Source organism: Hymenobacter glaciei (genome assembly GCF_039539585.1).
GTDB classification, from domain to species: Bacteria; Bacteroidota; Bacteroidia; order Cytophagales; family Hymenobacteraceae; genus Hymenobacter; species Hymenobacter glaciei.
In genome coordinates this window covers 285175-342845 of record NZ_BAABDK010000017.1, presented here as the reverse complement: position 1 = coordinate 342845, position 57671 = coordinate 285175, and the positions used below count along the sequence as shown (strand labels likewise).

The following is a 57671-nucleotide window of genomic DNA, read 5'->3' as shown; positions in this document are numbered from 1 at the left end:
CACAACTTCACCCTGCTCCACGATGACCTGATGGACCAGGCCCCCCTACGCCGCGGCCAGGCCACCGTGCACGAAAAGTGGAACCCTAACGTGGCCATTCTCTCCGGCGATGTGATGCTGGTGCGGGCCTACGAGCTGTTCCTGGACGTCAACCCCACGCTGCTACCCACCGTCCTCCGGCGCTTCAGCCAGACGGCCGCCGAAGTCTGCGAAGGCCAGCAGTGGGACATGAATTTTGAGACCGAACCTCAGGTCAGCATCGCCCAATACCTCGATATGATTCGCCTGAAGACGGCTGTCCTGCTCGGCTTCTGTCTGGAGCTGGGTGCCCGCCTGGCTGGTGCTTCCGAGGAAGATGCTGAGCACCTCCGCCAGTTTGGTACCGACATCGGTATCGCCTTCCAACTCCGCGACGACCTGCTCGACGTGTACGGCGACGCGGCCACCTTCGGCAAGCGTGTAGGCGGCGACATCATTTCCGACAAAAAGACGTTCCTGCTACTCTCCGCCCAGGCCCAGGCCAATGCCAATCAGCAGTTCATCCTGAGCCAGCTCATCGCCCAGCCCGTGGTCGATGCCGAGGCCAAGGTCGTAGCTGTCCGCGGCATTTACGATGAGCTCGAAATTCGTCCTCAGACAGAGGCGCTCATCAACTCTTACTTCCAGGATGCTCTTCAGCATTTGGAGCGCGTAGCGGCCTCATCTGAGCGCAAAGCGCCCCTGCATCATCTTGCGCTCCAACTCATGGACCGCGAGAGCTAGGCTATTCTCTTACTGGCAATGCACGCTTTCGTTTGTGCTTCCCTCCCAGCACCAGCGAAGGCTGTGCTACATACCCCTCTCCCGTGTTCAACCCTATTTTGATACTTGTCGGCCTCACGGTCCTCATTTCTGCTTACGCCTGGTCCAACCACGCCCTCATGGAGTCGTGGATATTACGGCCCTACCAGATGGCCCGCGATAATAGCCAGTGGTATCGCTTCCTCACCTCCGGCTTCCTGCACGCCGACTGGGGCCACCTGCTTTTCAACATGATTGCCTTTTACTCTTTTGGCCAACTTGTGCTCAACGTGCTGGTCATTGGCACCGGCGCGCCCGATATAGACGGCTTCGGCGCGGTGGGCGGTATCTGGCGCTTTTTGTTGCTCTATCTGGGTGGCATCATTGTTTCCGATATCCCTACCTATTTCCGCCACCGCGACGACCGCAACTACGGGAGCCTAGGTGCCTCGGGCGGTGTGGCCTCGGTGCTCTTTGCCGGCGTCATCTATTCGCCCCTAAATAAAATCTACATGATGTTCATCCCGGTTGGCATCCCCGGCTTCATCTTCGGTTTCCTCTATCTGGCCTATTCCTACTATCAGGGCCGCCGCCGAGGCGACAATATCAACCACGATGCGCACTTCTATGGGGCCATCTATGGCGTCGTACTCACCTTGCTCTTCATGCCAGCCGCAGGCAGTGCGTTTGTGAAGCAAATCAGTCAGTTTATCGGGTTAAACACTTGATTTACAATTATTTGATATTGTGTAATCGTCATTTTTATATCTTATTTTAAAATCTTTGCGTAAGGAAGCCAAAGTCACTCTTTCACCTTGCTTCCCCTGTCATGCAAACCCTTCGCCATTACGCTTCCCGCTTGCCGCTCACAGCGCTTCTGCTGCCCCTGATGTTGCTTGCTACTTCCTGCAGCCGCTACAACGATAATGGCAGCCTCTCCATCGCAGGAATTATCTATCTTATCCTGGCAATTGCGGCTGTTATCAGTCTGCTTAAGCAGGATTGGAGCTTGACCAAAAAACTGGTTTGGGGAGTCATCATCTGGATTTTCCCCATTGGTGGTTCCATCATCTATTTCCTGTTTTCAGGTCGCAAATAGAACGTAGCATTAAACGCAAAGAGCCCCGGCCAGCAATGGTCGGGGCTCTTTGCGTTTAATGCCATTTGAAACCGTGGCTAGTTCAGCAGGCGTTTCTTTTCCAGTCGCGCCACCCCTTGCAACAACTCGGCGCTGTTCGTGATTTGGGTTAGCTGCCAGTGGTCGCCTTGGCGACGCATTTTCACCTCCACCACCATGGTTGTGTCATAGCGAGGCTGGGTTACCTCCAGGCCCAGGAAAGCATTGTCCCCTTCCTCCCGGCTGTACTTTACTCCTTTGAATTCGCTGTCCGGGCTCACCACTTTGCTGGCCAGGCTGGTCAGCGAAATGTTCACAAGCCGCTTCGGTGCGGCGGCGGCCGCTGCTTCCAGCGAGCCGGTCTCTACGTAGCGCTGCACCTCGTTGTGGGCTGCCTTCGCCAGGGTTGGTTTAAGTAGGCGCATGGCCCCACCCATTACCAAACCACCGCCGGGCATCAACGAAGTCAGGGCCGAGCTCTGCTGCGTCACGTCATCTACTAGGTGGCTCGTCACACTACTCACGTCCACATATTTCTCGAATGTGGCCATGTCGTGGGTTTGTACCGCGGCAGCGGCGGCTACGAGCGAACCACTCGGTCCGCCCTTCAGGGTGCGGTAGTAGTAATAGCCCCCGCCCGCAAGGGCCAGCAGCAACACAAAAAGCAGCAGTTTTTTCATAAGGGTCGTTGATGAATGTAAAAGCAAAAATACCCCAAATCATATGCTTCTCAGCAGCACGAGCTAAGCTTGGATGTATCACGCTGCCTCAATGGAAAAAGGGCCCATAATGCGTGCCTTTTCGTGGCTTTGTGCACGCCGTGAGAGTTTTCAGGCCCACATCATTCGCCAATCCTGTTCGCGCCGTACACCGCCAATTCTACGGCGTTTACTGACTTTCTCCTTCTATGTCTAATACTCCCTTATTGCGCCCTGTGCTTCCTGAAGTTCACGGCCACCGCGGCTGTCGGGGCCTTCGTCCCGAAAACACGTTGCCGGCTTTCCTCCATGCCATTAGCCTGGGTGTTGATGTGCTGGAACTAGACGTCGTTATTTCTGCCGACCGCCAGGTGGTGATATCGCACGAGCCCTGGCTCAACCCAATTATCTGCCGTGGTCCCGCCAACGAATCCATTCAGCACGGTTCGGCTTCTTCCTACAACCTCTACCAGATGCCGTACCATCTAATTGAGCAATGCGACTGTGGCCACCCGCACCCCAACTTCCCACAGCAGGTAGCGCTACCTGCGGTAAAACCCTTGTTACGCGACGTACTGGCTGCTACTGAAGCCTTGGTTGCGCAGCTGCCTAGCCGCCGGCCCCTGGGCTATTCAATAGAGATAAAATGTCTGCCTGAAGGAGACAACATCTTTCATCCCGCCCCGCCTGCATTTCTCGATTTGGTGCTCGCCCAACTCAACCAAGCTGGGGTAACAGCCCGATGCACGGTCCTCTGTTTCGATGCACGGATTCTGCGCCTGGCGCGTGCAGTCAATCCCGAGTTGCGAACCTGCTTATTGGTCGAGGCAGAACAGGATTGGTTCAGCTCTCTCAAAGACCTTGGCTTCGTGCCACACGCTTTCGGCCCCAATCAAATTACCGTAACACCCGCTGCAGTTTCTCAAATCCGAACGCAGTACCCTAGTCTGCGCATCGTGCCTTGGACTGTAAACGAGCCAGCCGACTTTGCTCGTCTTATTGAGTTGGGCGTTGATGGCATTACAACTGACTACCCCGACCGATTGGTAGCGCTGCTGGATAAGAAGGTGTAGTATAAAAGGCCTTCCTCATTGCCCGTAAGCTGGTATAATGTGTTTTTGTAATAGTGTAAATTAATATGTTTGTAACGTTACAAAGTGTATCGCGTATTAGTTTACAGTTACACTATTACGCTTAGAAATTGACACTTTTTACATTGTTACAGATACTTTATTTGTACATATTATAAGTACAAATTTGTTTTGTTGATACATATTGTACATATTTGCATCAGCGTTACGCCAAGCCTACCTCTATGCCACACCAAGGCGAAATCCTTCAGGAAGCTATCAAAAACAGCGGTATTTCGATTACGCGCATCGTCGATGAGCTGGGTATTACGCGTCCGACTATCTACCGTAAATTCAAGGAGGATACACTTGATTACAGCTTTGTAAAGAAGGTTGGGGAAATAATCAACCATGATTTTTCGAACGATTTTACTTCGTTACAACAATCGTCGCTTTTATTTGTAACACAACCTGTCCGTAATGTTGCGTCCCATGTTGTTACACCACGTGTAACACAACCTCAACCTGCTGATAGTGACCCTTCGCGACAGCTTTTATTGCTACAGGCAAAGTATATATCCCTGCTGGAAGCCTACAATGAGCTTCTGTTGAAAGTGTACGGCCCCAAGTAACAAAAATGTTCCACGTGAAACATTTTTGTTCGCGCTCTAAGCAAACGTCTTGATTGTGCTGCTAGGCAAGTAAACGTTACAACGCTTTTTAGACTGATTGCAGTGGTAGCCTAGGGCCAGAGGGGCGGCCTATGAAATTACTCTTCGCGCGCCGGTTCATTCCAAAAAAAAGACACTGCACATGGATGTGACAGCACCGGAATCGGCAATGTGATTTTGCCAGGTGAGAAGTACGACTTGCTGTGGAAATGGAGAATTGCACCTCGCATCAAAGCCGAGAATGTTCCAAGCTCAAAGGGGTAGCGCAGAGCTTATCGAGAGGCACAGGACTCCGGGTGTGGTAGAGCTATCGAGTCGGCAGCTGGCAACAAACAAAAGGGTCGGTGTGGACTTATAAAGTGTTAAACGCACTCAACTAAAAGCGGGCATAAGCTTTCCTTTCACAAACCGGAGTTCGTTTGGAAAATGATGTAACTCCAGAAAAAGAAGGGGGATTCTACAGGAAGATGACTTCCTTCACGACTACTTCTCCAACTTCGGCATTGATGAGTTCAGCCACGCGGGTCTTGGCCATTAATAGCTCGTGTTTGAGCGGGGCAGAAGAGAGGCGTACAAAAAGACGGCCCTTGTTGACATAGACCTCCTGAGTTTTTAGCGCGACGGCTTTACCCATGACGCGCTCCCAGCTTGATACCACCGTTACCTCGTTCAATTTTCCCTGTAGCCGATAGGCACGAACCAGTGCTTCGAGCCCTTCTTTTAGCGGAATGATGTCGCCGGAGCGGGTAGGGGTGGATGGCTTTTTCACAGGTGAGGAGAGGCAGCAACGGCTTGATAGATGCCCTCCGTTGCGTCCACAAAGGTACGCCTCCAATACCCCAAAAAGGCTTTGCCAAATAGCTAAACCGGAGCTACCGAACCGCTCTGAACCCGAAAACGGCGAATGGGAATGGTGACCCGGGAAAGCGCCTGGTCAGTGCGTTCAAGGTTAGTGTCGGTGAGGAAAACCTGGCCAAAGGTTTCGTTGGCGACCAACTCAAGCAAACGGGCAATCCGCTTGTCGTCGAGCCGGTCGAATATGTCATCGAGCAAGAGCAACGGTTTGTGTTGCTGCTTGGCGGCCAGCAATTCGAACTGGGCCAGTTTGAGGGCAATGGCAAATGACTTCTGCTGGCCCTGGGAGGCATGCGATTTAACGGGCATTTCCTCCATCAGAAAAACGAAGTCGTCGCGGTGCGAGCCAGTAGTGCTACGCTGCAGCACGAAGTCGCGGCGTTCGTTGCTGCGCAGTAATTGAGCGAAGTCAGCATCTAGCAACTGGCTCTTATACGTAAGCGTGACCTGCTCGCGCCCGTCGGCCAGCTGCTGATAATGCCGCTGGAAGACGGGCAAGTACTCAGCTAAAAAGGCGGCGCGAAGCGTGGTGATTTGCTGCCCCAGCGGAGCAAGTTGCTCATCAAGGGCCAAGAGGTATTCTCGGTCGAACCCATGAGTACCCACGCCCTGCTTCAGTACCGCGTTGCGCTGGCGGAGCAGCGCATTATAAGTAATGAGCAGCTCCAGGAACTCGTGGTCGAGCTGCGCCATCAGGCTATCAAAATACTTGCGCCGCTCCTCGCTGCCCTGGCGGATGAGGTCGGTATCGTAGGGCGAGATGAGTACGGCAGGGTAGCGGCCGATGTGGTCGGCCATGCGCTCGTAGGCCTGCTTGTCGTGCGTAATGGTCTTTTTTTGACCTTGGCGAAGGCTCACCTGAATAACTTCCTGAATGTCAGGCAAGTCATTGGTGAACGTGCCTTTAACCACAAAGAAATCAGCTCCTTGCTTGATGCAAAGGGCATCGGTGGCAGAAATGGCGCTTTTCGTAAGCGATAAGTAGTGAATAGCATCTAGCAGATTGGTTTTGCCGCTGCCGTTGTCGCCGATGAAGCAGTTGAGGCCAGGGGAAAGATGGAGGGCTGCGTCGTCATAATTTTTAAAAAAAAGCAGCTGGAGGGAGTCAAGAGTCATAAGGTGCGGATTTGCCAGCAGTTTTACGTAATTTCGCCCTCCCAACGCGAATTATTTCTTTCCTTGAACGTGCTATGGCGGATACGAAAGTAAAAGCTGCTTCTAAAAAACCAGCCGCCTCGAAGGCTGCCACCGGTGCTGCCCCCAAGGCGGCTGTCACAGGAAAGACCAACGGTGTTGCCACCGTGGCTCAGCCCGACCCCGTGATGCCCGGCACCGACCGTGCTACCGCCAAGGCTTCAGGCAAGCCCGCTCCGGCTCAGCCGGCCGCCTCTTTCCCGAAGGAAACCTACCTCACCTGGTATGAGCAAATGCAGCTCATGCGCAAATTCGAGGACAAGGCCGGACAGCTGTATGGTCAGCAAAAAATCAAAGGCTTCTGCCACCTCTACATCGGCCAAGAGGCTTGCGTCGCTGGTGCCGTATCGGCACTGGAGAAAGGCGACAAGTACATCACCGCCTACCGCGACCACGCTCACCCCTTAGCCCTAGGCACTTCGCCCAATGCCGTCATGGCCGAGCTGTTTGCCAAAGCCACCGGCTGCTCCAAAGGCAAGGGGGGCTCGATGCACATGTTCGACAAGGAGGTTGGCTTCATGGGCGGCCACGGTATTGTGGGCGGCCAGGTGCCAATGGGTGCAGGCATAGCCTTCGCCGAGAAGTATAACAAAACGGGCAAGCTCTGCATCTGCTACATGGGCGACGGCGCGGTACGCCAGGGCGCCCTGCACGAGGCGTTCAACATGGCGATGCTGTGGAAGCTGCCCGTCATCTTCGTGATTGAGAACAATGGATATGCCATGGGTACGTCGGTGCAGCGCACTTCGAACGTGACGGACCTCTACAAGCTCGGCCTGAGCTACGACATGCCTTCGGAGCCGGTGAACGGCATGCGCGTGGAAGACGTGCACCAGGCCGTGGCCCGCGCCGCTGAGCGCGCCCGCGCTGGCGAAGGCCCCACGCTGCTCGAGTTCAAGACGTACCGCTACAAGGGCCACTCGATGAGCGACCCGGCCAAGTACCGCACCAAGGAGGAGTTGGAAGACTACCGCCTGCGCGATGCCATTGAAGGCGTGCGGCACACCATCCTGACCAATAACTTCGCTTCCGAAGCCGACCTCGAGGCTATTGATGAGCGCATCAAGGCCAAGGTGCAGGAGTCGGTTGATTTCGCCGAGAGCTCGCCATATCCCACTCCCGACGAATTGTTCAAGGACGTGTACGTGCAGGCTGACTACCCATACATTCACGACTAATTTAACCGGGCCCCGGCCCACCACCAGCTTGCCTGCGGGCAGCTGTTGCCATACCCATCGCAATGTCGAAGATTCCTTACACTGGCAAAAGCCAGCAGGCCCGCCAGGGGCAGCAAGTAAACCAGAACGTGCCGGCCGACCCGCTGGCTCCGGCCGAGAACCTCGAGGCCGAGAACCCGTTGCTGGAAGACCCGGATGCCCTGGCTGCCCGCCTGGTCGAAACCGAGGATTTCGTGCGCAGCAACCGCAACCTGTTGCTGGGCATTCTGGCCGCAGTGGTGTTGGCCGTGGTAGGTGCTTTTGGCTTCTACACCTGGCGTACCCAGCAGGACGCCAAGGCCCAGTCCAGCATGTTCCGGGCCGTGAATAACTGGGAAGCTGATTCGTTAACCAAAGCCATTAAGGGCGACGGCAAAGCTCCCGGCTTGGTGACGGTAGCCAACGAGTACGGCAACACCAAAGCTGGTAACCTGGCGAACTTCTACGCTGGTGTGGCCTCGCTGAAAAAGGGTGACTACAAAGCGGCCCTCGATTACCTCGAAGACTTCAGCTCGGATGACTACCTGGTGCAGAGCCGGGCCTACGCGCTGATGGGCGACGCTCAGCTGGAACTCAACAAGCCCAAAGAAGCCGCCGACCTCTATGCGAAAGCCGCCGACCATAACGCAAACGAATACTTCTCGCCCAGCTACCTGCTCAAAGAGGCTACTGCCCGTGAAGTAGCCAAAGACGAGGAAGGTGCGCTTAAGGCTTATAACCGCATCATCACCGAGTACCCGACTTCGCAGGAAGTAGCCGAAGCCCGCCAGTACAAGGCCAAGCTGGAGAAATAACATCGCAACTCATTTGGTCATCCTGAGCGTAGCGAAGGACCTTATTGCAGCCGAACGACACCCGTTCAAGCGTGATAAGGTCCTTCGCTACGCTCAGGATGACTGCTTTTTACCGACCCATCGATTATGGCAACTTCCCTACAAAACCTGAGCGACTACGACGCGTCTACTTTCATTGATATCAGCGCAAAGAAATTTGGTTTGGTGGTAGCCGACTGGAACCGCGACATCACCGATATCCTCAGTGCTGGGGCCTACGATACCTTGGTGAAGCATGGGGCCATTGCCGATAACATCTTCCGCAACACCGTGCCCGGCAGCTTTGAGTTGACGCTGGGGGCGCAGTTCCTGGCGCAGCACGACGAGATTGATGCCGTTATCTGCCTGGGTGTCGTTATTCAGGGCGAAACCAAGCACGACGACTACATCTGCCACGCCGTGGCGCAGGGCATTACTCAGGTGGGGCTGAAGTTCAACAAGCCCGTTATTTTCGGGCTGGTGACGACCAACACCTTGGAGCAGGCCTGGGACCGGGCCGGCGGGAAGCACGGCAACAAGGGCGTAGAAGCAGCAGTGGCTGCTATCCAAATGTTAGGCTTTTAGCAGCAGCCCGGCAAAGCGGGTATTAAGCCGTAGATTTGCACCCGCAAAACCAACGTGTACCAGCTAGCTAAAAGCCGGTTGGTGCACTTCAACCGCTACTAAACCATTTGGTAGCTGCTGGGGTTGGAGCCGCATCATTGTCTGCCATTCCTTACCACTCCCTTTTTTCTTTTTCAATGAACGAAGACAACATTCGCTATTCGCGGGAAGACCTCAACGAGTTCGACCAGATTATTCAGGACAAGCTGACGGCGGCCCGTAAGGAGTTGTCGTTCATCAAAGAAACCCTGAACCGTAGCAACGACTCGGGCACCGACACTACCGCTTCGTCGGCCAAGGTGCTGGAAGATGGTGCCGACACGGCTGAGAAGGAGAGCATGAACCAGTTGGCCTCGCGCCAGATGAAGTTTATCCAGCAGCTCGAAAACGCCCAAATTCGCATCAAGAACGGCACCTACGGCGTGTGCATCGGTACGGGTAAGCTCATCCCTAAAGAGCGCCTGCGGGCCGTGCCCCACACCCAGCACTCCATCGAAGCTAAAATGGCTCGCCGCGACTAAGCAGCTGCCAAAAGAATACCTCGGTACCGGGAAGCCGGTGGTCAGAATGATTTTGACAGCAACGCTGTTGTCGCCCTCTGACCACCGTCTTTTCGGTACCGATTCGTTTTAACTAAACCAGTACCGTAGCGATACGGCACGCAACTTTTCTCCCCATGGGCAAGAAACATTTTTCAGAAGATAAGGCGGACCGTCGCGGCGGCCGCAATACGGGTGGACCCGGCGGTTTCGGCAACAGCGCCGGTCGCAGCAGCAACGAGCGCGGCGGTAATGAGCGTGGTGGTAGCGACCGTGGTGGCAATGACCGCGGCGGCTACGGCAGCGACCGCGGCCCCCGCAACGGCGACCGCCCAGCCTACGGCAATGGCCGCCCGGCCAGCAATGGTGCTTTCGGGCGCCCTTCAAATGGCGCATTTGGCCGTCCGGCTTCGGGCGGCAGCTTTGGCGCCAAGAAGTTTGAGGGTGGCGAGAAGCGCCCCTATGGCAGCAGCTACGGCGGTGGCCAGCGCGACGGCGGCAGCAGCTTCGGCAACTCGCGCCCGAGCGGTGGTGGTTTCCGCCCCGGCGGCGACCGGCCCTTCGAGCGCCGCGACGATAACAAGCCGCGCTTTGAGGGCAAAGAGCAGCGCACCGGCACCAGCTACGGCCGCACGGCCGAGCCCCGCAACTACGGGGTGGACCGCGGCGAGCAGCGCAGCCAGTCGGCCGATGCCCGCCCCATCCGCGAGTATCAGCCCAAGGAGAACTGGAGTGGCCAGCCTTACCGTCGCGAGGGCGAGAAGGCGGTGCCCCGCGGCCAGGCCGGCGAGCGCAACCGCAAATTCCAGAAAGCAAACCCTAACGAATCGGCTGAAGACCGGGCCCCGCGCACCGGCGGCAGCTTCGGCCGCAGCACGCCCCGCGAAACCGAGAGCTTCGAGCGCGGTGCGGACCGCAGCGAAGAGCGCGGCCCAAACCGCCCCATCCGGTCGGCCCGTCCTTTTGAGGCCAACCCGCCGCAGCCCCGAGAGGAGCGCAGCGAGCGGCCCGAGCGCGACGAGCGCCGGACCTTTAATACCGAGCGCGCCGAAGCCGGCAATGCCGATTACCGCGCCGACCAGGCCGCGTTTGGCCGCAAGTTCACGCCCGGCGCGTTTGGCCGCCGCGATGGCGCGCCCGCTAGCCGCAGTACCGGCGAGCGCCCGGGTGGTCATGAGAAGCGTAGCTCGACTGAGCGCTGGGCTCCTGCGCCCGGCAGCTTTGCCGAGCGCCGCGAGGCTCTGAAAGCCCAGGAGCGCAGCGTGCGCCGTTCGGGTACCGGCTACGGGGCTACGCCCGACAAGCCACGCCCGGCCCGCCCGGTGGGCCTCGACAACCGCGCCGACAAGCCCAAGTATGGCGAAAAGCCCGGCGAAGCACCCGACTACAAGAACCTGAAGCACTACGAAGCCGACAAAACCCGCGGCAACAAGCGCCGTCGCGACGAACTCGAAGAGTTCGGTGCGGACGAAACGCGCCTGAACCGCTACATCGCCAACGCTGGCATTTGCTCGCGCCGGGAGGCCGATGCGCTGATTGCGGCCGGCGAAATCAAAGTAAATGGCGAAGTGGTAACGGAGATGGGCTACAAAGTGCAGCCCGAAGACACGGTGCAGTACGGCAAAACCAACCTCAACCGCGAGAAGTCGGTGTACGTGCTGCTGAACAAGCCCAAGGACTTCATCACGACTACGGAAGACCCGGAGGGCCGCCGCACGGTGATGGATTTGGTGGCGGGTGCCTCGAAGGAGCGCATCTTCCCGGTGGGCCGCCTCGACCGCAACACCACGGGCCTACTGCTCTTCACCAACGACGGTGAAGTGGCCCAGAAGCTGTCGCACCCTTCGCACAAGAACAAAAAAATCTACCAGGTTGAACTGAGCCAGCCGCTGTCCGAAGAAGACCTGCGCAAGATTGCCGAAGGCCTGGAGCTGGAAGATGGCAAGGCCGTAGTTGATGACGTGGCCGTGGTGGCGGGCAACGCGCACTTTGTGGGCATTGAAATTCACATTGGTCGTAACCGCATTGTGCGGCGCATTTTCGAGCACCTCGGCTACGAAGTAGTGGCCCTGGACCGCGTGCAGTACGCTGGCCTCACCAAAAAAGACCTGCCGCGTGGCAAGTGGCGCTTTCTGAGCGAGCAGGAAGTCATTCGCATGAAGTACTTCTTGTAAGGCCTGATTGGCGAGAATAAACCTTGGAACGTCATGCTGAGCGCAGTCGAAGCATCTCTACCGCAAAGAGTAATTATTTACTCCCCAGTAGAGATGCTTCGGCTGCGCTCAGCATGACGTTCTTGCTTTAAACAACCAGACACAAACATGCACACCCTTGCCCTCGACATCGGCAACACGGCCGTGAAGGCCGGCGCGTTCGATGGCCCGCTGCTGCGCGAGATGGCCGCTGGCCTGACGGCGGCGCAGGTGCGGGGACTGGTGCAGCGCTGGCAGCCCCAGCACGTAGTAGTAGCCTCAGTAGCCGAGGCGGCCGTGCTGGTAGCGGAAGACCTGCGCGGCTTGGTGCCGGGCGAAATCCTGGCCTTTAGCCCGGCTACTACGCCGGTGCCGTTGCGCAATGCCTATGCCACGCCCCATAGCCTGGGGGCCGACCGGCTGGCGGCGGCCGTGGGCGCAGCTACCCTGCGCCCGGGTCGCGACACGCTCATCATCGATGCCGGCACAGCGCTCAAGTTTGACCTTGTGACGGCCGACGAAACCTACCACGGCGGCAGCATCGGGCCGGGGCTAGGTATGCGGCTGCGGGCCCTGCACGCCTTCACGGGGCGGCTGCCGCTGCTGGAGCTGCCGGCCGCCGATGCAACGATTTCGCTGGTCGGCGACTCCACTAGCGGGAGCATGCTGAGTGGCGTGGTGAACGGAGTGGTGGCCGAAATCGAAGGCTTACTAACTCAGTATCAGCAGCGGCACCCCGGGCTGGGAGTACTGCTGACTGGGGGCGACGCCGCCTTTCTGGCAGCCCGGCTCCCGAAGTGTATCTTTGTCGTCCCTGAGCTGGTACTGCTCGGGCTAAATCGGATTTTAGCGTATCATGTTGACAAGTAAAGTGATGGACGGCCGGGTGCTGGGGATGGTATTGGCAGGCCTGGCGGCGATGGCAGCCAATGGTGCGCAGGCTCAGGGCCTGGGCAATTCGCCTTACTCACGTATCGGGCTTGGCGAGTTCAATGCCAACACGGGCGGTGTGCGCCAGATGGGCATGGGCGGCGTGGGGGTGGCGGCTCCCAACTCTGTCAACGTAAACGAGTTGAACCCCGCGCTGCTTTACTATACCGGCCGTACCACGTTCGAAGCTGGTTATACCGGGCAGTATAAGACCATAAAAAACGCTAAGGCTTCGAGCCGCAGTGGCAATGGCACGTTGGGGTACTTCGCGCTGTCGGTGCCACTGGCTTCGCGTTGGGGCGCCGCTGTGGGCCTGAAGCCCCTGAGTGCTGTTGACTACGAGTCGAACATTTTGCAGGACGTAACCGGCGAGCCCGGGTCGCAGTCGCTGAAGCAGTACAAGGGCACCGGCGGGGTATCCGAAGCGTACCTGGGCCAGGGCGTGCGCATCGCGAAAGGCCTGACGGTGGGCTTCACGGCATCCTATCTGTTTGGAACGGTAGACGAAACCACCGGAACCACTGTGCAAATTGTGAACAACAATGACCCGCTGATAAAATCGGTGGACCGCCAGCACACGCGCTATTCCGACTTTTCGTTCCGGGCTGGAGCGCACTACCGCCAGAAGGTGGGCAAATCGCTGAGCATGAACCTGGGCGGAGTGTACAGCTTCGGCCACAGCTTGCGGGGCCAGCAAACCAACACCCAGGAGCGGGAGGATATGTCGGGCAGCCTCATTAGCGCGCCTACCTTGGTGGGCGACGGGCGGGGAAGCACCTACGTGCCCGGCCTGGCTCAACTGGGCCTGAGCCTCGACAACGACAAGAACTGGAACATCAACCTGGATGTGGCCCAGCAGCAGTGGTCGAAGTTTACGAGCTTCAACAACAACGGCCCGGCCCTGAGCAATACGATGCGCGTGGGCTTGGGCGGCGAGATTTCGCCCGACCCGGGCTCGGTAGAGCATTACTTCCAGCGCGTGACGTACCGCGCCGGCATCAGCATGGCCCAACTGCCTTACCAGCCCGGTGGCAAAACGCTCTACGACCGGTCGGTGAGTTGGGGCTTCGCGTTTCCGATGCCCACGGCCTCGGCCCTGGAGTCGACTACACTCAGCCTGGCCTTTACCTACGGCCAGCGGGGCAACACCGACGTGCTAAGCAGCGGGGCCAGCAACGTGCAGGAAAGCTACCTTCGCGGGCAGCTGGGTGTCACGCTCAACAACCGTTGGTTTATCAAGCGCCGCCTGCAGTAACCACGTTTTAACAGAATTATTAACTTGTTCGGATTCACGCAGCGCGGCTTCAGTAGTGGCGCGGCTCTGCTGGCAGGGCTGGGCCTGATGGCTTGCGAAAAAAAAGCCGCCGTTGGTCTGCCTCAGGTATACACCGGCCCGCTGATGGAGACCACCAACGTGGTGGAACTGGTAAGTGACTCGGCCAAGTTGAAGTTTCAACTGACAGCCCCCCTGCAGCAGCAGTTTGATAACGGCGATTTTGTCTGGCCCACAGGGGTGAAAGTCACCTTTTATTCGGCCGATGGTAAGAAGACGGTCGTCAACACGCTCACGGCCAAGTACGGCAAGCTGGACAAAGCGAAAAACCTCTACACCATGCGGGGCGACGTGCGCGTGGCCAACGTGCCCAACCAACAGAAGATGAGCACCGAAGAGATGTTTTTCGATAAGAACAAGCAGGTGATTTATACCGATACCGCCATGTTTGTGAAGGTGGAAACGCCCACCGAATACATCGACGGGTATGGCCTGACGGCGAACCAGAATTTTTCGCGTTACAGCATTAAGCGGCCCACCGGCATTCTGGCCAAAACGGGTGCGGGGCTGTAGCCCGCCCGCTTTTCCTTCTTACTACTCATGAAATTCGACAAAGACCTGCTGCGCACCGTACTGTTTGCGGTGGGCGTGGTGGCCATGGTCATCGGCATCTATCAGACGTTGCTGTTCAACGACCTGATGCGTAACTACTGGATTTTCATGGTGGCGATGGCCTGCTGGATGCCGCTGTTGTACTGGCGACAGCAGGAGCGCGTGGCCGCTAAAATTGCCGAGCAGGAAGCCAAGCTGGCCCGGGAAAAACAGGCCCGCACCCCGGCCAAATCGACTAAAAAGCGCCGCTAGGCAGCCCGGTGCAAAAAAGCCCCGGAGCCCCGGAATGTTGCCTGACGGCTGCTCGACGGGCCATTATTGCCGGGCGGGCCGCCCTAAAAACCGGTAATACTTTGATTGCCGGCCAAATTCTGGTTATTTTGCGCCTCTTTTGACCAACTACCCTAGTTGTCAGTTGCTCGTTGTTCGTTGTCAGTTTGTGCTGAACGACTGCTTCGGGGCTGACAACGGACCACTAAAAACGGACAATTAGCACCTAAATGGCTTTAATTAACACGATTCGGGAAAAATCTGGCTGGGCGGTAGGTACCGTGGCCGTCGGGATGCTGCTCTTCATTGTGGGCGGCGACCTGGTGGGCGGCAAAAACCGCCTCTTTGGCCGCAACGACAACGTGGTGGGCGAAGTGGCCGGCCAGAAAGTGGAGCTCAATGACTACAACGCCGCTCTGGAGCAGGCCAAGCAGGCTTTTGTGACCCAGCAGCAGCGCCAGCCCGACGACCAGGCCATGGGGTACCTGCGCGACCAGGCCTGGAACCAGACCCTCTACAAGCTGGCTTTCCAGCCGGAGTGGGAGAAGCTGGGCCTGACCGTGAGCGACGACGAGCTCGTGGACATGGTGCAGGGCGACAACGTGGCTCCCGGCATTCGCCAGGCGTTTACCGACAAAGCCACCGGCCAGTTCGACAAAGCCCGCCTGATTGACTACCTGAAAAACCTCGACAAGCTGCCCCCCGAAAACCAGGCCGCCTGGCGCAATTTCGAAGCCAACCTGCCGGCCGAGCGCCTCGCCAACAAGTACAACGCCCTGCTGAAAAACTCGGTGTACGTGACCACGGCCGAAGCCAAGCGCTTCAACGATAACCAGAACACCAAGGCCACGGTGAAGTACCTGTTCGTGCCCTACGGCAGCATCTCCGACTCGGCGGTGAAGGTGACCGATGCGCAGCTGCAGGCTTACCTCGACAAAAATGCCAGCAAGTACAAGGTAGAAGCCGGCCGCTCGATTGAGTACGTGACCGTACCGGTGGTGGCTTCGAAAGAGGACAGCACCAACGTAAACGCCTCGATGGCCGAGCTGGCTACGCAGTTCGCCTCGGCACCGGTTGATTCGCTGTTTGTGGCGGCCAACTCGGAGCAGCCCTACAACAAAAACTTCCGCTCGCCAGCCGACCTGCCCGAGCAGCTCCGCAAGCAGCTGCCGTTGGCACAGGGCAAAATTTACGGCCCGTATGCCGAAGCCGGTACGTCGACTCTGTTCAAAGTAACCGGCGTTGGCACTGGCAAAGAGCCCGCCGCCCGCGCCAGCCACATTCTCATCAAAGCCGAAGGTACCACGCCCGAAGCCAAGGCCACCGCGAAAGCCAAGGCCCAGGACATTCTCAACAAAATCAAGGGCGGGGCGGACTTTGCCGCGCTGGCCCGGCAGTTTGGCACCGACGGCACCAAAGACCAGGGCGGCGACCTCGGCTGGTTTGGCAAGGGCCGCATGGTCCCCGAGTTCGAGAAAGCCATTTTTGGCGCTTCGGGCCCCGGCCTGTTGCCCAATCTGGTGGAGACTTCGTTCGGCTACCACGTAATTAAGGTAACGGCCGCACCCACCAAGCAGACCTACCAGGTAGCCGAGGTGAAGAAGACCATCACCCCAAGCGAGGCTACCTACGACGCGGCCAACACCCGCGCCAATGAGCTCCGTGCCAAAATCACGGACCTGGCCAGCTTCCGCGCTGAGCTGGCGAAAGACAAGACCCTGCAAAAGCAGGAAGCCAAGAACCTCGATGCCAACGCCAGTGCCGTGAACGGCCTGCAGAATGCCCGCGAAGTTGTGCGTTGGGCGTTTGGCCATGGCCCGAACGGCACCACCGCCAAAGTAGGCGACGTGTCGGACGTGTTCACCGTAGGCGACCAGTTTGTGATTGCTGCTCTTGCCGACGAGCGCGCCAAAGGCACCGCTACCGTGGCCAACATGCGCCCCGAGTTGTCGGCGCTGGTGCGCAACGAGGAGAAGGCCAAGACGATTATGGGCAAGCTGCCTAAGACCGGTTCGCTGGAAGAAATGGCTTCGAAATACGGCCCCACTGCCCAAGTAGGCACCGCCCCCGACGTTATTCTGGGCCAGGGCAGCCTCGCCAACGTGGGTTTTGAGCCCTTGGCTGTTGGCAAAGCTTTCGCACTGAAGCCCGGCCAGCACTCGGCCGCCATTCAGGGCGAGCAAGGCGTGATTGTGGTGGAGCCCGTTAGCCTGACTCCTCCTGCGGCTACTGCTGACCTAAAAGCCGTACGCACGCAGCTGGTGCAGCAGCGCGTCCAGCAGCAGGATGGCAAAATTTACGAGGCCATCAAGTCGCACGCCAACGTGCAGGACAACCGCGCTAAGTTCTTCTAAGCCGCGCAAAGCCAGTGTCTCAAAAGGGCCGTACCTTCGGGGGCGGCCCTTTTTTGTTGCCCTCAGGATGCACTATCCAAGGCTGGGCACCAAGCGCATGGCAGCGGAACCTGGCTCTGCAAAGCCCGTTGAACGAAGCGGGATAATCCGTACGTTTACCCACTGCCGCGTGCCCGTGGTTTGTATTGGGTACCCAGCTTATTGAAACTTATGCGTCCTTCTTCCTTTTTACTTGCTGCAGCTCTAACGCTTTCGGTGCCTGCCTGGGCGCAGCCCGGCCGAAGCGGCGCCTGGGTGCCCGCCAGCAGCACCAGCTTGGCTCAGGACTATGCCCGCCGGGGCGAGAACGAAAAGGTCGTTTTTCTGTTCGAGAAGTTGTCTGTTGAAGAGCAGGTGAGCCTGGCGGTATTTCCGGTGTACCTGGAGTCGCTGCAGGCCCTGAAGCGCTACAAGGAAGCTGAAAAACTGGCAAAGAAGGCCGTGAAGCTGCGCCCCGATGATGCCACACTCGGCGTGACGTTGGGTGCGGTATATCAAGCGGCCGGCGATGCCTCGGCTGCCGACAAGCAGTGGCAAAAGGTGGTGGCCCAGCTCACGCCCGCCCAGGTGCTGCCGGTAGCTGCCGAGTTCAGCCGCCGCGAGTTGCCTGCCTGGACGGAAAAGGCTTACCTGCGCGGCCGGGCGCTGGCTAAGAACGATACCGAGTACGCCCCGCAGCTTATTCGGCTCTATACCCAGACGCAGAACCAGGCCCAAGTGCTAGCCGAAACGCTGCGCCTTGTAGCCCGTGACGACCGGCAGCTGCCCTTCGTGCGCAACATGCTCCAGAACGCCCTGCATGAGGAAAAGGACTTCGACGCGCTGGAAAAGCAGCTGCTGAGCGCCGTGCAGGACCACCCGGACCAGGCCGCCTACAGCGAGCTACTCCTCTGGCTGCAGATGCAGCGACACGACTTCACCGGGGCGCTGGTGCAGGCCCGCGCCCTCGACCGCCGCGCCCAGAGCGGTGGCGTGCGCGTGCTGGAGCTGGCCGCCATTGCCCAGCAGAACAAAGACTACGAAACGGCTATTGAGGGCTTCGAATACGTGGCCAAAGAGTACCGCAGCGGCCCGTACTACGCGGCGGCCCGCCAGCGCCTGCTGCAGGCCCGCGAGGCTCAGGTGCGCGAGACTTATCCTGTAGACCCTGCCAAAGTGCGCGCCCTGGTAGCCGAATACGACCAGCTGCTAACTGAACTGGGCCGTAACGCCAACAGTGCCTCTGTCATCCGCAACCTGGCCAACCTCTACGCCTTCCAGCTGAATGAGCGCGCTAAGGCCATGACGCTGCTGCAGGAAGTCATCGACATGCCCCGCGCCAGCGATGAAGTGGTGGACGAAGCCAAGGTGACCCAGGGCGACCTGTACATTCTGAAAGGGGAGCCCTGGGAGGCGACCTTGCTGTACTCACAAGTGGAAAAGTCGCACAAGGACTCGCCGCTGGGCTACGAGGCCAAGCTGCGCAACGCCCGCCTGAGTTACTACGCCGGCGATTTCAAGCTGTCCCAAAGTCACCTCGACATTCTGAAAGAAGCCACCACCCGCGAAATTGCCAACGACGCCATGCAGCTTTCGCTGCTGATTCAGGACAACACCGTGGAAGATACCCTGGGCCTTGGGCTGAAAGCCTATGCTGCTGTAGAGCAGCTCGTGTTTCAGAACAAGATTCCCGAAGCCCTCAAGGGGCTCGATGCGTTGCTGGAGCGCTTCCCCGGCCATTCGTTGGCCGATGATACGTACTACCTCAAGGCGCAACTGCTGCGGCGCACCGGGGACTTTCCCGGGGCGATGGCTACGCTGGAGCGCATTACCAATAATCCGAAAACGGATGTGCTGAGCGACGATGCCCTGTTTTTATTGGCCCGTATTCAGGAGGAGGACGTGAAGGACAAGGTGCAGGCCCAGGCGCTGTACAACCAGGTTATCACCAAGTTCCCGGGCAGTATTTACGTAGCAGAGGCCCGCAAGCGATTCCGCAAGCTGCGCGGCGACGGCGTGCAGTAGGACGCAGCCTTTGCTGCGTCGGGCGATTGCGCCGCAATGTTTTCTCTCGTTCAACGCTCGACGCAGCAAAGGCTGCGTCCTACCCAAAAAACACGAATAGTAGCGCCAGGGCCAAGATAAACACGCCGTACATGAGCACATCGGTACCAATGTACTGATGGTACTGACGATAAAATTCGCGGAGCTTGCGCATGGCCGGCGGGTGGGAGAGCGGTAAGCGCTAAAGGTACGGCGGCGGGCGCGGGGCGGGGATTGGTCGTACTTTTGACACCATTTTGACGAAGTATCCAATGCCCATATCCGCGACTAAACGCTGGAATTATATCCCCCAACCCGACCCTGCCCAGGTTCACGCCCTCACCGAGGCCCTCTTCATTGCCCCTGAGATTGCGGCCCTGCTGGTGCAGCGCGGCATAGCCACGCCCGAAGCGGCCGCTGCTTTCTTCCACCCCGACCTGCGCCAGCTGCCCAACCCGCTGCTGATGCGCGGCATGGACCGTGCTGTGACCCGCCTGGCACATGCCCTGCAGGCCGGCGAAAAGGTGCTGGTACTGGGCGACTACGACGTCGACGGCATCACCTCGGTGGCTACCGTGATGAGCTACCTCACGCCGCTGTTCGGCGTGGAGCGCCTGCGCGACTACATCCCCGACCGGTACACCGAAGGCTACGGCATTTCAGAAAAGGCCATTGATACGGCCGCTGACAATGGCTTTGCCCTGATTATTGCCCTCGATTGCGGCATTAAGGCGGTGGAGCAGGTTGCTTACGCCACTAGCCGCGGCGTCGATTTCATCATCTGCGACCATCACCTGCCCGGCGATGAGCTGCCTGCCGCCGTGGCCGTGCTCGACCCCAAGCGGACCGATTGCGAATACCCATACAAGGAGCTTTCGGGCTGCGGTGTGGGCTTCAAGCTGATGCAGGCGCTGGGCGAGCACCTGGGCCTGCCCAAGGAGCCGCTGCACGATTTGCTCGATTTGGTAACCGTGAGCATCGCCGCTGACATCGTGCCCATCACCGGTGAAAACCGGGTGTTGGCTTCTTACGGCCTGCGCCGCTTCAATGAGGACGACCACCTGCTGCGCCCGGGCCTCGCCGCCCTGCGCGAGCTGGCTACCCTGCGCGAGGGTGCGCTGGGCATCAGCAGCCTGATATTTGGGTTTGCGCCACGCATCAACGCGGCCGGGCGCATGGGCGATGCCCGCCGGGCCGTGGCCATGCTGCTGGCTCCCGACCAGCAGGAAGCCCGCTATACCGCCGAAGTGGTTGACCAGATGAACCAGCAGCGGCGCGGCTCGGACCAGCATACCACCCAGGAAGCCCTCGACATGATTGCCGGCGACCCGGTGCTGCAAAACGCCCGCGCCACCGTGCTCTACAAAGCCGACTGGCACCAAGGTGTGCTGGGCATCGTAGCCTCGCGCTGCCTCGACCAGTACTACCGCCCCACCGTCATCCTCACGCAGCGCGACGGCAAGGCTACCGGCTCGGCCCGCTCGGTGGCGGGGTTCGATGTGCACGAGGCCTTGGAATCCTGCTCGGCCCTGCTCGACCAGTTTGGGGGGCACCGCGCCGCCGCCGGCCTCACCCTGAAGGTGGAAAATGTGCCCGCTTTCCAGCGGCAATTCGAGCAGGTAGTGGCCGACACGCTCACCACCGAGCACCTCGTACGGCCCGTCGAGATTTCCGCCGTACTGCCCATTGGGCGCATTGCCGAGGAGTTCTTCACCGAGCTGCACCGCATGGAGCCTTTCGGGCCGGGCAACCCCAACCCGATTTTTGCCTCGCATCGGCTGATTGCCGTGCCGCACAGCGCCCGCGTGGTAGGAGTGGGCCACCTCAAGCTGCGCCTTGCCTCTGCCGATGCCCAGGGCCCAGCCCTCGATGCCATTGGCTTCGGCCTGGCCGATTACCTGCCCCAGATTGAGGAAGGTCAGCCCTTCAGCGCGTGCTACACCGTGGAAATGAACGAGTACCGCGGCCAGCGCAGCGTGCAGCTGCGGTTGCTGGATGTCCGCTGGGAGTAGTCGGGCAGAGTATTCTGCTACACAAAAACCAGCAGGGCAAATCTTGTAGCAAACCCACTGCTACAAGATTTTATGAAGTCCGGCGTTGGTAGCAACCGGGGCTGGCCACTAACGGCCGGCCCGCTTCCGACCATGGCCGATTCGTTGCGAAAATACTTCGGCCTCACTCAGGAGCGCCTGGCCGCGTGGCTGGGCGTACACCGCGTGGTGCTGGCGCAAGCCGAAACCGGGCAGCGCCGCTTGCCGCTGGGCCCAAGCCAGCAGGGCATTCCGGACGTGCGCCTTTCGCTGGCGAAGCAGGGCCTGCTGATGCAGCCAGGCCAGTCGGCCGAACCCGCCCCGCCGCCCTTGCCCATGCCCGTCGACTCCCGCCCCGTGCTGCGCCGTTTGCAGGCGTGTCGGCAGCAGGCGGCCAATCTGCGCCAGCAGCTGCCCACCATGCAGGCCCGGGCCACGGCGTTTGCCAACCGGCTGGCGGCCCTGCCTGCTTTGCGCGCCTACACCGGCCCCATGCCCAATCCCGCCCGTGAGGCCGCCTGGCTCGACCGGTTTGAGCAGGAAGCTGTGAGTGGCCTACGCGGCGAGTGCGGCCCCGTTCTTCAGGGCGTGGCGGCCGCCCGCCTGGCCGGCCTGACCCACGAAATGGAGCTGCTGGAAGAACTCCTGGCTGCGTTGCCGCCCGCCACGCCTACCGTTGCTGCATCACCCGCCACACCCACCACATGATAACGGGCTGTAGCGGCAGGCGCCCCCAGGCTACCCAGCCCGGAATGTGCAACTGCTCATGAACCAAGGCCATGTACACGTTGGCCGGGAACACCGCTACCAGCAACGCCAGCAGGCCCCAGCCAGCCAGTTGCCGGGTGCGGGCCGGTAGCAGGCCCAAGCCGCCCAGTAGCTCAAAAACACCGCTGATGTATACCAGCAACAGCGGCTGCGGCAGCTGCGGCGGCATAATGGCCAGGTAAGTGGCCGGGTGGATGAAATGGAGCAGGCCTGCGCCCACAAATACAAGCGCCAGCGCGTAGCGGCTGAGGAGGCGAAGCGTCATAGGTGGGCGAAGCTACTGATAAAGAAAGCCCCAACACGTTGTAGTGCCGGGGCTTTTTATTCTTCAACAAGTGCTTATCGCATTGGTAAGCGTACCTCATCAGTGGGCATCCATGCTGACTTTGCCGGTGATTTTTACGCGTTTGATGAGCAGCACCAGCGGCAGGCAGACCACGAAGAATGCGCCAATCATCGTGAACACCTGCGAGTAGGTGATGATGGATACCTGCTTCATCAGAATGCCTTCGAGGGCATAGTAGGCCTGCTTGCGGGCCTGCTCCAGTGGGAAGCCGTGCGCCAGGAAGTTCTGGGTGAAGGCTTGGATGCGCTGCACGGTGTTGGCGTCGTAGAGCGAGATGTGGGCCAGTGGGCTGACGCGGTTCTGGGCAATGCTGCGCTCCAGGTACGTTCCCACAATGGCTACGCCAAACGAGCCGCCGAGCTGGCGAATCATGCCGGTGAGGCCAGCGGCCTGGCCGGCATCCTTGCCTTTCAGGCCGGCCAGGCTCATCGTGGTAATGGGCAGGAAGATGAGGCCCATGCCCAAACCACGTACCATCAGGGGCCAGAAGAAGTCATCGGGGCCGGCGTTGGGCGAAATGATTTGGGCCATCCAGAACGTGAAAATGAAGAAAATGCCGAAGCCCAACGGAATCATAAACTTCTGCGGAACGCCGGCTTGCAGCGACCGCCCGATGACTGGCATCATGAAGCCCGAAGCCAAAGCTCCCGGTAGCAGCATCAGGCCAGTCTGCGCCGCCGAGAAGCCGAGGATACGCTGGGTAAAAATCGGGAAAATAAACACCGAAGCAAACATGCCGAAGCCCAGCACAAACGACAGCACTGCGCCGACTGCCAGGTTGCGACTCCTGCCCAGTACGCGCAGGTCCACGATGGGCTGACGAGCCGTGAGCTCGCGCCACACAAAGCCAATGACCCCAATGGCCGCCAACAGGACAAACGTGTTGATGTAAGTGCTTTCGAACCAGTCTTCGCTTTCGCCTTGCTCCAGCACCAATTGCAATGAGCCCACGCCCAGAATCAGCAGGCCAATACCCATCCAGTCAATCTCTCGCAGGGGCCGCGGAATGGCGTTTTTAATGCGCTCGGGGTCGCGGATGAACGTCAAAGTAAAGATGGCTGCCAGGATACCCACCGGCACGTTCACGTAAAAAATCCAGGGCCAGCCCAAGTTACTGTCCACAATGTAGCCACCTAGCGTGGGACCAATGGTAGGGCCGATAATCACGCCCATGCCGAACAGCGCTTGGCCGATGGGCAACTGCTTGGGTGGGAAGGTGTCAATCAGAATGGCTTGCGACGTAGCCATGAGCGCGCCACCGCCGATGCCCTGGATGAAACGAAACGCTACCAGCTCCCAGATATTGGTGCTCTGGCCGCAGGCCATGGAGGCCAGCGTGAAGATGACCACCGACACGAAGTAGTAGTTGCGGCGTCCGAACTGCTCGGCCAGAAAGCCAGTCATCGGAATCACAATCACGTTGGCAATGCCGTAAGAGGCAATCACCCAGGTTACTTCCTGCTGCGTAGCCGAGAGGTTGCCCATCATCTGGGTGAGGGCCACGTTCACAATACTGGTGTCAATCAGCTCCAGCAAGCAGCAGAGGACCACCGTCACAACGATAATCCACTTGGTAAATCCGGTTTCCATGTTATATCTGTTCTATGGATTTTGCTGTCATCCTGAACGCAGTGAAGGACCTTGTCACACCTGAAAAAATAGGCGCAATTCAAGCCGCGCCAGCGTGATAAGGTCCTTCGCTGTGCTCAGGATGACAGAACGAGACAACTCTCTATTTTACCGCTACTACCGCATTCACGCTCATGCCGGCGCGGAGCGGGTGCTCGGGGTCAATCTTGTCCAGCGCGATGCGCACGGGGATGCGCTGGGTCACTTTCACGAAGTTGCCGCTGGCGTTGTCGGGGGGCAGCAGAGCGAACCGGGCACCGGTAGCGGCCGACAATGATTCGATGTGGCCCTGGAATTCCTCTTTGGGATAGGCGTCTACTTCAATCCTCACTTGCTGGCCCACTTTCATGTCTTCCAGTTGGGTTTCTTTGAAGTTGGCTACCACCCAGGTGCGGGCGCTGCCCACAATGCCAAACAGCTGCTGGCCGGGGCCGACAACTTGGCCCGGCTGCACGTTTTTCTTGCTGATGATGCCATCCTGCGGTGCGGTAATGGTGCTGTAGCTGAGCTGCAGCTTGGCGTTGTCGAGGTCGGCCTGGCGCTGTTTCACTACGGCTTGGGCCACGGCAACTTGCTGCTGGGCAGCGGCCACCTGCTGGCGAGCCACGCTCACCTGGTCGGTAGCGGTGGCCCGCTGGGCAGCAGTGGCCTTCAGGTTGGCCTGTACGGCATCGTACTCACTCTGCGGGATGATGTCCTGCTTGCGGAGCAATTCGCTGCGCTTAAGGTCTTTCTGGAGGCGCTCCTGGTTGGCCTGGCTCACGCCGATGCCGGTTTGGGCGGTGCGCACGCCCGCGCTGGCGGTAGCCACGCCGGCACGGGCAGCTGCCACCTGGGCCTGCGCGGCGAACAGGGCTGCCTCAGCGGCATTCACGCGCTGCTGATAATCGGCGGGGTCAAGCGTAACGAGGACTTGGCCCTTCTTCACGGGCTGGTTGTCGTCCACTTTCACTTCAAGCACCGGGCCGCCTACGCGGGGCAGCACCGGGTACACGTCGCCTTCTACTTGGGCGTCGTCGGTGCTTTCGTGGGCTTTGGCAAACTGGTAGCGCGTGAAGCCATAATAGCTGCCAGCCAGCAGCACCAGGGCCAGGACGATAAGAACAACGGGGTTGCGCTTTTTAGGCTCTTCCATCGGCTCGCTTTCAGCGGCCGCGTTGGGGTAAGGAGCAGGAGCGTTTTGAACGGAAGTTTCGGTCTGGGCCATCTTACTTAATAGAATTAAGAATGAGGAATTAGGAATGAAGAATTACAATGGGAAAGCGAGAATCAGGAAGGGGAGAGACCGTGAAGAAAAAGGTGGAAAACCCACTCTTCATTGCTCATTCTTCATTCCTCATTAGGCAAAGGGGCGCGCACCAATAAGGTGGCGCACCGGGCGGTGCGGAGCACGATTTCAGCAGTAGTACCCATCAAAAAACGCGTGAGGCCCGTTTGGCCGTGCGCGCCAATAACAATTAAATCAGCCTGTTGGCGGTCAGCTTCGGCCACGATTTCCGGGGCAGCCTCGCCGCGCACCATGCCGGTGTGCACCTGCGTTACGCCAGCGGCTTCGGCGGCGGCACGCAGGCTTTGCATCCGGTCTTTGCACGGCGCAAACACTGAAGCATCGGGGCGCTGGCCCGTGGGGTCCTCCTGCGGCTCGCACACGTGCAGCAGCCGCAGCTCGGCCCCCATTGCCACGGCCAGCGCCGCCGCATAGGCCACCAGGCTAGCCGAAGCGGCCGAGAAATCGAGCGGACAAAGGATGGTCATAATGGTAAATGAGTGACTGAGTAAATGAGTAAGGTTTTGATTGGCAGATGAGTACTAGGGGTAAAGACTGCGTTGGAGTACTTTGCTCATTTACTCACTCACCCATTTACCGCTATTGCCAAATCTGCTCGCCGGTGGCGCGGCGCAGCTGGTACTGGCCCAGCGTGTAGTTGTATTCGGCTTGCACGAGGGCCAGGCGGGCCTGCGAGAGTTGGGTTTCAGCATCCAGCACGTCGAGGTTCTGGCCCACGCCGTAGCGGTAGCGGTCGCGGGCTTTGCCCAGCGCTTCGGTGGCCTGGGCTACCTGCTGCTGTGCATTGGCATGGCGGGCCTGGCTGAAATCCATGTTATTCACGGCTTGGCGCACATCGGCGCGGATTTGCTCCTGCGTGTCGGCGGTGCGGGCCACGGCGGCGCGGGCATTGGCCTCAGCCTCCACGCGCTGCTTCTTGTTCTTGTTGCCGTCGTAAATCGGCACCGATAGCTGAATGACGCCCACCGTATTGAAGCGAATCCGGTCGATGTTGGGCAGGATGTAGCCGTTTTTGCCGCCGGCCTGCACGCCTGCGCCGAGGCTGGGCATGTTGCTTTTCTCGATGAAGCGGGCCTGGAGCGCGGCTGTGTTTTCGGCGTCGCGGGCCAGCTTCACTTCGGGGCGGTTGTTGCTGGCTTTGGTCACCTCGGCTTCAATGTCCACGGGCTGGGGCTCGTAGCTCAGGCGGCCTTTCACCGGGATGTCGGCCTGGGTAGGCTTGTGCAGCAGGCGGGCCAGTTGTACCTGCTGGTTCCGCAGCTGGTTTTGCAGGTCGAGCTTGGTGTTCTGAGCCTGCGTAATGCGCACGTCGGTGGTCGTCACGTCGAAGCGGGTGCTCACGCCGGCTTCCACGCGCTTGTTCATTTCGTTGCGGTGGGCTTGCAGCGAGGCAATCTGCTGGTCCTGCACTTTAATGCTCTCGCGCATGAACAGGATGTTGTAGTACACCTGCGCGGCATTGAACGCCAGGTCGCGGCGGGCAACGGTGATGTTGTCCTGCGCAGTCTGGACCTGCGATTCGGCCACTTTTACAATCGCATCGTTCTTGCCGAAATCGAACAGCAGGTACTGGGCCGTGAGGTGAAAATCGTAGTTGTTGTTGGGCGCAAACTGTAGGGTTTCGCCACCAACAGGCAGCTTCACTACCGGGTCGATGCGGGTGTAGGTGGCCGTGCCGGTTACCTGGGGCAGGAAGCCGGCCCGCGTCTGGCTCAGGCGGCTGGTCGAGGCAGCTGCCAGCTCGGTAAGGTTGGTGATGCTGGGGTTGGCGTCGAGTACCGCTTGCAGCGTGGCGCCAAGGGTTAGGGAGTCGCTGGCCAGCCCAATGGCCTGGGAAGCCGCTGGAACGCCGGGCTGGTTTTGCGCCAGTGCCGGCTGAGCTAGTAGCAAGCCACCGAATAGCGACAAACCAGCAAAGCCCGTAAGAGATTGAGAAGAAAACATAAGACCACGTGGCTTAGGGTGTGCACCGCTCTTACCGAAAGACGTGCCAGCACCTTAAGGAGAAATATTCACTTCGCCTATTTACTGATTATCATGTGATTAAGATAAAGTTTTCAACTTATGTGTGCCGCCCATGAAAACATGCTACCCATTTTATTCCTTGTATATGAGGAATTCCTTTATTTTAACTCCTGTTATTTCAGGAAAATAAGCCAAGCTGGTGCCTACAACCGACGAAACACTGCTGCTTCATCTCAACGAAGCCATTGCTACAATTCGCGACAAGGACTCGCTGTTTAAAGTCGTTACAACTAAGCTGCGGCTGATTTTCCCCTTCGACCTCATCGGCATCAATGTCTTCGATGAAGAGGTGAAGCAGAAGCGCCTGTTTCTGCGCGATTATTATGGCACCGATGAGGCGCCACCGCTGCCGCCAGGAGCCGACTACTTTTCGCCCATCGCCGGCTCGCCCCTCGAAATGCTGGTGGCCGACCCGCGGGTGCAGCAATTTACTCCCCAGCAGTACTTGGCTGATTATCCGGAGTATGCAGCGTATAAAAAGATGACGCACTTGGGCATTACCCACCTCACGGCCGTGCCGCTGCACATCGGTGGTCGCCTCACGGGATTCATGACGCTGGCCTCGCGCCGCACACCGCACTTCACGGCCGCCGACGAAAAGCTGCTGGAAAAAATCGGCTCCCTGATAGCCATTGCGGTAGCCAACACGCTGGCTTTTGAGGAGGTAGCCCGCCGTGAGCAGGAGCGTAGCCTGCAACTCAACATCACCAATGCGCTGCTCAGCATCAAGCAGCGCGAGCCGTTGTTCCGGGCCGTAGCCGAGGCGCTGAGCCGGGTGGTGCTGTTCGACTACTTTGGCCTGCGGGTGCAACGGGCCGGGCGAGAGGAGCCGTTTGAGGGCTTTGCCGAATTTTCGCGCTCTGGCCAGGGCGCTGATGCGCCCCTGCTGGCCCTCGACCCCAACCGGCAAAACGGTCTGAACCAACTCGATACGTCGGCCATGTACCGCCAGCTGAACGATTTGCTGAAGGAGCCGGGACTGTATGTCGCCGATGATTTTCGGGCCCAGGCCCAGCGTTACCCGCTGCTGCGCCACGTGTATGAGGAATACGGCACCCGGGCCATGCTCATTGTGCCTGTCTGGCAGCGGCCCGACGGCGCGGCGGTGCTTATGCTGGCCTCGCCCAACCCCACAGCCTTCCGCCCCGAAGACCTGGCCACCGTGCTGGCGCTCACCCCCCAAATTGCCCTGGCCCTGGAAAACCTCTTTGCCTTCGAGCAGATTGAGGAGCTCAAGGCCCAGGTAGAGCAGGAGCGTACGTACTTGGTCGACGAAATCAACACCTCCGCCCGGTTCGGGGCCGACTCGGGCACCTTTATCGGGAGCAGCCCAGCTTTGCAGTTGGTCGAGCGCCGCATCGGTTTGGTGGCCCCTACGGATACCACCGTGCTGATATCGGGCGAAACCGGCACCGGCAAGGAGCTGGTGGCCCGGGGGCTGCACAATGCTTCGCCTCGTCATGCCCGCGCCCTCATCAAGCTCAACTGCGCGGCTTTGCCGGCTCAGCTTATCGAAAGCGAGTTGTTTGGCCATGAGAAAGGCGCCTTCACCGGCGCCGTGGAGCGCCGTATCGGAAAGTTCGAGCTGGCCAATGGCGGCTCTATTTTTCTTGATGAAATTGGGGAGCTGCCGCTCGATTTGCAGGCCAAGCTGCTGCGCGTGTTACAGGAACGGGAGTTCGAGCGGCTGGGTGGCACCAAGGTGCTGCACTCCGATGCCCGGGTGATTGCTGCCACCAACCGCGTGCTGGCCGACGAAGTGGCTGCTGGCCGTTTCCGGGCCGATTTATACTACCGCCTTAATGTCTTCCCCATCGAGTTGGCCCCGCTGCGCGACCGCCGCGAAGACATTGAGCCGCTGCTGCGCCATTTCATTCAGCGCCTAAGCAAGCGCCTGGGCAAGCCCATTCGGCAGGTGCGGCCCGTCGATTTGAGGGCCTTGCAGGCGTATAGCTGGCCCGGCAATATCCGCGAGCTGGAGCATGTGCTCGAACAGGCCATTATCGTGAGCCAGGGCCAGTTTCTGGAGTTTGCAGGCTTCGCGGCGGCGCCCTTGGCGCTGGCTGGGGCGGCAGTAGTGCCAGTTTTGACTTCGGCTCCCATCAAGACGCTGAAGGAGCAGGAGCGGGACCATATTCTGGCGGCCCTCACGCGCACCGGCGGCCGGGTGAGCGGGGCGCAGGGCGCGGCGTTGCTGCTCGACATCAACCCCAAAACGCTGGAAGCCCGGATGAAAAAGCTGGGCATCCGGCGCACAGTAGGCGTAGAACCGTAATGACAACTGGACCGAAAAAAGGGCCGATGCACACTGCATCGGCCCTTTCCCAGCCATTCGCGAAGTAGTCAGGGGGCGCTATTCTTTCACTACGCGCCGCGTCAGCACTTGCTGGGCGGTGGTAACCTGCACGTAGTACACGCCGGCGGGTAACGCGCTCAGGTCGAGCGGCTGTTCGGGCGTGGCAGCCGCGTCGGTTAGCTCAGCGCTGGCGCGCACGGTGCCGAATTTATCGAGCAGGCGTACAGAAGCGGGCCCGCGCAGTTGGCTGTCGAACTGCACATGCAGTATGCCGGTAGTGGGGTTCGGGTAGGCTCCGAAAACTCCGGCAGCTGGGGCATCGGTGCCGTCTGCCAGCGAAGTGTTGGCCAGTAGGCTGGGGCAGCTGCCCAGGCTCACATTCAGGCTTACGGGCAGCCCCCGGGCCAGCTGGCGGCTGTAGGGCGTGGCCGTGAGGCGGCGGGTGGTGGCGCTGGCGCTCCAGGCCACGGTCACGCCGTTGGTGGCGCGGTTGCGGGCCACAATCGTGCCGCCGGTGGCCTGCCAGTCGCAGTAGCCATAGCTGGGGCCTACGCTGTAGGTTTGGGTGAGGGCGCTGCTGCACACCGTGGCCGGGCCGCCGATGGTAGCCGTGGCGGGCTTGAGGCGGTAGTTGTAGAAAAAGTCGCCGCCCCGGGGCGCAATGTCGGAGTAAACGAACTGCGGAAAGGTGAGCCGGCTGAAGTGGACGTCGTGCCCGCGGAAGTAGTAGGTGTAGAACAGGTGCGGCGCACCCACGGCATTGGCGCGGGCATTGATGGGACTACTGCCGTACACGACGGGCAGGTTGAAGCCGGGCACGATGTCGAGAAACGCAAACGGCTTGCCGGAGTAGTAGGGCACCACGGGGTCGTTCTGGCTGTGAAACAAGGCCACCGGCACGTCGGTGGGCCCTTCGATGTGATTAGGGTCGACGACGGCTCCCGCAAAGCTGAGCACGGCGTTGGCCTTGCCGCTCACGGCCCTGCCGAGGGCGTCGGTGCGGTTGTCACCAATGGCATCGAGCGCGCCCAGGTCGGCCAGGCCGTTTACAGCAAACGTGGAGGCGGGCCGCTCGGCCTCGCGGTCGACGTAGGCGTTGTTGCAGGCGATAAAGGCCCCGGCGCTGTGGCCCGAAATAAATACCTGGTTGGGGTCGACGCGGTAGGTGCGGGCGTTGTTTCGGAAGAAGCGCACCGCCGAGCGGCCGTCCTGCAAGGCGCGGTACACGGCGCGCTTGGCCTTTTCGGGGTCCGTCAGGTTCATGCCCAGGCGGTAGTCGATGCTGGCCGTAACGAAGCCGCGTTGGGCAAAGGAGCGGGCCAGTGCCACCATGTCGGCGTCGGTGCGGCTGCCGTTCACGAAGCCCCCACCGAAGCAGAAAATGATAACCGGCCGCTTAGTGAGCGTGTCGCCCTGGGGCTGGTAGATGTCCATGCGCAGGGTCATTTGCACAGCCCCGTAGGTCTGCTCGTTGGCAAGCTTAAACCCGAGCAAGGTGGTGGTGCTCACCTGCGGAATATTGGTGCTGAACGCCACGCCGGTGGTCGTGGCCACAGTGCTGGTTATGTTGCTGCGGTAGCGGTCGGGCAGCGCCTGCGCCTGGGCAGCAGCGGAGGTGGCCAGCACGAGGCCGGAAAGGAATAGGGTTGTTTTCATGGGCGGGAATTGGAGTGGAGTGAATGAAAGGATGGTTATGCAGAATCGGTTTTTTTGCCATTATTTTCAACAAGTGGCCAGCTTGCTAAAAATTTTGCAAAAAATACCGTCTGAATAGGCTGGCAATTTCAACGGATATATCCAGATATCAAAGGAAAATTGTTATGCATGACTAACTTTTTTTCGTCCCTTTCTCGTTGCGGTTGACTACCGTTGCGCAGGCATCAATGCCATACTTACTGCGCCGCTACTGCGCCGCTACTGCGGTCGGTCGGGGGAGGCTGATTGGGTTCCGGCCGCTGCGCCGCTGAAGCAGCAGGAGCGCGACCGTATTTGGGAGCTTGGCAATACCGCTTCGACAGCATGCTGGTCGACGTGAGCCTGAGCTACTAAAACCAGTTGCGGGTGGTAAAGACCCCGCGCACTGTGCAGCGCCTGCGCACCAGTATCAGGACCTTGCTTACAGGGGAAAGAAGGAAAAATGCTTGGACGATGGCTACCGGTGGCCGCTAGCCGTACACGGTCTTAATTCTTCATTTATAACCTTCACGCGATGGCCACCCCCGTAACCACCCCCAAGCACACCGACCCCGAAACCAAGCGGGACGAGAAAAAGAACGAAACCGAAGTAAAAGACAAGGTTTCGGGCAAGACCGTTAAAACGCAGAAAAAATAGCTTCTTCTGAAGCATGAAAAAGCCCGCAGCACCTCGTGTTGCGGGCTTTTTGCGTTGATGGATGGACGAAACGGACACCAGGCGATGCTTGGCTACTGCCCACCAACAGGTGAGGAGAAAATCCGGTGGGTTGCGAAAAGAAAAACGCTGAACGTCACGTTTTCGGAATAACTGCGTACTTGCATCTCTACAAGTTCTTTATCCAGCGCCTATCTTAGTGCTATGAAGCAAGGGATTAAGCAAACAAAAGCATTGCGCGGCCGGGCGTTGTGGTTGGCCCTGGCCCTGCCGGCACTGCTGCCTGTGGCTCACGCCCAGGCCCAGCGCGTGGCTCGCCCCGACACCACAACCCAGGCCCTGCCGGCCCTGCTGGGCGACACCGTACGCGTGCGGCTGGAGCTGCAGCCCGACTCGCTGGTGGCCGTGCCGGTGCCGGGCATCGACTCGGCCCGGCTGGAGTGGTTGCGTACCCCTCCCACCATGCGCGACCTGGTGTGCGACCGCGTGGGCTGCTTCGAAACCGAGGTGCCGCACCAGTTCAACAACTCGGTGATGGCTTACGTTACTTTGTTCACGGCCCGCAACCGCAGCTACCTGCAACGCGTGCTGGAACGCGAAAACCTGTATTTCCCGCTTTTCGAGAAGTACCTGGCCAAGTATAACCTGCCCACCGACCTCAAGTACCTGGCCGTGGTGGAGTCGGCCCTGATTCCAACGGCTAAGTCGCCGGTGGGCGCCACCGGCCTGTGGCAGTTTATGGGCCCCACCGCCGGCGACCTGCGCCTGAAGCGCGACGAGTGGATTGACGAGCGCATGGCGCCGGAAAAGGCCACCGAAGCGGCCTGCAAGCACTTGCGTTACCTATATGGTGTCTTCCACGATTGGGAGCTGGTGCTGGCGGCCTACAACTGGGGCGCGGGCAGCGTGCAGCGCGTGATGCGCCGCACCGGCAAAAAGAATTTTTGGGACCTGTACCCGCACATGCCGGCCGAAACGCGCAATTACGTGCCCACCTTCACGGCCATTATGTACAGCATGAAGTACGCCGAGGCCCACGGCCTGCGCACGCCCACGCTGCGCTACCAGTACGCCGAAGCCATGGATACGCTGGGCCTGCGCGGCCAGGCCTTCGACCTGCGCCGCCTGAGCCGGGCCTGCGGCTACACCGATTCGCTCTACCTTACCCGCTTCAACCCCGAGCTGCGCCGTGCCGCGCTGCCGGCCGGCTACCGGCCCTACGTGGTGCGCTTCCCAGCCGCCGCGGCCGAGCACCTTGGCGACGTAGACCGCGCCACCCTGCTGGCTTACTGCGAGCCCGCGGCCGAGTTGCCGCGCCCGCTAAGCTTCCTGCCGCCCCGCCTCGACGGGGTAGAGCCCTGGCCCAACCGCGCGCTGCTGGCCGCGACTGCTGGCCCTCGCGCTGCTACCGAGACCAGTGCCCCTCGTTTCCGCCGGGTAGCGCACACCGTGCGCCGGGGCGAAACCGTGGCCAGCCTGGCCGAGCGGTTCGATGTGAGCCCCGGCCAGCTGCGCCGCTGGAACGAACTGCCCAAAAACCGCCCTTTGATGCCCGGCCGGGAGCTGCTGGTATTTGTGTCACTGCCGGCCACGGCTGCTCCAAGCATCGCAGCTCGTGAGGCTGTGCCCGTGCCGGAAACCGTGGCGTTGACTACCGCGCCGGTTGCGCCAGTGGTGGATGAAGAAACCCTGGCTCGTCGCGAGCAAGCCGCTGCCAACGCTCGCGAAGTGGCCCGTATGCAGGAATTGATTCGACAGGAGAAACAGCAGGAACTGCGCCTGGTGGCTATTCGCCAGCGCCAAGCCGTGCAGCAGGCGGCCGCCGAAGCGCAGGCCCGCGCCGCCGCTCGCCAGTTGGCCCGCGAAACGGCCAAAGCCGAAGCCCGCGAAGCTGAGAAGGCCGAAGCGCGCACCCAGGTTGCCCCGCCGGCTGCCCCCGAAATAAGTGTGGCGAAAGCCCGGGCTACTGAAACCAAGCCGAGCGACGCCCGCGAGAAAGAAACCGCCACCGCCTCGGTAGCAGCCGATGAAACCCCGGCTCTGAAGTCGACCGAAGGCGTGTACACCGTGCGCCGGGGCGACTACCTCACCCGCCTGGCCCGCGAGCGCGGCCTGAGCGTAGCCCAACTGGTGGCCTGGAATAAGCTCGAATCGGAAACTGTGGTGCCCGGGCAGAAACTGGTTTTTCAGGCCCCGGCTGCAGACGATGCAACACGCCAGAAGCCGCACCGCGAAACCGCATCTCGGTTGTCAACTCCCAAAACGGAAGTAACTGCCAGCGCCAGCCGTCATCCTGAGGCCAGGCCTGCTACACCGCAGGTACACCGCGTGCAGCAGGGCGACACGCTGTTTAAACTGTCGCAGCGCTTCAATGTGAGCGTGCAAATGCTGCGCGAGCTCAACCACCTGAAATCGGACGAAGTGAAGCTGGGCCAAAAGCTGCTGGTGCCACAGAGCTAGGCCGCCGATGTAGAAAAATAAAAAAGCAGGCGGGAACTAAAACCGGTTAAGTTGGCACGGCGCTTGAAAACGGCAGTAGCATCCTTCCACTTTCACGTTTTCGAACCATGAAAAAGCTCGCCTCCTTTCTACTCGCTGTTACGCTGCTCACCGCCTGCTCCAAAAAAGAAGCCGACCCGCAGCCGACCCCTGCGCAACCCGCGCCCGCGCAGGCGGCTACCATCAACATGGCCTTCGATTTCTACCCCACAGCCAGCAGTCCGGCCAGCACCCAGTCGCTGAGCTTGGTGCCGCAGAAACCCGCTGGCGAGCTGCTGAGCGACCGGCTGGTCATCAAACTCGAGCATGCGAACGCCGCCAACTTTGTGGGCGACCAGGTGCAGTTCACGCTGCCGCTGAGCCGCCAGAAATCTGGGTTGGTGGGCACATACACGCTGGCCTCGCAGCCCGATGCCAGCGTGGGCGAAGTGCTGGTAGCGTACAACCGGCCCGTGAGCGCCAGCGCCAATGCTTACTCCAACACCTACAACAGCAACAACGCCCGCCTCGAAGGCAGCTTGATTATCAGCGCCTACGATGCCCCGCGCCGCCTCATCAGCGGCACCTACACGGTGAAGGCCGTGAACGTGAAATCGCCGTTTCTCTTCCTGGGCTATAATTCCACCAGCGACCCGCGCCGCGATGGCGACCTGCGCCTGACCGGCACGTTCACGGAGCTGCCGTTGTAAGTTGCTCCGTTGCCGGCTTATCAAGCCCCGCGCCCACTCCGGTGCGGGGCTTTTTGCGTCAAATTTGGCCGCGCTAAGTAATTTCGACCGAATTAGCCGGACCTTGTGGGCCGGCCGCTGCCAATTCGCGCCGTTTCCCCGAACCGAACTTCTGATGCTCAAGATAAACAAGCAAGACGCCCTCAACTACCACTCGCAGGAGCCCGCCGGCAAGCTCGAAGTGGTGCCCACCAAGCCCATGAGCACCCAGCTCGACCTGGCGCTGGCGTACTCGCCGGGTGTGGCCGAGCCCTGCAAGGCCATTGCCGAAAACCCCGACGACGTGTACAAATACACCGCCAAGGGCAATCTGGTGGCCGTTATTTCGAATGGCACGGCGGTGCTGGGCCTGGGCAACATTGGCCCCGCCGCCAGCAAGCCGGTAATGGAAGGGAAGGGTGTGCTGTTCAAGAAGTTCGCGGGCATCGACTGCTTCGATATTGAGATTGATTGCACCGACCCCGACGAGTTCATCCGCATCGTGAAGTCGCTGGAGCCCACGTTTGGCGGCATCAACCTGGAGGACATCAAAGCGCCGGAGTGCTTCCGCATCGAGACGGAGCTGCGTGAGAAGATGAACATCCCGCTGATGCACGACGACCAGCACGGCACGGCCATCATCACGTCGGCCGCGCTGCTGAACGCGCTCGAAATCGTGGGCAAGAAGATTGACGAAGTGAAGCTCGTGGTGAGCGGAGCGGGCGCGGCGGCCGTGTCGTGCCTGCGCCTGTACCTGGCGCTGGGGCTGAAAAAAGAAAACGTCGTGGTGTTCGACAAGGACGGCCTCATTCATGAGCGGCGTACCAACCTGGCACCCATTCAGATGCAGTTTGCCACCACCCGGGCGGTGAACAACCTGGAAGAAGCCATGGAAGGCGCCGACGTGTTCTTGGGCCTGTCGGCGGCCAACGTGCTGCCCGCCGGGCTGCTCCTGAAAATGGCCGACAACCCCATTGTGTTCGCCCTGGCCAACCCCGACCCCGAGGTGAGCTACCAGCTGGCCATGGCCACCCGCGACGACCTCGTGATGGCTACCGGCCGCTCCGACCACCCCAACCAGGTGAACAACGTGCTGGGCTTTCCCTACATTTTTCGGGGAGCGTTGGACGTGCGCGCCACCGAAATCAACGAGGCCATGAAGCTGGCCGCGGTGCATGCGCTGGCCCACCTCAGCAAGGAGCCCGTGCCCGATATGGTGAACAAGGCCTACGGCGACAACACCCTGGCTTTCGGCCGGAACTACCTGATTCCGAAGCCGCTCGACCCGCGCCTGATTACCAGCATTAGCCCGGCGGTGGCGAAAGCCGCTATGGAAAGCGGCGTAGCCCGCCTGCCCATCGAAGACTGGAATGCCTATGAGGACCAGCTCCGCGCCCGCCTGGGCGTGAACCAGAAGCTGATGAACCGGCTGACTTCGGCCGCCCGCGCCAACCCCAAGCGCGTGGTGTTTGCCGAGGCCGACAACTACAAAATCCTGAAAGCCGCCCAGATTCTGCAGGACGAAGGCATCTGCACGCCCATTCTGCTGGGGCCGCAGGAAAAAATCGAATCCATTGCCCGCGAAAACAGCCTCGACCTCGACGGCTGCGAAATCATCAACATCCTGAAGCAGGACGCCAAGCGCGACGAATACGCCAATCTGCTATACCAGAAGCGCCAGCGCCGCGGCATGACGCTCTACGAAGGCCGCCGCCTGATGCGCGAGCGCAACTACTACGCCGCCATGATGGTGGAAACCGGCGAGGCCGACGCCTGCATCACCGGTCTCACCAAGGATTACGGCAAGAGCATCATCCCTTCATTACAAGTTATTGGTACTGAAGATGGCGTTCGCCGGGTGGCGTCGATGTACATCATTCAGCATAAGAAAGGCCCATACTTTTTTGCTGATACCACGGTGAACATCAACCCAACAGCTGAGGAGATGGTCGAGATTATCGGCCTGACGGCACGGGCTGTGCGCTTCTTCGACGCGGTGCCGCGTGTGGCCGTTATCAGCTACTCCAACTTCGGCTCGAACGCCGGGCCGCTGCCCGAAAAAACCCGCCGCGCCACCGAGCTGGCCAAGCAGCGCTTCCCCGACCTGCTCATCGACGGGGAGATGCAGGCCAACGTAGCCCTGAGCCCGCAGCTGCTGCAGGAGCACTACGGCTTCTCGCCGCTGGCCGAAAAGGGCGCCAACACCCTGATTTTCCCTAACGTAGAGTCGGGCAACATTGCCTACAAAGTGCTGCAGGAAATCAGCGGTACCGAGGTAATCGGGCCTGTGCTGATGGGCATGCGCAAGCCGGTGCACATCCTGCAGCTTGGCGCGAGCGTGCGCGACATCGTGAACATGGCCTCCATCGCGGTGGTCGATGCCCAGATGGGCGGCAAGGCACTATAAATGAACTGACAAAAACGGTCATGCAGAGCGCAGCGAAGCATCTCGCGTGTAGTAGTAACTCAATCGACGGGGTTTACTATTGCACGCGAGATGCTTCGCTGCGCTCTGCATGACGTTCTTATTTGTCAAGGTTCCACTATATAGCCGCGCGTCCTACCTTGCGGCATGAAAAAAATTATTCTGCGCACGCTGGGGGTGTTGCTGTTGATTGTCGTAGCGTTGGTTATCAACATCTTCTGGTTTAAGCCGGTGTTCAAGCGGGCGTTTTATGAAAAGGTGTTCATCCAGTTCGCACTCGATTCGCCGGAGTTGCTCTCGCGGCTGCGGCTGCTGGAGGGATTAGGCATTCAGGGCCACAACCGGCGGCTTGATGATGAATCGGAAGAGCAGAACGACCGGCTGATGGTTCGCCTGCAGGAGAACCTCGCCACCCTGCACAGCTACGACACCACCGGCCTGCGCGGCCAGGACCGCCTCAATTACCAAGTGCTCGACTGGTTCATGGGCAATGCGCTGGCGGGCAACAAATTCCGCTACAACAATTACCCCGTCAACCAGATGTTTGGGGTGCAGAATGAGTTTCCGGGCTTCATGGCCAACGTGCACCAAGTGCACAACCGACGCGATGCCGAGTACTACAACGAGCGCCTGAGTGCCGTGGGGCCCAAGTTTGCCCAGGTACTGGAAGGGCTGAAGATTCGGGAGAAGCGTGGCGTGGTGCCGCCCACCTTCGTCATCGACAAGGTGTTGAGCGAGATGAAAGCACTGGTAGCGCAGCCCGCCGAGCAAAGCATCCTGTATACCTCGCTAGCCGACAAGCTGAAAAAAGCCGAAGGCGTAGATGCCGCCGCGCAACAGCAGTTGCTAGCCGACGCCAAAAGCCGCATCACCGGCAAGGTGTACCCGGCTTACCAAAAACTCATTGACCACTTCACGGGCCTGCGGCCGCGCTCAACCAATGATGCTGGCGTGTGGAAATTCCCCGACGGCGCAGCCTACTACGCGTATTGTTTGCGTCAGAACACGACTACCAACCTCACAGCCGCGCAAATCCACGCGCTGGGAAGGAGCGAGGTGGCCCGTATCACCGCCGAAATGCGCGCCATTCTACAGGCTGAAAAAATTGTGGGCGCCGACAGCGTGGGCCCAACGATGGCCCGCCTGGGCGAAGAGCCACGTTTCCTGTACGCCGATACTGACAGCGGCCGCGCGCAGATTCTGGTTGACTACCGCACCATTCTGACCGAGGTTGACAAGGGTCTGAGCAGCGCCTTCCGACTACGGCCCAAAGCGGCCCTGGAGGTGCGCCGGGTGCCCGTGTTCAAGGAAAAGACGTCGGCCGGGGCTTACTATGAGCCGGGCGCGCTGGATGGCTCACGGCCCGGTATCTTCTATGCCAGCCTCTACGACGTGAAGGCCACGCCCAAGTTCGGCATGCGCACGCTGGCGTATCACGAAGGCATTCCCGGGCACCACTTTCAAATCGGTATTGCCCAGGAGCTGAGTGGCTTGCCGACGTTCCGCACGCTGGTGCCTTTCACGGCCTACAGCGAGGGCTGGGCGCTGTACGCTGAGCGCGTAGCCGCCGAGCTGGGTTTCGAAAAGAACCCGTACGACAAGCTGGGGGGCTTGCGCGCCGAGCTGTTCCGCGCTGCCCGCCTGGTGGTGGATACCGGCCTGCACGACCAGCGCTGGACCCGCGAGCAGGCCATCGACTACATGCGCCGCACTACGGGCATGGCCCTCTCGGACGTGACGGCCGAAGTGGAGCGCTACATCGTGATGCCCGGCCAAGCCTGCGCCTACAAAGTGGGCATGCTGAAAATTCTGGAGCTGCGCGAGCGAGCCAAGCTGCAGCTCGGCCCCCGGTTCGACCTGCGCGACTTCCACGACGTGGTGCTGAAAAACGGCGCGCTGCCGCTGGAGATTCTAGAGCGGGTAGTAAATGACTACATCGCTGCTAAGAAGGCCAAAGTGTGAGAAGCGAAGTCTCCGGACGGTTGGCTCCGTTGAGGCGTGCCGAGGCTTGACCAGATACTTCTGAGAAGCTGTTTGAGTTAATCGGCAAACGATGTAGAGACGCATATTTGCGTCTCGTCGTCGAACGAATACCGCTTTTTTCGTTCGACGACGAGACGCAAATATGCGTCTCTACATCGTTTTTAAGGCCTTTTACCGTCATTCAAACAGCTTCTGAAAGGTGAGCAGAGTTGCTGTTTGGCTTATTTGCCGATGCTCACCGGAGCAGAATCGGTAGCAGTAGCGGCGTCGTAAAAGCTGCTCCACTCCAGCAGGGCCGCGGTATCGCCCGAGCACAGGCGTAGCACCCGGTCGGCAGCACGCTCAAAGTTGTCGCTGTTGCTGAGCAGGATGATGGTGTATTTCTGACGGGGGTAGCAAACGCAGAGGTTTTGCCAGCCCGTGGCATGCCCGCCGTGCCAGAACGCCGGGCCGTAGGGCGACCGAAACAAGCCCCAGCCCAGGCCCCACGCTTTGCGCTGCGGGTCGGGCTGCCGGGCCAGGCTATCGCGCCGTGGGCCCCAGCCCCGCTGGCTCGTTACGGAAATCTGCCGGCCGAAGTACTGGCGGTACAGCTTTCGGGACAGCCCTTGCCGGGCCATAACGTGCTGCACAAAAGCCGCGTAATCGCGCGGAGTAGTCACCATAGAGCCCGCCCCACGGGCACTGATGCGCAGCTGGTAGCCAATAGCGGTGCCCGCCGCATCGTGGCCCACGGCATGGTTGCCCGCAAAACGCGCCTGCCACACAAAGCCGGTGTGGTTCATGTGCAGAGGGCCGAACACTTCCCGTTCAGCAAGGGTCTGCAAGGGCAGCCCCGTCCGCTCTTCCATCACGGCACCCAGCAGGTTAAAGCCCTCGTTAGAATAAAAGAATTGCGTGCCGGGTGGGGCAATAGTCGCCAGCCGCGGCCCGTACATATCGCGCAGCACGGGCAGGCCCGAGCTGTGGGAAAGCAGCATGCGGGGCGTAATGCGCCGGAAGGCCGGGTCGCGGGCCAGGTCCTGCCACTTTGGGTAATCGGCAATGGGGTGCCGGAGGTAGCGGTAGACGGGCGTGTCCAAGGCAAAAACGTGCTGCTCCACCAAGCGCAGAAAAATGTAAGCCGTTACTGGCTTGGTGAGGGAAGCGGCGTAGGAAATGGTTTCGGCGTCGAGCGGTTGGTGGGTGCGGCTGTCCTTGGTGCCGAAGTAATGTTCGTAGGCCACTTCAGAGCCCGCCAGTACCAGTACCGAGAGGCCTGCAACGTGGGCAGAGTCGAACACCCGGGCCAGCCCGGCCGTGAGCGCATCCGCCGTGATGGGCGGGCCCTTCAGGTGCCGAATAGTGGTGGGCTGGGCCAGGGCGGTAGCGCTGAACAGGCAGCCCAGCAGCAAGTGAAGCATCGTTTTCAGCATAGCGCAGTGGCCCAACTCAGTAGAGGGTGTGACCACTGCAAAAGTCTGATAACCATTGGTAGAGCCTGGCGACATTTACCCGACACCTGCCCGAAGCCTAGGCGTCTTTCGCTGTTGATGCGCTGCTGAAGATGGGCAGCGACAGCGGATAGTAAACGCGGTGGTTGCGCAAGGCGCGCTGGGCATTCACCACGCTCATTGCCACCACTAGGCCGTAGCAGAGCGCGAGCAGGACGGCGCCCACCGGAAAGTAAAGCACCAGGCACCCCACTCCCAAGCCAATTCCCAGCGTCATCGACAGCTGGAAATTAATGACCGCGCGACCTTGGGCATCGAAGCGGGCATCGGTTGCTCGCCTGCTGAGCCAGAAGAATACCGGGGCCAGGATATTGGCGAAGGGCACCACTATTCCCAGTAACGGCACCAGGTGCAGCAAGGCGAGCTGGTTGCTGGTCATGATGGGGGAGGCACGGCCCGGCTCCACCACCGGCAGCGCAGCTGTTGGCTCCTGCGACAGCGCCTGCACGGGGATGGCCAATGCCCCGGCGAGTAGGGCCAGCGTGGTGAGGTGCGGCGCGCCAGTTGCTGCTTCAATGCGCTGAATGGTGCGGGCCGTGATGCCGGCCCGTTCCGCCAGTTGCTCCTGCGTGAGCCCTCGCAGCGTGCGTTGGTGCAGCAGGTTGCGGGCGACCAATTCCTTGTTCATGGTCGCAATTAACGTATTCTGACGTGTGCTGCTGGGCTTGCTGGCGTTTTTGGCCGGGAGAGCAAATGGCTCTGCGACCGTAAAACCAGTTTTCGCACCGGGTTCGTTTATAGAGCCGATTTGCCGGTGGGCCCCACACCTCCCAGCCAAGCTCCCAACCGAATGACCCAATAGGTAACTCTGCTTCCCGGTTTCACCCAAAAAAATTGTCTGAAAAGCCAGTAGATTTGGGAGATGAAACCCTGCGAAATGGTGTTACCCCCGCAGCCTTTCGCTTCCCTCTTTTCCCTGCTCCATGATTGCCTACCTCGACGGTAAACTTGCTTACAAAGACGCCACCCTTGCCATTGTCGACATCCTCGGCATTGGCTACGAAGTCCGCATCTCACTGGCCACCTACTCCAAGCTGCCGGCCGAGGGCGAGGCCACCAAAATCTACACCTACCAGCACATCAAGGAAGACGGGCAGACGCTCTACGGCTTTTTGGACCCCGCCGAGAAGGTGCTGTTCATGCAGTTGATTTCGGTGTCGGGCATTGGGCCGGGCACGGGTATTGTGATGGTGAGCAGCATGAACGTAGGTGAAATCCGCGACGCCATTGTGCACGAAAACGTGCGCGCCATTCAGTCCATCAAGGGCGTGGGCCCCAAAACTGCTCAACGCGTGATTCTGGAGCTAAAAGACAAGATGCGCAAGGATGAGCTGCTGGCCAAAGCCGGCGTCGACACGGTGCCGCTGGCCCGCCAGCACAATACGCGCCGCGCCGAAGCGTTGCAGGCCCTGGTGACCCTCGGCTTTGCGCGGTCCGCCGCCGAGAAGCAGCTGGACCAGATTCAGCACAAACACGGCGGGGAGTTGAGCGTGGAGGAATTGATTAAGTTTGCTTTGAAGTCGCACTGAGCCGCGCCGCAGAAGTTTGCCGCGTGCCCGGATTAGGCTTGTTTGAGGCGGCTTGCTGCTAAAATTGTAAATGCTGTGCCTGATGCGCGCTGCGTAAGTAGCGCGTGTTCTTACACTTATCTGCTTGAAATCTGGTCAGAAATTATTTCCCGCATCGGTAGTTATAGTTGCGTCGTTGCTGACATGGTGGGCCCCGGCCTCGCCATTGGCGGGGGCGCGCCTGAGCCGGGCGTGGCTGCGCGCCCAGCGCACCCTGGCCCTTGACACGCCCCGCACGGATACCCTTGGGCCGTACAAGGCCAGCCGCCGCCCCCGCGTGCGGCTCCGCGACCGGCCCGGCAGCCCCCTGGGCCAGACGCGGCGCGAGTCGCCGCTGATTCTGCCGCTGCCCAAAACCGTGAAGCTGAACGTGGCCGTTGATGACAGCCTGAAGCAGTTCGACGTGGAAGAAAAGGTGGGCAAGGAAGTGGACTACCGCGACCCCAGCGTGGTGAGCTACAAGCAGTACGAAGAATTTCAGCGCCGCCAGGCCATTAGCGACTATTACCGCCAGAAAGCCAAGGGCGGCATCACGGGTGCGCCGGCCGCGCCGGGCACGCCCCAGGCCCAGCGCCTGATTCCGAAAATTTACCTCGGGCCCATTGCCAACCGCATTTTTGGGGGCAGCTACGTCGATATCCGGCCGGCCGGTGCGGTCACGCTCAAGTTCGGGGCGCGCTTCAACCGCAACGAAAACCCCGCCCTGACCCTGCGCCAGCAAAGCGTGGGCGACTTTCTGTTCGAGCAGAACATCAACGTGAACCTTACCGGGCAGATTGGCACCCGGCTCAAGCTGGTGTTCAACTACGACACCAAGGCCTCGTTCGACTTCGACAACCAGATGAAGTTTGACTTTGCGGGCGATGAAAATGACATCGTGCGCAAAGTAGACCTGGGCAACGTGAGCCTGCCGCTGGGCAACTCGCTGGTGCAGGGCGGCCAGAACCTGTTTGGGGTGAAAACCCAGCTGCAGTTCGGCCGCCTGGGCGTAACGGCCGTGGCCGCCACCGTGCGTGGCACCGCCGACGAAGTCCGCATCCAGAACGGCGCCCAGAGCCGCCAGTACGAGCTGAAAGCCAGCCAGTACGAAAAGGACCGGCACTTCTTCCTGTCGCAGTACTTCCGCGAGCGCTACGACCAGGCCCTGCGTAACCTGCCCACCATCCAGAGCGGCGTTACCATCACGCGCCTGGAGGTGTACGTGACCAACGACAACCGCACCACTGAAACCCTGCGCAACGTGGTGACGCTGATGGACCTGGCCGAGCCGCTGCGCGTGTACCAGCAGCAACTGTTCCAGCCCAACCCCAATGCCACACCTCAGACGCCGGCCGACAACCGCGCCAACCTGGAGTTCAGCAAGCTGACCTCCAGCCCAACCAACCGCGACAATCTGGGCGTGGATGCCTACCTACAAAACACGCTGGGCCTGGCCAAGAACGTAGACTTCGAACGGGTGCGGGCGCGCAAGCTCGACAGCCGGGAGTTTACCTTCAACGCCCAGCTCGGCTACCTGAGCCTGAACACGCCCCTGCTGCCGGACCAGGTACTGGGCGTGAGCTACACCTACATCTACAACGGCAAGACCTATAAAGTAGGGGAGGTGTCGGAGGATTACGGCTCGCTGCCCGCCGACCAGGTAGTGTTCCTGAAGATGCTGCGGGCCAGCAACCCCGGCATTGGCTTGGTTGACCCGGCCAAGAACCCAAACAACCCTAACCTGCTCACCCGCAACACGCCGACCTGGGATTTGATGATGAAAAACATCTATCCCCTGAACGCCTCGCAGCTGAGCCGCGACAATTTTCAGCTGCAAATCGTTTACAAAGACGACGCTACCGGCGTCGACTTGGTGTCGCTGAAAGAAGGAAACCAGTTGGCCAACCGCCCGCTGATTGAGGTGCTGAACCTCGACCACGTAAACCCCAACAACGACCGCAACCCCGACGGCAACTTTGACTTTTTCCCGGGCATCACGATTGACCCGGAGCTGGGGAAAATCATTTTCCCCAACATTCAGCCGTTCGGGTCTTACCTGCGCACGCAGTTCGACCCCAGCGAGACGGCCCTGATTGACAAGTACGTGTACTCGGAGCTGTACAACCAGACCCAGAGCGACGCCCAGCAGCGCCAGGAGAAGGACAAGTTTTTCCTGCGCGGGCGCTTCCAGGGCGGGGCCGGGTCCGATGAGATTAACCTGCCCGGTATTGGCATTGCCCAGGGCTCGGTGCGGGTGCGCTCGGGCTCGACGCTGCTCACCGAGGGCACCGACTACCAGGTGTTTTACGACCAGGCCAAGGTGAAAATCCTGAACCCGGCTTACCTGAACTCGGCCAACGAACTGCGGGTTGAATTCGAGAAAAACGCCCTGGTGCAGGTGCAGCCCCGCAAGCTGCTGGGCGCTCGCCTCGACTACCGCCTGAGCAACGACGTGACGCTGGGCGCCACGGCCCTGCACCTGCTGGAGAACCAGGCCCCAGGCATCAACCGCGTAAACGTGGGCGACGAGCCGGGCAACAACACCATCGTGGGCCTCGATGGCAGCATTCGGAAGGACAGCCGGGTACTGACCAAGTACCTGGACATGCTTCCGTTTGTGTCGACCAAGGAGATTTCGACCATTGCCTTCAGCGGGGAGTTTGCCAAGCTGCTGCCGGGCCGCTCGCAGCTGGGCAACGGCGAAAACGGCGTGAGCTACGTGGATGACTTCGAGAATGCGCGCACGCCCTACACGCTGGGCGGCCTGGCCAGTATCCCGGCCTGGCGTTTGGCCAGCACGCCCCTGCCCATTGGCGGCAGCACCGCGGTGGGCTTGCAGTATGCCTACCAGCGCGCCCGCCTGGCCTGGTACACCATCGACCAGAGCTACTACACCGGTGGCCCCAACGTGCCGGGCAACATCGGCGCGGGCGACCTGACCAACCACTACATCCGCGGCGTGAAACGCGACGAGGTGTTCCCCAACAAAGACTTGGGCTCGACCGGCAACGGCTACGAGTACACCTTCGACATGGCCTATTACCCGAAGGAACGGGGCGCTTACAACTACAATCCTAACGTCACGACCGACGGCAAAAAATTTTCGGGGAATGAGCGGCCCGAAGACAAGTTCGGCGGCGTGAGCCGGGCCATCACCTTCGACACCGACTTCGACAACGCCAACATCGAGTACCTGGAGTTCTGGATGATGGACCCGTTCCTGAAGGCTTCCAACCCCAACGCGCCCGATGCGATGGTGAACATCACCGACCAGGACGGCAACGATAAGGCCAATGTCACCGGCGGCGACTTCGTTATCAACCTGGGCAATGTGAGCGAAGACGTGCTGAAGGACCAGAACCAGCACGAATTCGAGAATGGCCTGCCCGTGCCCGGGCAGGACCCTACTGGCCTGACGACGACCACCCCCTATGGCGTGGTGACCAAACAGCAGTTTCTGACCGATGCTTTCAACGCGGCCCCCGGCGCCCGGGCCGCTCAGGACGTGGGCCTCGACGGCGTGAGTGATGACAACGAGCGCCAGCAGACCCAATACGGGGCACCCTACGTGGGCCTGCCCGACCCCTCGGCCGATGATTTCCGCCACCACCTCGACCCCAGCTACGACGCAGCTAATACCAAGCTGCTGGGCCGCTACAAGAGTTACAATGGCTACGACGGCAACTCCGTGGAGAACAGCCAGCTGAGCTCGACAGCCTATCCCGACAAGGAAGACCTGAACCGCGACAACGTGGTGCAGGACGTGGAGCGCTACTACGAGTACAAGATGAGCCTGAAGCCCGGCACCCTCGAAATCGGCTCGAATTACATCATCGACAAGGTGACGAATAAAATAGGCACCGAAGAAGTGGCCTGGTACCAGTTCCGCATTCCGATTCGGGAGCGGTACACCGCCATTCGTGGGGCCAGCCAGCCGTTTGGTTTCAAGTCCATTCGCTTCCTGCGCATGTACATGACTGGCTGGCAGGACCCGGTGGTGTTGCGCTTGGTGCAGCCCCAGTTCGTGGCCAACCAGTGGCGCCGCTTCATTTACCCGCTCGTGGATGCGCGCCAGGGCAATGTTCCGCCCCAGGGTATTCTTATCGATGCCAGGGCCTTTAATATCTCCACCGTGAGCGTGGAAGAAAACGGCATAGCCGCCGGCGGGGGCATACCATACGTGTCGCCGCCCGGCATCAAGCGCGACCAGGAATACGGCAGCAGCAGCACCTCGCGCCTGCAAAACGAGCAAAGCCTGCGCCTGAGTGTGCAGGACCTGAGCGACGGCTTCGCCAAAGCTGCTTACAAGAACATCACCATTAACCTGCTGCGCTACAAGCGCCTGCGCCTGTTCCTGCACGGCGACACCGACGACAACACAACCCACGACGGCGAAACGCGCGCCTTCCTGCGCATCGGTACCGACTACACCCAGAATTTCTACGAGTACTCGCTGCCCCTGAAGCTGAGCACCGGCACCTCGGCCGACGAGGTGTGGCCCGTGGAAAACCGCATCGACGTAGCCTTCCAGGACTTTATCGACGCCAAGGCCAAGCGTAACCAAACCACTAACAGCTATACCACGCCCTTTACCGTGAACCTGCCCAACGGGGCCAGCATCACCGTAGTGGGCAACCCTGACTTCTCGGCTGTGCAGGGCGTGATGCTGGGTATTCTAAACCCTACCGGCGGCACCGACCTATCGGCCTCGCCTAAAACCGTAAACCTGTGGGCCGATGAGTTCCGGGTGTTCGACTTTGAGCAGCAGGCTGGCTACGCCGCTACCGCCCGCCTGAACGTGAAGCTGGCCGACGTAGCCAACGTGACGGCCACCGGCAGCTTCACCAGCGTAGGCTTCGGTGGCCTGCAGGACAAGGTGCAGCAGCGCTCCATCGACGACGTGTTCCGGGGTGATTTGAACACCACGGTGGCCGCCGATAAATTCCTGCCGCCGAACCTGAACCTGCGCGTACCGGTGCTGCTGCAGATGGGCCGCGAAACCCGCTCGCCCCTCTACGACCCGCTCGACCCCGACACCAAGCTGGAGCAGAGCCTGCAGAAATTCCGGAAGAACGGAGAAATTGACGCCGCTGCCCAGGCCGAGTACCGCAAGAAGGTAATTGACCAGACCACCAGCCGCAGCGTGTCGGTGCTGAACGTGCGCAAGGAGCGCAGCCTGCCCAAGCCCGGCGCGACGCCGAGCGTGCCCAAGCCCTGGGATGTGGAAAACCTGGCCCTTAGCTTCTCGCTCACCGACCGCCTGCACACCGACATCCGCACCGACCGCGACTACACCAAGTCGTACACTGGCGCTTTGGCCTACGTGTACCAAACCACGCCGAAGAACTACGAGCCGCTGGCCAAAATAAAGGCCCTCGATAACCCTTACCTGAAGATTTTCCAGCAGATTAACTTCACGCCGCTGCCCTCGCGCTTCTCGTTCCGCACCGACATCGACCGGCGCTACAACGAGCGGTTCCTGCAGCGCGTGCCGAACCCGGGCGAACTGCCCAGCACGGCTGGCATTGCCCCCATTATTCAGAAGTCTTTCTACATCAGCCGTATTTACGACCTGAAGTGGGACCTGACTAGGAGTCTGATTTTTGACTACACGGCCACCAACCGCGGCGTAGTCGACGAGGGCCGGGGCCGCACCATTGGCGTGAGCCAGGAAGCCATCGACAACCGCAATTCGCTGGAAAACAACCTGATTCGCGGCGGCCGTACGGTGAACTTCAACCAGGTGGCAGCCCTTACCTACCGCCTGCCGCTCGATAAGTTTCCGCTCACCGACTGGCTGAGCGCCGATGCCCGCTACGCTGCCACCTACAACTGGCAGTCTTCGTCGGCCTCGCTGCGCGCGCCCAAGTTCCCGGTGCCCGTCGGCAATCCGGAACTAGATACAATGACTGTGGCTCTGTTTCTGGGCAACACCGTGCAGAACAACGCCGAGTTTAGCGCCAACGGCAAGATTGACCTGGTGAAGCTCTACAACAAGGTGAAGTTTCTCAACATCATCAACAACGCTCCGGCTCCCGGTGCCAAGCCGCGCAGCGTGGCCACCGACCTGCTGAACCCCGAGCGCCGCCCCAACGACCCCGAAGGCCGTAAGCCCGCTGCCGCTGCTGATACTACCCGCGAGAAGTACCGCTTCGTGAAAGCCGTGCTGCGTGGGCTGATGACGGCCCGCTCCATCAATTTTACCTACGTGCGGTCCAACGGTACGCTGCTGCCCGGCTACTTGCCCAAAACGGCCCTCTTCGGTTTCGATAGAGGATTCACAGCGCCGGGCCTGCCCTTCATTGTAGGCAAGCAGTACGACCTCAACGAGCTGTACAACCTGGCCGACAGCCGCGGCTGGTACACCCAGAGTAGTGAGTACCTGAACACCGCCCTGAGCAATCTGCTCACCGAAAACCTAACCCTGCGTACCGCCCTTGAGCCTGTTCGGGGCTTCAATATTCAAGTGGATGCCCGCCGGCAGCTGGCCCGCAACCAGCAGGTGTACTACCGTAACCTCCTCGACTCGGTAACGCTACAGCCCATCCTCGACCCCAGCACTGGCCGCTACTTCCTGGCCGACCATCCACTGCTGGGCAGTGGCTCGTTCCAGACTTCAACCGTTACTATCCAGACGCTGTTTGGCGACCTCGGGGCCAATGGCGAAACGTCGCGCGCGTTCGACACATTCGTGAGTAATCGCAAAATCGTTCGCGACAAACTGCTGGCCGCTAATACGAACGACCGCCAAGGTGGCATTGGCTATGGCTTCAACTCGCAGGATGTGCTGATTCAAAGCTTCTCCGATGCCTACCACGGCCGCTCGTCTGATGGCTATACGGCCAAGAAGTTCAACCCGTTCAGCATGCTGCCGCTGCCTAACTGGCGCGTCGATTACAACGGCTTTGCCGACCTGCCGCTAATTAAGCGCTACTTCTCGTCGTTCACGCTCAACCATGCCTATGCTTCCACCTACAGCATCGGCAGCTACAACACGGCAACGACTTATTTCTCGGAGCCTGATTTCCCCAATCAGATAAGCGCCAGCAACCAGCAGTTCATCCCGTACTACGTGGTGGGCCAAGTAAGCATTGCCGAGCGGCTGGCGCCCCTCATCGGAGTTAATTTCCAGACGGTGAGCCGGGCCACCGGTCGCCTCGAATACCGCACCGACCGCACCGTAGTGCTGAACGTGACCAACGCCCAGGTTACTGAGCTCTACACCAATGAAATAGTGATAGGCTTTGGCTACGCCACCAACAGCCTGAAGCTGCCCTTCCGGATAGGCGGCGAGCAGCGCGTGCTCAAAAACAACCTCACCGCCCGCCTCGACCTCAGCATCCGCGACAACATCACCATCCAGCGCAGCATCATTGACGTCGCTGACCCCACCAGTCCTACGGACCAGGGCAACATCGGCCGCGCCCAGGGCCAGATTACCAACGGCAACAAAACCTTCCAGCTGCGCCCCACCGTCGACTACCTGCTCAACAGCCGCCTTAATCTGCAGCTCTACTACAGCCAGACCGTGACCACGCCGCGCATCAGCAACGCCTTCCGCAACACGGCTTCCGAAGGCGGCGTGCAGCTGCGCTACAGCCTCACGCAGTAAGTGGGGAAGTAGATTGCAAGGGGCATGAAAGAGCGGATGGCCGAAATCAGTTTTGCTGCGGCAAAACATTTCGGCCATCGTCGCCTTCCCCAATGCCGCATTGCCTAATTTTGTTGCCAACCTACTACTCCGCCAACCCACCAATCCATCATTCTTATGAACCTGCCCGCCACCCTGCACTATACCAAAGACCACGAATGGATTCGCGTTGAAGGCGACGTTGCCTACGTGGGCATCACCGACCACGCGCAGAAAGAGCTGGGCGACATTGTATACGTCGACATCGATACCCTCGACAAGGAGGTAGCCCGCCACGACGTATTCGGCACCGTAGAGGCCGTGAAAACCGTTTCCGACCTGTTCAGCCCCATCACCGGCACCGTGCTCGAAGTGAACGACAAACTGGGCGATGCCCCCGAAACCGTGAACTCGGACCCCTATGGCGACGGCTGGATGGTGAAAATCTCCATCGCCAACCCCGAAGAATTGGCCGACCTGCTTTCCGCTGAAACCTACGGCGAGCTCGTAGGCGCGTAAAAAGTAGCACGGCTTTGGCTTGTGCGCCGCGATGTTTATGCTTTCGCCCAATCCGCCCAGGTCCTTGCCCCCCGCTCCCGTTCCGCGGCCCTACGCTGCTTTGCCGCTGCTGTGGGCTGCCGTGGTGCTGGTGCTCACGCTTACTCCTTCTGATGAAATGCCGCGCACGCCCGTGTGGAAGCTGTTGTCGTTCGACACAGCCGCCCACGCGGGCGTGTTTTTCGTGCTGGCCGCCCTCAGCTGGTTCTCGCTGCATCGGCAGCGCCGCTGGCGTTGGCTGGCCCGCCATGCCGCCACGGTAGTACTGGTAGGCTGCCTGCTGTTCGGGGGCTTCATCGAACTGCTGCAAATGACCATGCACCTCGGCCGCCACGGCGAATGGTCGGACCTGATTAGCGACGGCCTGGGCGCAGCACTGGCCGCCGGACTGGCGGCGTGGTGGGCGGGCCGTACAGCCCGGCGCCGGCCGGTTGCATCCGTAGCGGCTGTGCTGCTGGCCTGCGCCATACTGCCCAACCCGGCCCAGGCTCAGAATCGGCTGCGCGCCAAGCGCACCATCAAAGTGCTGGCGTCGCCTAAGCTGCACGGGCGCGGCTATGTGCAGCAAGGCGAGCACTTGGCCGTTGCCTACCTGCGGCAGCGCCTCCAAAGCCTGAAATTGGAGCCACTGGCCCCCAATTACACGCAGCCCTTTACGTTGGACGTAAATACTTTCCCCGACGGCGTAGCAGCCTCCATTCGGGCCGAGGGCGGGGGCAAGGGGTGGGGCTGGCCTGCTGGTACAGCTTGCATAGCGGCCCCCAACTCAGCCGCTGGCAACGTAAAAGCCCGCCTACTGCTGCTCGATACCCTGGTATTCACGCAGGCGGCCGTGCGCTCCCGCTACCTGCGCACGCCCTGGCCCCAGCGGGTACTGCTGCTGCGCGCGGCCGACGAGGCCCGCCTCGCGCAGTTGCCCGCGTTGCGCGAGCGCCTCAACACCGCCGCTGCTTGGATTACGGTGGTGCCCAAGCTCACGGCCTCGTTGGCCGCCGAGCAAGCTCCCCAACCCCGGGTGGAAGTGCTGGCCAGCAAAGTGCCGCTGTGGCTCGACAAGGCTATTTTTGGCGATACTGCCACCAACATCCCCAAGGGGCGCACCGTGTGGGCCACCGTGCGCGTGGGAGCGAAGCTGCAGCGCAGTTACCAAACCCAGAACTTGGCTGCCGTGGTGCGCGGCACCGTGCGCCCCGATTCCTTCCTGGTCGTCTCGGCGCACTACGACCACCTGGGCATGATGGGCCCGCACGTGTACTTCCCCGGCGCCAACGACAATGCCAGCGGCGTGGCCTTGCTGCTGGAGCTGGCGGCCCACTACGCCAAACCCGAAAACCGCCCCGCTTATTCTGTCATCTTCCTGCTTTTCGGAGCCGAAGAAGCCGGCTTGGTAGGCTCCAATTATTTTGTGAAGCATCCGCTCGTTCCCCTCAAGCGCATCAAGTTCCTGATGAACCTCGACTTGCTTGGTACTGGCGAAAAAGGCGCGACCGTCGTCAACGGTCGCGTGTTTGAAAGCGCTTACCAACGCCTCACTGCCCTCAACGACGCCCACCACTACCTGCCGGCCCTGGCAGCCCGCGGCCGCGCGGCCAACTCCGACCATTTTCCGTTTTCTGAGGCTGATGTGCCGGCGTTCTTTCTTTATACCCGCGGCGGCAGTGCTGCTTACCACGATGTGAACGACAAGCCCAAGGCTTTGTCGCTGGTCGGATTCGCTGGGGCGTATGGCCTGGTTCGCGATTTCCTGAACGAGTTGGGGGCAGCACCGGCGCAACGGTAGGTGCGCAGTATACATCAACAAGACGGTCATGTCGAGCGCAGCCGAGGCATCTCGCGTGCTTTAGAGCCGTTTTGGAGTCAGTGGATGTAGGGGTGGGGTCGTTCATCGTTCAGCCTGTACACTGACCACGAAACCGCTCTAGTAACTCAGCCGATGCAATGATGCGAGCGAGATGCTTCGGCTGCGCTCGGCATGACGTTCAGACAGGAAAATATAAGCACAAAAAAGCGGTAGCCGAACCTGGGTTCGACTACCGCTTTTGGTATTTGCTGTTAGAAAGGCCTAGCCTTTAGCTTTCAGCGAGAGCATGATTTGCTTGGCGATGGGCTCCCACTCGGGCTTCTGACGGTCGGCGCAGTTGAAGGTGCAAATCATCAACTTGCCTTCTACGTCGGTGAAGAACACCAGCGTGTACACCTCGTGGCCCATCTCAGGCTTCATGAATTCGAGGTAGCCAACCTTGCGGTTGTTGATGTTCTTCACGCCGTCGCCGAACCAGGTGGCTTCTTTGTACTGCTTGTGGTAAGTCTTGCCAAACGAAGCGGCATACACGTCAACCATGTCCTGGTCGGCGTCGTTGTCGCTGTAGTTGAAGGCGAGGCTGATGAGGTTGTTGTTGGTGAAAATTACGCTGGGCCGGCTCTGCGCCTTGGCGTAGGCGAAGTCCATCTGCTGCTCAGTCATTACTTCGAAACCCTTGGGAATCAGGATTTCAACCCGCTCGCTGAGTACGCGCTTCTTCACCAACTCAATCTCGGACAGGGGCTTGGCGGCCGTTAACAAAATGCCCAGAATGCAAAGTAGTAGTGTAGATTTCATACAATTAGGGATAAGGAGGTGGGGGTAGTAAGCTGTTTTCGTGTAGCCAAGTTAGATACAATATTTAACAATCCAACTTTCTGGTTACAAATATTGCGAATTATTTTTTATTGACCAAATATGCCTACGCAATGCAGACAATAATGGCTTAATAATCGGCAGGTTGGCTTAGTATACAAAAGCATGCCAAAATACCGCTTCGAAGGACAAAATGCCGTGATAAAGCTTGTTTTGTAATTTGCTTTATGAGATTAATTCAATTACAGGCGGCAAATTTTCGATGAACACCACATAACCCACGGTGAATATTTGGCCGTGTTTTCCCAAGGCTGGAAAACAGTCTATAAAATATTGTTGAGCTGCTCTTTAATTTTTTCCAACTCCTCCTTCATGCCGACTACTAGGTGCTGTACGGCGGCGTCGTTGGCCTTGGAACCGATGGTGTTGATTTCGCGGCCAATTTCCTGGGCCAGAAAGCCTAACTTCTTGCCTACAGCCTCATCTGGCTGATTTACGGCCTGCTCGAAATAGGCCAAGTGGGCTGCCAGGCGTACTTTCTCCTCCGCGATATCGAGCTTCTCTATATAGTATAAAACTTCCTGCTCGAAGCGGGTGGCGTTGAACTGCTCGTGGCTGGTGAGCTCGGCGAGGTGGCCGGCAAGGCGCTGGCGCACATGCTCGATGCGGGCCGGGTCGCGGGCTTCGACTTCGATAAGCTGCTGGCGAATGGTGGCCACGTAACCCAGAATTTCGGTGGTCAGGGTTTGGCCTTCGTCGTGCCGGAACTGCTGAATGGCGGCCAGGGCTTCGGTGAGCAATGGCTGGAGCTCGGCCCAGGTAATCTCCTCGGCAGCGGGCTCGGCCTCGCGCATCTCGGTGGCGCTGGGGATGACGCCGGGCAGGCGCAGCGCCGCCAGCAGGGTATCTTCGCCGGCCAAAATACCAAAGGTTTCGCCAATGGCTTTCAGCTCATTGAAGGCAGCTACTAAAGCCTCTTTGTTGAGCGTAGTGGCAGCGCGGGCGGCGGCTGGCCGCACGAAATCGAGGTTGAGGTTGACTTTGCCGCGCAGCAGGGCCTTGGTAACGGTGTTGCGGATTTCGAGTTCGTGCGGCATCAGGAAGCGGGGCAGGCGCAGCGTCAGGTCCATGGTTTTGGAGTTGACGGAGCGGAGCTCGACGGTGGCGGCGTAGGTATCGGTTTCGCGGTGGGCCTGGCCGAAGCCGGTCATGGAAATAAGCATAGCGGAGAAGTTAAGCGGGCCAATTAATGAATTGACCCAACAATGATACGGCGGCCGCGGGTGGGGCTGCCGCGATGGTGGAGGTGCCAGCGGGTAAAAGCAAGGCAGGTGTTACGCAAATGTTATACAACAGATTGAAATACAACAATTCGGCAACGCCCCTGAAGGCTGGGCCGCCGTTGAGGGGCCAGACCTTTGCACCCGCAATCAACCCTCTCAATTTATGTTTGTGCGTACTCGCTTTACTCATGTTTTGCTCCTGCTTGTGCTGCTACTGGCCGGCTTGCCCGCCAGCTGGGCGCAGGTAACGACCTCGGCCCTGACCGGCAAGGTGACCTCCGATAAGGGCGAAGAGCTGATTGGCGTGACGGTGGTGGCCACCAACCTGCCCACCGGCACCAAGCGCGGCACCGGTACCGAGCCCGACGGTCGTTTCACGATTCCGAACCTGGCCCCCGGCGGGCCTTATGAGGTAACCGTAACTTACGTGGGCTTTAAGGAGCAGACCGTGAGCGGCGTGTACCTGACGCTGGGCAACAGCACCAAGCTGAACTTTGTGCTGGCCACCGAAGCCCAGCAGCTGAACGAAGTAGTGGTGGTGGGCAACACCCAGGCCACCAAAACCGGGGCCGGCACCACCGTGGGCCGCGAAGCCCTGCAGCAGCTGCCCACCATTTCGCGCAGCATCCAGGACTTCACGCGCCTCGACCCGCGCAACTCGGGCAACTCGTTTGCCGGTTCGAGCTTCCGCTACAACAACATTACCCTCGATGGAGCCGTGAACAACGATGCCATCGGTTTTTCGCCCTCGCTGGGCGGGCAGAGCGGTACCAGCGGCCTGCCCGGCGGCTCGGCCCGCGCCAACCCTATTTCGCTCGATGCCATTCAGGAAATTCAGGCGTCGGTGGCGCCGTTTGATGTGAAGCTGGGCAACTTCACGGGCGGCTCCATTAACGCCGTGACGCGCTCGGGCACCAACGACTTCCACGGCTCGGTGTATGGTTACGGCCGCAACCAGAACGTGACCGGCCGCAGCATCGACGAAAACCGCAGTAAGATTGGCTCGGAGTACCACGACTACCAGACCGGTTTCCGGGTGGGCGGGCCGATTATCAAGAACAAGCTGTTCTTCTTTACGAACGCCGAAATTGCCCGCCGCCAAGAGCCGCAGTTTTACGGCGCGGGCACGGCCGGCTCGCCGGTGACCACGGACCTGGCCCAGCAGATTTCGAGCAAGCTGCAGAACAGCTACGGCTACAACGTGGGCGAGTACGGCGACTACAACATCCACGCGAATTCGAACAAAGTGTTTGCCCGCCTCGACTGGAACCTGAGCGACAAAACCAGCATTGCGCTGCGCCACAACTTCATCACCTCGACGGCGACCAACCTGGAGCGTTCGGGCAGCCTGTTCAAGTTTGGTTCGCAGGACTTCAACCAGAACAACGTGCAGAACTCGACGGTGCTGGAGGTGAAGAGCAACTTCAGCAGCCAGTTTGCCAACAACCTGATTCTGGGCTACACCAATATCCACGACTTCCGCGACCTGCTGGGCGGCCAGAGCACGCTGTTTCCGGCCGTGCAGATTAACAACGTGGGCACCGACGCCAGCAAAGGCTACGTGGGCTCGAACCAGGTGCTGCTGGGCTCGGACCGCGAGGCCAGCATCTTCAATACCCGCCAGAAGACGTTCGAAATCACCGACAACTTCACCTTTTATAAGGGCGCCCACGCCCTCACGCTGGGTACGCACAACGAGCTGTACCACATCGACTACGGCTTTATCAACTCCTGGAACGGCCGTGTCGAGTACAATAACGTGGCCGACTTTATGGCCGACAAGCCCAACCGCATTCGCGGCACTTACAACAACACCGACAATTCCTACGCCAACAACTTCAACAACCCGTCGGCGGCGTTCAACATCAACTTCTTCAGCGCCTACCTGCAGGACGAGTGGAACGTGAACGACAAGCTGAAAATTACGCCCGGCGTGCGTTTCGATATTGCTTCGCTGCCCACCAAGCCCGCCCTGAATACCGGCCTGGTGAACAACCCGCAGAACGATGCCAACACCCTCGGCCAGACCTACTCGCACACGGCCTGGAAAGACCTCGACAACAACTACCTGGGCCAGGTGCAGATTTCGCCGCGCCTGGGCTTCAACTACGACGCGAAGGGCGACGGCTCGCTGGTGCTGCGCGGCGGCACGGGCGTGTTCACGGGCCGGGTGCCGTTTGCCTGGTTCGGCTACGCCTACTACAACAACGGCGTAAACTTCAACTCGGTCGACGTGAACAACATCCGGGCGACGAATGGCGGCGCCGGCACCGTTTATACCCTGAACTCGGACCCGAACAAGATTTACAGCCAGCTGGCCAGCGCGGCTTACAACCCCGCCAACCTGAAGGCCGGCACCACCGAAGTGAACCTGATTGACAACGACTTCAAGATGCCGCAGGTGTGGCGCTCGTCGCTGGCGCTCGACTACAAGCTGAAAACCGGCACGCGCTTCTCGGTGGAAGGCCTCTACACGAAGACTTTGCAGGACGTGAAGTTCGAGAACATCAACCTGGCCGACAACGTGACGTACCTGGGCCAGGGCCCGACCGAAAGCCCACGCTACACGGCCGCCGCATTCGGCAGCAAGGTGAACAACGGCTTCTCGAACGCCTTCTTCCTGACCAATACCCAGAAAGGCTACCGCTACCAGCTGACCGGCTCGGTGGGCCAAACGATTAACAACCTGATTGATGCCTCGGTGGCCTACACCTACGGCCGCAGCTACGACATCAGCAACGGCATCCGGAACTCGCCCCAGAGCAACTGGGAGCTGAACCCGGCCCTGAACGTGAACGACCCAGCCGTGGCCTTCTCCAACTTCGACCTGCGCCATCGCGTGGTGGCCTCGCTTAACCTGCATAAAACATTCGCCCAGCGCTTCACGGGCTACTTCACCTCGGTGCTAACCTACGCCAGCGGCTCGCC

At 60.0% G+C, this 57671-nt stretch carries 42 protein-coding genes (2 of these 42 only partly in view); 29 read left to right on the top strand and 13 right to left on the bottom strand.

Going from position 1 to position 57671, the window contains the following annotated elements; translation table 11 throughout:
- The 3 genes from ABD837_RS12165 to ABD837_RS12155 all read left to right on the top strand — a co-directional run.
- Positions 1-762, top strand: the 3' portion of a protein-coding gene (locus tag ABD837_RS12165; protein WP_345054701.1) for a polyprenyl synthetase family protein. 210 nt of this gene lie to the left of the window's left edge; the window shows 762 of its 972 coding nt (coding positions 211-972); the start codon falls outside the window, past its left edge; its stop codon occupies positions 760-762.
- An 83-nt stretch (positions 763-845) separates the two neighbouring features.
- On the top strand, positions 846-1508 hold the full coding sequence (locus ABD837_RS12160; RefSeq protein ID WP_345054699.1) for a rhomboid family intramembrane serine protease: 663 nt from the start codon (positions 846-848) through the stop codon (positions 1506-1508).
- Between the two features lie 101 nt (positions 1509-1609).
- The gene (locus tag ABD837_RS12155) at positions 1610-1879 is read left to right on the top strand and encodes a PLD nuclease N-terminal domain-containing protein (RefSeq protein WP_345054696.1); all 270 of its coding nucleotides are present in this window, start codon (positions 1610-1612) and stop codon (positions 1877-1879) included.
- A gap of 77 nt (positions 1880-1956) precedes the next feature.
- Here the strand turns inward: ABD837_RS12155 and ABD837_RS12150 are convergent, their stop codons facing one another.
- Positions 1957-2577: a hypothetical protein gene (locus tag ABD837_RS12150; protein WP_345054694.1), complete on the bottom strand. Its 621-nt coding sequence runs from the start codon at positions 2575-2577 to the stop codon at positions 1957-1959.
- Between the two features lie 227 nt (positions 2578-2804).
- On the opposite strand from ABD837_RS12150, the gene ABD837_RS12145 reads away from it, so the two are divergent.
- Both ABD837_RS12145 and ABD837_RS12140 read left to right on the top strand, forming a co-directional pair.
- Positions 2805-3668 (top strand): glycerophosphodiester phosphodiesterase family protein, encoded by an 864-nt coding sequence (locus ABD837_RS12145; RefSeq protein ID WP_345054691.1) that lies wholly within the window; start codon positions 2805-2807, stop codon positions 3666-3668.
- Between the two features lie 242 nt (positions 3669-3910).
- Complete coding sequence (locus ABD837_RS12140; RefSeq protein WP_345054689.1) at positions 3911-4297, top strand: helix-turn-helix domain-containing protein; 387 nt, start codon at positions 3911-3913, stop codon at positions 4295-4297.
- Between the two features lie 496 nt (positions 4298-4793).
- Here the strand turns inward: ABD837_RS12140 and ABD837_RS12135 are convergent, their stop codons facing one another.
- Positions 4794-5105, bottom strand: a complete 312-nt coding sequence (locus tag ABD837_RS12135) for a DciA family protein (protein WP_345054686.1) — start codon at positions 5103-5105, stop codon at positions 4794-4796.
- A 92-nt stretch (positions 5106-5197) separates the two neighbouring features.
- Positions 5198-6307 carry a DNA replication/repair protein RecF gene (recF, locus tag ABD837_RS12130; protein ID WP_345054683.1) on the bottom strand — a complete coding sequence of 370 codons (1110 nt, stop codon included), beginning with the start codon at positions 6305-6307 and terminating at the stop codon, positions 5198-5200.
- Positions 6308-6513: 206 nt separating this feature from the next.
- On the opposite strand from recF, the gene pdhA reads away from it, so the two are divergent.
- The 13 genes from pdhA to ABD837_RS12065 all read left to right on the top strand — a co-directional run bounded on the left by pdhA (position 6514) and on the right by ABD837_RS12065 (position 22007).
- Positions 6514-7563, top strand: a complete 1050-nt coding sequence (gene pdhA, locus ABD837_RS12125; RefSeq protein ID WP_345055103.1) for a pyruvate dehydrogenase (acetyl-transferring) E1 component subunit alpha — start codon at positions 6514-6516, stop codon at positions 7561-7563.
- A 62-nt stretch (positions 7564-7625) separates the two neighbouring features.
- Positions 7626-8396: a tetratricopeptide repeat protein gene (locus ABD837_RS12120; protein ID WP_345054680.1), complete on the top strand. Its 771-nt coding sequence runs from the start codon at positions 7626-7628 to the stop codon at positions 8394-8396.
- A 126-nt stretch (positions 8397-8522) separates the two neighbouring features.
- On the top strand, positions 8523-8999 hold the full coding sequence (gene ribH / locus ABD837_RS12115) for a 6,7-dimethyl-8-ribityllumazine synthase (protein WP_345054677.1): 477 nt from the start codon (positions 8523-8525) through the stop codon (positions 8997-8999).
- A gap of 176 nt (positions 9000-9175) precedes the next feature.
- Positions 9176-9559, top strand: a complete 384-nt coding sequence (locus ABD837_RS12110) for a TraR/DksA family transcriptional regulator (protein WP_345054673.1) — start codon at positions 9176-9178, stop codon at positions 9557-9559.
- Positions 9560-9714: 155 nt separating this feature from the next.
- Entirely contained in the window at positions 9715-11751 is a 2037-nt protein-coding gene (locus ABD837_RS12105; protein ID WP_345054670.1) for a pseudouridine synthase, read from the top strand.
- 147 nt (positions 11752-11898) lie between these two features.
- The gene (locus tag ABD837_RS12100; RefSeq protein ID WP_345054668.1) at positions 11899-12639 is read left to right on the top strand and encodes a type III pantothenate kinase; all 741 of its coding nucleotides are present in this window, start codon (positions 11899-11901) and stop codon (positions 12637-12639) included.
- Entirely contained in the window at positions 12626-13954 is a 1329-nt protein-coding gene (bamG, locus tag ABD837_RS12095) for a BamG family beta-barrel-assembly machinery protein (protein WP_345054665.1), read from the top strand. The genes ABD837_RS12100 and bamG overlap by 14 nt, the downstream gene beginning before the upstream one ends.
- Before the next feature lie 24 nt (positions 13955-13978).
- Positions 13979-14545 (top strand): LPS export ABC transporter periplasmic protein LptC, encoded by a 567-nt coding sequence (lptC, locus tag ABD837_RS12090; protein ID WP_345054662.1) that lies wholly within the window; start codon positions 13979-13981, stop codon positions 14543-14545.
- Between the two features lie 27 nt (positions 14546-14572).
- Positions 14573-14836, top strand: a complete 264-nt coding sequence (locus ABD837_RS12085; protein WP_345054659.1) for a hypothetical protein — start codon at positions 14573-14575, stop codon at positions 14834-14836.
- 248 nt (positions 14837-15084) lie between these two features.
- Positions 15085-17208 (top strand): peptidylprolyl isomerase, encoded by a 2124-nt coding sequence (locus tag ABD837_RS12080; RefSeq protein WP_345054657.1) that lies wholly within the window; start codon positions 15085-15087, stop codon positions 17206-17208.
- Positions 17209-17418: 210 nt separating this feature from the next.
- Complete coding sequence (locus ABD837_RS12075) at positions 17419-19251, top strand: tetratricopeptide repeat protein (RefSeq protein WP_345054654.1); 1833 nt, start codon at positions 17419-17421, stop codon at positions 19249-19251.
- 290 nt (positions 19252-19541) lie between these two features.
- Positions 19542-21281 carry a single-stranded-DNA-specific exonuclease RecJ gene (gene recJ, locus ABD837_RS12070; protein WP_345054652.1) on the top strand — a complete coding sequence of 580 codons (1740 nt, stop codon included), beginning with the start codon at positions 19542-19544 and terminating at the stop codon, positions 21279-21281.
- A 72-nt stretch (positions 21282-21353) separates the two neighbouring features.
- Positions 21354-22007, top strand: coding sequence for a hypothetical protein (locus ABD837_RS12065; protein ID WP_345054649.1), 654 nt, complete (start codon positions 21354-21356; stop codon positions 22005-22007).
- Here the strand turns inward: ABD837_RS12065 and ABD837_RS12060 are convergent.
- The 5 genes from ABD837_RS12060 to ABD837_RS12040 all read right to left on the bottom strand — a co-directional run bounded on the left by ABD837_RS12060 (position 21970) and on the right by ABD837_RS12040 (position 27274).
- Positions 21970-22332, bottom strand: coding sequence for a DoxX family protein (locus ABD837_RS12060; RefSeq protein ID WP_345054646.1), 363 nt, complete (start codon positions 22330-22332; stop codon positions 21970-21972). The two genes, ABD837_RS12065 and ABD837_RS12060, sit on opposite strands and share 38 nt — an antisense overlap.
- A 99-nt stretch (positions 22333-22431) precedes the next feature.
- Positions 22432-24003, bottom strand: a complete 1572-nt coding sequence (locus ABD837_RS12055) for a DHA2 family efflux MFS transporter permease subunit (protein WP_345054643.1) — start codon at positions 24001-24003, stop codon at positions 22432-22434.
- Between the two features lie 142 nt (positions 24004-24145).
- Positions 24146-25249, bottom strand: a complete 1104-nt coding sequence (locus tag ABD837_RS12050) for an HlyD family secretion protein (protein ID WP_345054641.1) — start codon at positions 25247-25249, stop codon at positions 24146-24148.
- A gap of 122 nt (positions 25250-25371) precedes the next feature.
- The gene (locus ABD837_RS12045; protein ID WP_345054639.1) at positions 25372-25797 is read right to left on the bottom strand and encodes a universal stress protein; all 426 of its coding nucleotides are present in this window, start codon (positions 25795-25797) and stop codon (positions 25372-25374) included.
- A 112-nt stretch (positions 25798-25909) separates the two neighbouring features.
- Positions 25910-27274: a TolC family protein gene (locus tag ABD837_RS12040; RefSeq protein ID WP_345054636.1), complete on the bottom strand. Its 1365-nt coding sequence runs from the start codon at positions 27272-27274 to the stop codon at positions 25910-25912.
- 220 nt (positions 27275-27494) lie between these two features.
- On the opposite strand from ABD837_RS12040, the gene ABD837_RS12035 reads away from it, so the two are divergent.
- Positions 27495-29630, top strand: a complete 2136-nt coding sequence (locus ABD837_RS12035) for a sigma-54-dependent Fis family transcriptional regulator (RefSeq protein WP_345054633.1) — start codon at positions 27495-27497, stop codon at positions 29628-29630.
- 78 nt (positions 29631-29708) lie between these two features.
- On the opposite strand, the gene ABD837_RS12030 is transcribed toward ABD837_RS12035, so the two are convergent.
- Positions 29709-31307: a T9SS type A sorting domain-containing protein gene (locus ABD837_RS12030; RefSeq protein ID WP_345054630.1), complete on the bottom strand. Its 1599-nt coding sequence runs from the start codon at positions 31305-31307 to the stop codon at positions 29709-29711.
- Positions 31308-31860: 553 nt separating this feature from the next.
- On the opposite strand from ABD837_RS12030, the gene ABD837_RS12025 reads away from it, so the two are divergent.
- The 5 genes from ABD837_RS12025 to ABD837_RS12005 all read left to right on the top strand — a co-directional run bounded on the left by ABD837_RS12025 (position 31861) and on the right by ABD837_RS12005 (position 39594).
- Positions 31861-31983, top strand: coding sequence for a hypothetical protein (locus ABD837_RS12025; protein WP_345054628.1), 123 nt, complete (start codon positions 31861-31863; stop codon positions 31981-31983).
- A 222-nt stretch (positions 31984-32205) separates the two neighbouring features.
- Positions 32206-34461 carry a LysM peptidoglycan-binding domain-containing protein gene (locus ABD837_RS12020; protein WP_345054625.1) on the top strand — a complete coding sequence of 752 codons (2256 nt, stop codon included), beginning with the start codon at positions 32206-32208 and terminating at the stop codon, positions 34459-34461.
- A 107-nt stretch (positions 34462-34568) separates the two neighbouring features.
- Complete coding sequence (locus ABD837_RS12015; protein ID WP_345054622.1) at positions 34569-35189, top strand: hypothetical protein; 621 nt, start codon at positions 34569-34571, stop codon at positions 35187-35189.
- A 154-nt stretch (positions 35190-35343) separates the two neighbouring features.
- On the top strand, positions 35344-37614 hold the full coding sequence (locus ABD837_RS12010) for an NADP-dependent malic enzyme (RefSeq protein WP_345054619.1): 2271 nt from the start codon (positions 35344-35346) through the stop codon (positions 37612-37614).
- A 165-nt stretch (positions 37615-37779) separates the two neighbouring features.
- The gene (locus ABD837_RS12005) at positions 37780-39594 is read left to right on the top strand and encodes a DUF885 domain-containing protein (protein WP_345054616.1); all 1815 of its coding nucleotides are present in this window, start codon (positions 37780-37782) and stop codon (positions 39592-39594) included.
- A gap of 242 nt (positions 39595-39836) precedes the next feature.
- On the opposite strand, the gene ABD837_RS12000 is transcribed toward ABD837_RS12005, so the two are convergent.
- Complete coding sequence (locus ABD837_RS12000; RefSeq protein WP_345054614.1) at positions 39837-41018, bottom strand: serine hydrolase domain-containing protein; 1182 nt, start codon at positions 41016-41018, stop codon at positions 39837-39839.
- A 109-nt stretch (positions 41019-41127) separates the two neighbouring features.
- Complete coding sequence (locus tag ABD837_RS11995) at positions 41128-41736, bottom strand: magnetosome magnetite crystal formation protein family (protein ID WP_345054611.1); 609 nt, start codon at positions 41734-41736, stop codon at positions 41128-41130.
- A 295-nt stretch (positions 41737-42031) separates the two neighbouring features.
- Here ABD837_RS11995 and ruvA point away from each other — a divergent pair, with 295 nt between their 5' ends.
- The 4 genes from ruvA to ABD837_RS11975 all read left to right on the top strand — a co-directional run bounded on the left by ruvA (position 42032) and on the right by ABD837_RS11975 (position 52623).
- Complete coding sequence (ruvA, locus tag ABD837_RS11990; protein WP_345054608.1) at positions 42032-42637, top strand: Holliday junction branch migration protein RuvA; 606 nt, start codon at positions 42032-42034, stop codon at positions 42635-42637.
- Positions 42638-42761: 124 nt separating this feature from the next.
- Positions 42762-50267, top strand: coding sequence for a T9SS outer membrane translocon Sov/SprA (gene sov, locus ABD837_RS11985; protein WP_345054604.1), 7506 nt, complete (start codon positions 42762-42764; stop codon positions 50265-50267).
- A gap of 156 nt (positions 50268-50423) precedes the next feature.
- Complete coding sequence (gene gcvH, locus ABD837_RS11980) at positions 50424-50804, top strand: glycine cleavage system protein GcvH (RefSeq protein ID WP_345054602.1); 381 nt, start codon at positions 50424-50426, stop codon at positions 50802-50804.
- 64 nt (positions 50805-50868) lie between these two features.
- Entirely contained in the window at positions 50869-52623 is a 1755-nt protein-coding gene (locus ABD837_RS11975) for a VanZ family protein (RefSeq protein WP_345054599.1), read from the top strand.
- Between the two features lie 282 nt (positions 52624-52905).
- Here the strand turns inward: ABD837_RS11975 and ABD837_RS11970 are convergent, their stop codons facing one another.
- Positions 52906-53442 carry a hypothetical protein gene (locus tag ABD837_RS11970; RefSeq protein ID WP_345054597.1) on the bottom strand — a complete coding sequence of 179 codons (537 nt, stop codon included), beginning with the start codon at positions 53440-53442 and terminating at the stop codon, positions 52906-52908.
- 341 nt (positions 53443-53783) lie between these two features.
- The gene (locus ABD837_RS11965; protein WP_345054594.1) at positions 53784-54683 is read right to left on the bottom strand and encodes a YicC/YloC family endoribonuclease; all 900 of its coding nucleotides are present in this window, start codon (positions 54681-54683) and stop codon (positions 53784-53786) included.
- Positions 54684-54936: 253 nt separating this feature from the next.
- Here ABD837_RS11965 and ABD837_RS11960 point away from each other — a divergent pair, with 253 nt between their 5' ends.
- A protein-coding gene (locus ABD837_RS11960) for a TonB-dependent receptor (protein ID WP_345054591.1) crosses the window boundary here: on the top strand, positions 54937-57671 show its 5' portion. It continues 616 nt past the right edge of the window; only the first 2735 of its 3351 coding nucleotides appear in the window; its start codon is at positions 54937-54939; its stop codon lies off the right edge, out of view.

Coding starts and splice junctions, on each gene's coding strand:
- ABD837_RS12155 (WP_345054696.1), top strand. CDS start 1,610: ATGCAAACCCTTCGCCATTACGCTTCCCGCTTGCCGCTCACAGCGCTT.
- ABD837_RS12150 (WP_345054694.1), bottom strand. CDS start 2,577: ATGAAAAAACTGCTGCTTTTTGTGTTGCTGCTGGCCCTTGCGGGCGGG.
- ABD837_RS12145 (WP_345054691.1), top strand. CDS start 2,805: ATGTCTAATACTCCCTTATTGCGCCCTGTGCTTCCTGAAGTTCACGGC.
- ABD837_RS12140 (WP_345054689.1), top strand. CDS start 3,911: ATGCCACACCAAGGCGAAATCCTTCAGGAAGCTATCAAAAACAGCGGT.
- recF (WP_345054683.1), bottom strand. CDS start 6,307: ATGACTCTTGACTCCCTCCAGCTGCTTTTTTTTAAAAATTATGACGAC.
- pdhA (WP_345055103.1), top strand. CDS start 6,514: ATGCCCGGCACCGACCGTGCTACCGCCAAGGCTTCAGGCAAGCCCGCT.
- ABD837_RS12120 (WP_345054680.1), top strand. CDS start 7,626: ATGTCGAAGATTCCTTACACTGGCAAAAGCCAGCAGGCCCGCCAGGGG.
- ribH (WP_345054677.1), top strand. CDS start 8,523: ATGGCAACTTCCCTACAAAACCTGAGCGACTACGACGCGTCTACTTTC.
- ABD837_RS12110 (WP_345054673.1), top strand. CDS start 9,176: ATGAACGAAGACAACATTCGCTATTCGCGGGAAGACCTCAACGAGTTC.
- ABD837_RS12105 (WP_345054670.1), top strand. CDS start 9,715: ATGGGCAAGAAACATTTTTCAGAAGATAAGGCGGACCGTCGCGGCGGC.
- ABD837_RS12100 (WP_345054668.1), top strand. CDS start 11,899: ATGCACACCCTTGCCCTCGACATCGGCAACACGGCCGTGAAGGCCGGC.
- bamG (WP_345054665.1), top strand. CDS start 12,626: ATGTTGACAAGTAAAGTGATGGACGGCCGGGTGCTGGGGATGGTATTG.
- ABD837_RS12085 (WP_345054659.1), top strand. CDS start 14,573: ATGAAATTCGACAAAGACCTGCTGCGCACCGTACTGTTTGCGGTGGGC.
- ABD837_RS12080 (WP_345054657.1), top strand. CDS start 15,085: ATGGCTTTAATTAACACGATTCGGGAAAAATCTGGCTGGGCGGTAGGT.
- ABD837_RS12075 (WP_345054654.1), top strand. CDS start 17,419: ATGCGTCCTTCTTCCTTTTTACTTGCTGCAGCTCTAACGCTTTCGGTG.
- recJ (WP_345054652.1), top strand. CDS start 19,542: ATGCCCATATCCGCGACTAAACGCTGGAATTATATCCCCCAACCCGAC.
- ABD837_RS12065 (WP_345054649.1), top strand. CDS start 21,354: ATGAAGTCCGGCGTTGGTAGCAACCGGGGCTGGCCACTAACGGCCGGC.
- ABD837_RS12060 (WP_345054646.1), bottom strand. CDS start 22,332: ATGACGCTTCGCCTCCTCAGCCGCTACGCGCTGGCGCTTGTATTTGTG.
- ABD837_RS12055 (WP_345054643.1), bottom strand. CDS start 24,003: ATGGAAACCGGATTTACCAAGTGGATTATCGTTGTGACGGTGGTCCTC.
- ABD837_RS12050 (WP_345054641.1), bottom strand. CDS start 25,249: ATGGCCCAGACCGAAACTTCCGTTCAAAACGCTCCTGCTCCTTACCCC.
- ABD837_RS12045 (WP_345054639.1), bottom strand. CDS start 25,797: ATGACCATCCTTTGTCCGCTCGATTTCTCGGCCGCTTCGGCTAGCCTG.
- ABD837_RS12040 (WP_345054636.1), bottom strand. CDS start 27,274: ATGTTTTCTTCTCAATCTCTTACGGGCTTTGCTGGTTTGTCGCTATTC.
- ABD837_RS12030 (WP_345054630.1), bottom strand. CDS start 31,307: ATGAAAACAACCCTATTCCTTTCCGGCCTCGTGCTGGCCACCTCCGCT.
- ABD837_RS12025 (WP_345054628.1), top strand. CDS start 31,861: ATGGCCACCCCCGTAACCACCCCCAAGCACACCGACCCCGAAACCAAG.
- ABD837_RS12020 (WP_345054625.1), top strand. CDS start 32,206: ATGAAGCAAGGGATTAAGCAAACAAAAGCATTGCGCGGCCGGGCGTTG.
- ABD837_RS12015 (WP_345054622.1), top strand. CDS start 34,569: ATGAAAAAGCTCGCCTCCTTTCTACTCGCTGTTACGCTGCTCACCGCC.
- ABD837_RS12010 (WP_345054619.1), top strand. CDS start 35,344: ATGCTCAAGATAAACAAGCAAGACGCCCTCAACTACCACTCGCAGGAG.
- ABD837_RS12005 (WP_345054616.1), top strand. CDS start 37,780: ATGAAAAAAATTATTCTGCGCACGCTGGGGGTGTTGCTGTTGATTGTC.
- ABD837_RS12000 (WP_345054614.1), bottom strand. CDS start 41,018: ATGCTTCACTTGCTGCTGGGCTGCCTGTTCAGCGCTACCGCCCTGGCC.
- ABD837_RS11995 (WP_345054611.1), bottom strand. CDS start 41,736: ATGAACAAGGAATTGGTCGCCCGCAACCTGCTGCACCAACGCACGCTG.
- ruvA (WP_345054608.1), top strand. CDS start 42,032: ATGATTGCCTACCTCGACGGTAAACTTGCTTACAAAGACGCCACCCTT.
- gcvH (WP_345054602.1), top strand. CDS start 50,424: ATGAACCTGCCCGCCACCCTGCACTATACCAAAGACCACGAATGGATT.
- ABD837_RS11970 (WP_345054597.1), bottom strand. CDS start 53,442: ATGAAATCTACACTACTACTTTGCATTCTGGGCATTTTGTTAACGGCC.
- ABD837_RS11965 (WP_345054594.1), bottom strand. CDS start 54,683: ATGCTTATTTCCATGACCGGCTTCGGCCAGGCCCACCGCGAAACCGAT.